General features: G+C 57.2%; 53 protein-coding genes and 1 tRNA gene (2 of these 54 cut by a window edge). 29 read left to right on the top strand and 25 right to left on the bottom strand.

Annotation, left to right across the window (positions count from 1 at the left end):
- From ABVF61_RS15085 to ABVF61_RS15075, 3 genes are all read left to right on the top strand, one after another.
- Positions 1-510: the 3' portion of an alpha/beta hydrolase gene (locus ABVF61_RS15085; protein ID WP_353994366.1), read on the top strand. It extends 159 nt beyond the left edge of the window; only the last 510 of its 669 coding nucleotides appear in the window; the start codon falls outside the window, past its left edge; it ends in the stop codon at positions 508-510.
- 111 nt (positions 511-621) lie between these two features.
- Positions 622-1,236 (top strand): hypothetical protein, encoded by a 615-nt coding sequence (locus ABVF61_RS15080; RefSeq protein WP_353994365.1) that lies wholly within the window; start codon positions 622-624, stop codon positions 1,234-1,236.
- Between the two features lie 181 nt (positions 1,237-1,417).
- Positions 1,418-1,729, top strand: coding sequence for an NIPSNAP family protein (locus tag ABVF61_RS15075; RefSeq protein ID WP_353994364.1), 312 nt, complete (start codon positions 1,418-1,420; stop codon positions 1,727-1,729).
- A gap of 144 nt (positions 1,730-1,873) precedes the next feature.
- On the opposite strand, the gene ABVF61_RS15070 is transcribed toward ABVF61_RS15075, so the two are convergent.
- A complete protein-coding gene (locus ABVF61_RS15070; RefSeq protein ID WP_353994363.1) occupies positions 1,874-2,917 on the bottom strand; it encodes a M42 family metallopeptidase in 1,044 nt (347 codons plus the stop codon).
- A 217-nt stretch (positions 2,918-3,134) separates the two neighbouring features.
- Here ABVF61_RS15070 and ABVF61_RS15065 point away from each other — a divergent pair, with 217 nt between their 5' ends.
- From ABVF61_RS15065 to mepA, 3 genes are all read left to right on the top strand, one after another.
- Positions 3,135-3,665 carry a hypothetical protein gene (locus ABVF61_RS15065; RefSeq protein ID WP_353994362.1) on the top strand — a complete coding sequence of 177 codons (531 nt, stop codon included), beginning with the start codon at positions 3,135-3,137 and terminating at the stop codon, positions 3,663-3,665.
- Positions 3,666-4,316: 651 nt separating this feature from the next.
- A complete protein-coding gene (locus tag ABVF61_RS15060) occupies positions 4,317-5,402 on the top strand; it encodes a patatin-like phospholipase family protein (protein WP_353994361.1) in 1,086 nt (361 codons plus the stop codon).
- Positions 5,403-5,469: 67 nt separating this feature from the next.
- The gene (mepA, locus tag ABVF61_RS15055; RefSeq protein WP_353994360.1) at positions 5,470-6,558 is read left to right on the top strand and encodes a penicillin-insensitive murein endopeptidase; all 1,089 of its coding nucleotides are present in this window, start codon (positions 5,470-5,472) and stop codon (positions 6,556-6,558) included.
- A 48-nt stretch (positions 6,559-6,606) separates the two neighbouring features.
- Here mepA and ABVF61_RS15050 read toward each other — a convergent pair whose 3' ends face one another.
- Positions 6,607-7,122, bottom strand: coding sequence for a GNAT family N-acetyltransferase (locus ABVF61_RS15050; RefSeq protein WP_353994359.1), 516 nt, complete (start codon positions 7,120-7,122; stop codon positions 6,607-6,609).
- A 237-nt stretch (positions 7,123-7,359) separates the two neighbouring features.
- Here ABVF61_RS15050 and lepA point away from each other — a divergent pair, with 237 nt between their 5' ends.
- Together lepA and ABVF61_RS15040 are read left to right on the top strand one after the other, a co-directional pair.
- On the top strand, positions 7,360-9,165 hold the full coding sequence (gene lepA / locus ABVF61_RS15045) for a translation elongation factor 4 (RefSeq protein ID WP_353994358.1): 1,806 nt from the start codon (positions 7,360-7,362) through the stop codon (positions 9,163-9,165).
- A gap of 470 nt (positions 9,166-9,635) precedes the next feature.
- Positions 9,636-11,531 carry an Ig-like domain-containing protein gene (locus tag ABVF61_RS15040; RefSeq protein WP_353994357.1) on the top strand — a complete coding sequence of 632 codons (1,896 nt, stop codon included), beginning with the start codon at positions 9,636-9,638 and terminating at the stop codon, positions 11,529-11,531.
- 89 nt (positions 11,532-11,620) lie between these two features.
- On the opposite strand, the gene ABVF61_RS15035 is transcribed toward ABVF61_RS15040, so the two are convergent.
- The 3 genes from ABVF61_RS15035 to ABVF61_RS15025 form a co-directional block, all read right to left on the bottom strand.
- Positions 11,621-12,220 (bottom strand): short chain dehydrogenase, encoded by a 600-nt coding sequence (locus tag ABVF61_RS15035; RefSeq protein WP_353994356.1) that lies wholly within the window; start codon positions 12,218-12,220, stop codon positions 11,621-11,623.
- Entirely contained in the window at positions 12,217-12,579 is a 363-nt protein-coding gene (locus ABVF61_RS15030) for a MerR family transcriptional regulator (protein ID WP_353994355.1), read from the bottom strand. The genes ABVF61_RS15035 and ABVF61_RS15030 overlap by 4 nt, the downstream gene beginning before the upstream one ends.
- 223 nt (positions 12,580-12,802) lie before the next feature.
- Positions 12,803-12,940, bottom strand: a complete 138-nt coding sequence (locus ABVF61_RS15025) for a hypothetical protein (protein ID WP_353994354.1) — start codon at positions 12,938-12,940, stop codon at positions 12,803-12,805.
- Between the two features lie 137 nt (positions 12,941-13,077).
- On the opposite strand from ABVF61_RS15025, the gene ABVF61_RS15020 reads away from it, so the two are divergent.
- From ABVF61_RS15020 to pheT, 4 genes are all read left to right on the top strand, one after another.
- Positions 13,078-13,995: a LysR substrate-binding domain-containing protein gene (locus tag ABVF61_RS15020; RefSeq protein ID WP_353994353.1), complete on the top strand. Its 918-nt coding sequence runs from the start codon at positions 13,078-13,080 to the stop codon at positions 13,993-13,995.
- Between the two features lie 658 nt (positions 13,996-14,653).
- Positions 14,654-15,736 carry a phenylalanine--tRNA ligase subunit alpha gene (pheS, locus tag ABVF61_RS15015; RefSeq protein ID WP_353994352.1) on the top strand — a complete coding sequence of 361 codons (1,083 nt, stop codon included), beginning with the start codon at positions 14,654-14,656 and terminating at the stop codon, positions 15,734-15,736.
- A 25-nt stretch (positions 15,737-15,761) separates the two neighbouring features.
- Positions 15,762-16,415, top strand: a complete 654-nt coding sequence (locus ABVF61_RS15010; protein ID WP_353994351.1) for a phenylalanyl-tRNA synthetase subunit alpha — start codon at positions 15,762-15,764, stop codon at positions 16,413-16,415.
- A 61-nt stretch (positions 16,416-16,476) separates the two neighbouring features.
- A complete protein-coding gene (gene pheT, locus ABVF61_RS15005; protein ID WP_353994350.1) occupies positions 16,477-18,894 on the top strand; it encodes a phenylalanine--tRNA ligase subunit beta in 2,418 nt (805 codons plus the stop codon).
- A gap of 32 nt (positions 18,895-18,926) precedes the next feature.
- Here the strand turns inward: pheT and ABVF61_RS15000 are convergent, their stop codons facing one another.
- Together ABVF61_RS15000 and ABVF61_RS14995 are read right to left on the bottom strand one after the other, a co-directional pair.
- The gene (locus tag ABVF61_RS15000; RefSeq protein WP_353994349.1) at positions 18,927-19,247 is read right to left on the bottom strand and encodes a hypothetical protein; all 321 of its coding nucleotides are present in this window, start codon (positions 19,245-19,247) and stop codon (positions 18,927-18,929) included.
- A gap of 637 nt (positions 19,248-19,884) precedes the next feature.
- A complete protein-coding gene (locus tag ABVF61_RS14995) occupies positions 19,885-20,226 on the bottom strand; it encodes a cyclin family protein (RefSeq protein WP_353994348.1) in 342 nt (113 codons plus the stop codon).
- A gap of 183 nt (positions 20,227-20,409) precedes the next feature.
- Between ABVF61_RS14995 and ABVF61_RS14990 the strand changes: the two genes are divergently transcribed.
- Entirely contained in the window at positions 20,410-21,060 is a 651-nt protein-coding gene (locus tag ABVF61_RS14990) for a nucleotidyltransferase family protein (RefSeq protein ID WP_353994347.1), read from the top strand.
- 16 nt (positions 21,061-21,076) lie between these two features.
- On the opposite strand, the gene pabB is transcribed toward ABVF61_RS14990, so the two are convergent.
- From pabB to ABVF61_RS14965, 5 genes are all read right to left on the bottom strand, one after another.
- On the bottom strand, positions 21,077-22,933 hold the full coding sequence (pabB, locus tag ABVF61_RS14985; RefSeq protein ID WP_353994346.1) for an aminodeoxychorismate synthase component I: 1,857 nt from the start codon (positions 22,931-22,933) through the stop codon (positions 21,077-21,079).
- A 176-nt stretch (positions 22,934-23,109) separates the two neighbouring features.
- Complete coding sequence (locus ABVF61_RS14980) at positions 23,110-24,600, bottom strand: methyl-accepting chemotaxis protein (RefSeq protein ID WP_353994345.1); 1,491 nt, start codon at positions 24,598-24,600, stop codon at positions 23,110-23,112.
- Positions 24,597-24,920 carry a hypothetical protein gene (locus tag ABVF61_RS14975; protein WP_353994344.1) on the bottom strand — a complete coding sequence of 108 codons (324 nt, stop codon included), beginning with the start codon at positions 24,918-24,920 and terminating at the stop codon, positions 24,597-24,599. Before ABVF61_RS14975 ends, ABVF61_RS14980 begins: the two co-directional genes overlap by 4 nt.
- Positions 24,921-25,142: 222 nt before the next feature.
- Positions 25,143-25,808 (bottom strand): peptide-methionine (S)-S-oxide reductase MsrA, encoded by a 666-nt coding sequence (msrA, locus tag ABVF61_RS14970; protein ID WP_353994343.1) that lies wholly within the window; start codon positions 25,806-25,808, stop codon positions 25,143-25,145.
- A gap of 137 nt (positions 25,809-25,945) precedes the next feature.
- Entirely contained in the window at positions 25,946-26,272 is a 327-nt protein-coding gene (locus tag ABVF61_RS14965) for a hypothetical protein (protein ID WP_353994342.1), read from the bottom strand.
- 320 nt (positions 26,273-26,592) lie between these two features.
- On the opposite strand from ABVF61_RS14965, the gene ABVF61_RS14960 reads away from it, so the two are divergent.
- Both ABVF61_RS14960 and ABVF61_RS14955 read left to right on the top strand, forming a co-directional pair.
- A tRNA-Ser gene (locus tag ABVF61_RS14960) sits at positions 26,593-26,682 on the top strand.
- A gap of 218 nt (positions 26,683-26,900) precedes the next feature.
- On the top strand, positions 26,901-27,455 hold the full coding sequence (locus tag ABVF61_RS14955) for a GNAT family N-acetyltransferase (protein ID WP_353994341.1): 555 nt from the start codon (positions 26,901-26,903) through the stop codon (positions 27,453-27,455).
- A 439-nt stretch (positions 27,456-27,894) separates the two neighbouring features.
- Here ABVF61_RS14955 and ABVF61_RS14950 read toward each other — a convergent pair whose 3' ends face one another.
- From ABVF61_RS14950 to ABVF61_RS14940, 3 genes are read right to left on the bottom strand one after another with little or no spacing between them, the layout of a single operon-like run.
- On the bottom strand, positions 27,895-28,677 hold the full coding sequence (locus ABVF61_RS14950; protein ID WP_353994340.1) for an ATP-binding cassette domain-containing protein: 783 nt from the start codon (positions 28,675-28,677) through the stop codon (positions 27,895-27,897).
- A gap of 8 nt (positions 28,678-28,685) precedes the next feature.
- Positions 28,686-29,657, bottom strand: coding sequence for an ABC transporter permease (locus ABVF61_RS14945; RefSeq protein ID WP_353994339.1), 972 nt, complete (start codon positions 29,655-29,657; stop codon positions 28,686-28,688).
- A gap of 52 nt (positions 29,658-29,709) precedes the next feature.
- The gene (locus tag ABVF61_RS14940) at positions 29,710-30,690 is read right to left on the bottom strand and encodes a sugar ABC transporter substrate-binding protein (protein WP_353994338.1); all 981 of its coding nucleotides are present in this window, start codon (positions 30,688-30,690) and stop codon (positions 29,710-29,712) included.
- A 218-nt stretch (positions 30,691-30,908) separates the two neighbouring features.
- On the opposite strand from ABVF61_RS14940, the gene ABVF61_RS14935 reads away from it, so the two are divergent.
- From ABVF61_RS14935 to ABVF61_RS14920, 4 genes are all read left to right on the top strand, one after another.
- Positions 30,909-31,562 (top strand): SGNH/GDSL hydrolase family protein, encoded by a 654-nt coding sequence (locus tag ABVF61_RS14935; protein WP_353994337.1) that lies wholly within the window; start codon positions 30,909-30,911, stop codon positions 31,560-31,562.
- Between the two features lie 145 nt (positions 31,563-31,707).
- Positions 31,708-32,775, top strand: a complete 1,068-nt coding sequence (locus ABVF61_RS14930; protein WP_353996434.1) for an ROK family transcriptional regulator — start codon at positions 31,708-31,710, stop codon at positions 32,773-32,775.
- Between the two features lie 870 nt (positions 32,776-33,645).
- Positions 33,646-34,662, top strand: coding sequence for an extracellular catalytic domain type 2 short-chain-length polyhydroxyalkanoate depolymerase (locus tag ABVF61_RS14925; protein WP_353994336.1), 1,017 nt, complete (start codon positions 33,646-33,648; stop codon positions 34,660-34,662).
- A gap of 255 nt (positions 34,663-34,917) precedes the next feature.
- The gene (locus ABVF61_RS14920) at positions 34,918-35,715 is read left to right on the top strand and encodes an MBL fold metallo-hydrolase (RefSeq protein ID WP_353994335.1); all 798 of its coding nucleotides are present in this window, start codon (positions 34,918-34,920) and stop codon (positions 35,713-35,715) included.
- A gap of 15 nt (positions 35,716-35,730) precedes the next feature.
- Here ABVF61_RS14920 and ABVF61_RS14915 read toward each other — a convergent pair whose 3' ends face one another.
- The 6 genes from ABVF61_RS14915 to ABVF61_RS14890 form a co-directional block, all read right to left on the bottom strand.
- Positions 35,731-36,537 (bottom strand): hypothetical protein, encoded by an 807-nt coding sequence (locus ABVF61_RS14915; RefSeq protein WP_353994334.1) that lies wholly within the window; start codon positions 36,535-36,537, stop codon positions 35,731-35,733.
- Entirely contained in the window at positions 36,537-37,154 is a 618-nt protein-coding gene (locus tag ABVF61_RS14910; protein ID WP_353994333.1) for a cysteine hydrolase family protein, read from the bottom strand. Before ABVF61_RS14910 ends, ABVF61_RS14915 begins: the two co-directional genes overlap by 1 nt.
- A 19-nt stretch (positions 37,155-37,173) precedes the next feature.
- A complete protein-coding gene (locus ABVF61_RS14905) occupies positions 37,174-37,980 on the bottom strand; it encodes an ABC transporter permease (protein ID WP_353994332.1) in 807 nt (268 codons plus the stop codon).
- Positions 37,977-38,999: an ABC transporter permease gene (locus tag ABVF61_RS14900; RefSeq protein ID WP_353994331.1), complete on the bottom strand. Its 1,023-nt coding sequence runs from the start codon at positions 38,997-38,999 to the stop codon at positions 37,977-37,979. Before ABVF61_RS14900 ends, ABVF61_RS14905 begins: the two co-directional genes overlap by 4 nt.
- Entirely contained in the window at positions 38,996-40,111 is a 1,116-nt protein-coding gene (locus tag ABVF61_RS14895) for an ABC transporter ATP-binding protein (RefSeq protein WP_353994330.1), read from the bottom strand. Before ABVF61_RS14895 ends, ABVF61_RS14900 begins: the two co-directional genes overlap by 4 nt.
- Before the next feature lie 154 nt (positions 40,112-40,265).
- Entirely contained in the window at positions 40,266-41,378 is a 1,113-nt protein-coding gene (locus ABVF61_RS14890; RefSeq protein ID WP_353994329.1) for an ABC transporter substrate-binding protein, read from the bottom strand.
- Positions 41,379-41,707: 329 nt separating this feature from the next.
- On the opposite strand from ABVF61_RS14890, the gene ABVF61_RS14885 reads away from it, so the two are divergent.
- Complete coding sequence (locus tag ABVF61_RS14885; RefSeq protein ID WP_353994328.1) at positions 41,708-42,820, top strand: isopenicillin N synthase family dioxygenase; 1,113 nt, start codon at positions 41,708-41,710, stop codon at positions 42,818-42,820.
- Positions 42,821-42,918: 98 nt separating this feature from the next.
- Here the strand turns inward: ABVF61_RS14885 and ABVF61_RS14880 are convergent, their stop codons facing one another.
- Entirely contained in the window at positions 42,919-44,286 is a 1,368-nt protein-coding gene (locus ABVF61_RS14880) for an aminotransferase-like domain-containing protein (RefSeq protein ID WP_353996433.1), read from the bottom strand.
- Positions 44,287-44,564: 278 nt separating this feature from the next.
- Here ABVF61_RS14880 and ABVF61_RS14875 point away from each other — a divergent pair, with 278 nt between their 5' ends.
- From ABVF61_RS14875 to ABVF61_RS14835, 9 genes are all read left to right on the top strand, one after another.
- On the top strand, positions 44,565-45,047 hold the full coding sequence (locus ABVF61_RS14875) for an MSMEG_0572/Sll0783 family nitrogen starvation response protein (protein ID WP_353994327.1): 483 nt from the start codon (positions 44,565-44,567) through the stop codon (positions 45,045-45,047).
- A 69-nt stretch (positions 45,048-45,116) separates the two neighbouring features.
- Complete coding sequence (locus ABVF61_RS14870) at positions 45,117-46,139, top strand: Nit6803 family nitrilase (protein ID WP_353994326.1); 1,023 nt, start codon at positions 45,117-45,119, stop codon at positions 46,137-46,139.
- On the top strand, positions 46,111-47,229 hold the full coding sequence (locus ABVF61_RS14865) for an MSMEG_0568 family radical SAM protein (protein ID WP_502950001.1): 1,119 nt from the start codon (positions 46,111-46,113) through the stop codon (positions 47,227-47,229). Before ABVF61_RS14870 ends, ABVF61_RS14865 begins: the two co-directional genes overlap by 29 nt.
- A 1-nt stretch (position 47,230) precedes the next feature.
- Positions 47,231-47,770: an MSMEG_0567/Sll0786 family nitrogen starvation N-acetyltransferase gene (locus tag ABVF61_RS14860; protein WP_353994324.1), complete on the top strand. Its 540-nt coding sequence runs from the start codon at positions 47,231-47,233 to the stop codon at positions 47,768-47,770.
- Complete coding sequence (locus ABVF61_RS14855; RefSeq protein WP_353994323.1) at positions 47,743-48,762, top strand: sll0787 family AIR synthase-like protein; 1,020 nt, start codon at positions 47,743-47,745, stop codon at positions 48,760-48,762. Before ABVF61_RS14860 ends, ABVF61_RS14855 begins: the two co-directional genes overlap by 28 nt.
- The gene (locus ABVF61_RS14850; protein WP_353994322.1) at positions 48,755-49,066 is read left to right on the top strand and encodes an MSMEG_0570 family nitrogen starvation response protein; all 312 of its coding nucleotides are present in this window, start codon (positions 48,755-48,757) and stop codon (positions 49,064-49,066) included. Before ABVF61_RS14855 ends, ABVF61_RS14850 begins: the two co-directional genes overlap by 8 nt.
- Positions 49,063-50,334: an MSMEG_0569 family flavin-dependent oxidoreductase gene (locus ABVF61_RS14845; RefSeq protein ID WP_353994321.1), complete on the top strand. Its 1,272-nt coding sequence runs from the start codon at positions 49,063-49,065 to the stop codon at positions 50,332-50,334. The genes ABVF61_RS14850 and ABVF61_RS14845 overlap by 4 nt, the downstream gene beginning before the upstream one ends.
- Positions 50,335-50,347: 13 nt before the next feature.
- Positions 50,348-51,232: a Pnap_2097 family protein gene (locus ABVF61_RS14840; protein ID WP_353994320.1), complete on the top strand. Its 885-nt coding sequence runs from the start codon at positions 50,348-50,350 to the stop codon at positions 51,230-51,232.
- Positions 51,233-51,468: 236 nt separating this feature from the next.
- Complete coding sequence (locus ABVF61_RS14835) at positions 51,469-51,897, top strand: hypothetical protein (protein WP_353994319.1); 429 nt, start codon at positions 51,469-51,471, stop codon at positions 51,895-51,897.
- Between the two features lie 115 nt (positions 51,898-52,012).
- Here the strand turns inward: ABVF61_RS14835 and ABVF61_RS14830 are convergent, their stop codons facing one another.
- The 3 genes in view from ABVF61_RS14830 to ABVF61_RS14820 are tightly spaced (at most 35 nt apart) and all read right to left on the bottom strand, a layout consistent with a single transcriptional unit that may run on beyond the window.
- A complete protein-coding gene (locus ABVF61_RS14830) occupies positions 52,013-52,987 on the bottom strand; it encodes a TAXI family TRAP transporter solute-binding subunit (RefSeq protein ID WP_353994318.1) in 975 nt (324 codons plus the stop codon).
- A 35-nt stretch (positions 52,988-53,022) separates the two neighbouring features.
- Positions 53,023-55,104, bottom strand: coding sequence for a TRAP transporter permease (locus tag ABVF61_RS14825; protein WP_353994317.1), 2,082 nt, complete (start codon positions 55,102-55,104; stop codon positions 53,023-53,025).
- Positions 55,101-56,270: the 3' portion of an alkyl sulfatase dimerization domain-containing protein gene (locus tag ABVF61_RS14820; protein WP_353994316.1), read on the bottom strand. Its footprint extends 96 nt past the window's final position; 1,170 of the gene's 1,266 nt are visible here — the last part of the coding sequence; its start codon lies beyond the right edge, outside the window — the gene reads right to left on this strand; its stop codon occupies positions 55,101-55,103. Before ABVF61_RS14820 ends, ABVF61_RS14825 begins: the two co-directional genes overlap by 4 nt.

The raw sequence follows: 56,270 nt of genomic DNA, 5'->3' as shown, positions 1-56,270 counted from the left end.
GTCGCACCGAATGCGCCGGAACCCCTCCCCTTCGATGGCTTTGGCGGACGTCAATGGTTCGCGCTGGACGAGCGAACACCAGCTGAATACCGGATCGGTGCAGAAGCTGCGCAACCGGCGCTCGACCGGTTTCTGGACGAGGAACTGGAAAAACTGTCTCTGAATGAAAGCGCGCTGGCGCTTTTCGGTTTTAGCCAGGGTGCTATGATGGCGCTTCAAGCCGGGCTCAGACGGAAAAAACCGCTGGCCGGTATCCTTGCATATTCAGGACTGCTCCCGGGAGCGGACAAGCTTGGGCAGATTAACCGGGAGAGCCCGGTTCTGATCGTGCACGGAGCGGATGACGACGTCGTGCCGAGCTATCACGGACAGGCGGCACAGGACGCACTGACAGCCGCCGGGGTTCAATCAACTTTCCATGAGCTCGACGGACTGGCGCATTTCATCGACGATCGCGGCGTTTCCCTTGGCGGGCGCTTTCTCCAGACAGTCTTTTCCGGCGAAAAATAGCGTTTTCAACGCCCCGCCGTGCATTTGGTTAATGGGCTGTTAACCCGATTGAAGGATGCTGAAAAGACTTGTGCCGGACCAGAATGGACCGGTGAAACCGGGATCAAGCACATGCAGATCAGTGTCGAAACGACAACCCAGAGTGCGAGCCTGTTTTCCGCATCCTTTTCGAGTGGCGGTCCAGAAGGATCCAAGCAAGGTCCAAAAGGATACGCATACGGGCATGACATCGGCCAGCGTAACGGCCAGGACAAAGCTCCCACAGTCTCCGTTCTCGAAGCCGCGAGCAAAAAAGCTGAAGAAGATGCTGTGGTGATCGCCGCGCTTCAGCAGGCCATCGACAAGGGCAAGGGCGACGATGAAGACGAGGGTGGTGACAAGGCGCTCGCAACCGTCGAGGACTACCAGAAGACCGCGGGAAAACTGAAAGCCGCACTGGGCGAAGAAGACCAGGGCGTTTCAGCTTCTGTAGCATATGAAAGCGCCTCCATTTCCACGACGACCATTGAAGCGGAAATCGGCGGTGAGACGATTTCGGCGCAATTCGTTTCCTATGAACGGGTTTCCTATAACAGCGAAACCGGCCTTTCCGTGCGCTCTGCGAGTGCGGCTGCCATCGAGGGTGAATTCGACAACGGGTCCTTCAGCTACCTGAGTGCGTCGGTCAGCGAACTTTATGCGGGAACGGGCGAGCAGGTTTCCAACCTTGCAGGCCTGGTGGCTTAACGACGCCAGTCGTCAGTACGGGCTTACAGCCGAGCGGCACACGCTCTTACACAATGAACAACCCCGTCTTCCAGGCGGGGTTTTTCGTTTGGGCGCGTCTTTTTGTTGACCTCAGGACGGCAAGCGTATTTCTCAGACTTCAATCAGCGCATGAACGTGTCAGGTCACAAGGAGAGAGCCGTTGATAACCTGTTACATCAAATACGAAATCAACCCGGCAAGAGCCGCCGAATTTGAGGAATACGCACGCATGTGGATGCCGCTTGTCGAAAAATTCGGCGGAACGCATCACGGCTACTATCTGCCGCACGAAAGCCCGAACGACCTTGCCGTCTGTCTGTTCTCTTTCCCATCTCTTGCCGCCTACGAAACCTATCGCACAATGAGCCTGGAGGACGAAGACTGCCAGAAAGCCATCAAATTCGCAGAGACGATGGATTGTATCCGAAGATACGATCGCCACTTCCTGCGCCCCGTCGAGCGGCAAGACTGATAGCGCTGGATCCAATGCGAAGCACACCCGGTAATATTCTAGCCGCAGGAGCTGTCGCTTTTTTGGGCGACGCCAGTAAGCCTAGCGGCAAAGGTGCTGCATCTTCGCACAGCACCTTTGAAAGGTTGGCGATCTTACGGCGCTTCAGGCTTTCTTTAGGTAAGCCACGAGTACGTCGAGCGCCGCCTGCAAATCCGATTTGTGGATCATTTCGGTGACTGTGTGAATATAGCGGGTGCCGACGACGATCCCGACCGCCTTGGCCCCTGCTGCCGCCTGTTGCGCGGCAGCGCCATCCTGACCGCCTGCAGCGAGCATGGTGCGCTGGAACGGGATCTTTTCCTTTGTGGCAAGCGCCTCGAATTCCTTCACAAGGTCCCGGTCGGCTATGAAGCTGGAATCCTTGACGTGAAGTCCGAAGCCCGCTCCCTGCACCGTTGTGCGGTCCTGTTCGGGAACGCCCGGCGTATCGCAGGAAAGCGTTGTATCGATGCCCAGTCCGATATCGGGTTTGACGGCAAACGACGAGGTCCGCGCGCCGCGCAGGCCGACCTCTTCCTGGCAGGTGAATGCCACGTGGATCTCACATTCGTGCCTGGACTTTCCAAGACCCTTGATGGCCTCGACACCAAGCCAGCAGGCGATGCGATTGTCCAGTGCCTTGGAGACGACCTTGTCGCCGATCTCGATCAGCGGTTCATCCATGGTCACCATGTCACCAACCCTGACGACCTCCTTGGCCTTGTCACCCAGACCGATGTCGATCACGAAGTCCTTGGGCTCGGGAACCTTCTTGCGCTCTTCGGGTGACGAAATGTGGATCGGCTTGCCGCCCGGGTTCATGACGCCCTTGAAGTCACCGTCGTCGGTTGAAACCAGGACCCGCCGCGAGAACAGGTTCCGGGCATCGAACCCGCCAACGGGCTGGACGTGCAGAAATCCCCTGTCGGTGACATGCGAAACCAGGAAGCCGATCTCGTCCATATGACAGAGCAGCATGACCTTTTTCGGCTCGCCCTTCTTGGGCGCTTTGCGGCTGTTTCGGCGGCACAGGAGCGATCCCATCGGGTCAACTGCGACCTCGTCGAAAAGACCTTTGATCTCATCCTGAATGAGCTCGCGAACGCGATGTTCGTGGCCTGGCACGCCCGGCGTTTCACAAAGGCGGCGGAGTAGTTCGATATTCATGGAACATCCTGTTGGGAGTATGGTCGAGGTTGATAAGCGGCCAAGGTAGTTAGATTCAGCGGTTTATCAAATTCCATTATCTGGCAGTTTCAACGAATCACGCAACCTTTGAATGAAAATGATTTTACGACCGTAAAATAAAGTTGATTTTACGGCTGTAAAATGAAATACTCGTCATGTTGGCATTTGCCAATTCTCAAACGTAAGGAGTCAAGAAATGTCCATTTCAATACTGGAGAAGTCGAGATCTAGCCCATCAAGAGACGGAAAGCACATCCCACCACCACCAATCGGAAACGATCAAATGTCAGTCGACTTAGCCGACTTGGAAAAATCACTAAAGCATGTCCTCTCATTTATTGAGACAGATAATGAAATCAAATGCCGAAAAAACTTCGCGACATTCGCTCTTACTCAGGTCGACAAAGTAGAAGTCTTAACCAAGCACGAGCTCCATACGCTGTCATGCGGCATATTAATGTCCAAAGACGAAATGCCGTTTGTTTACAGCGACGTTTTGGAAATCACAGACAAATACTGCGGAAAAGCCATGAATATCACCATGGTCTACAAGTCAGTAAACAGCCTGACGGAGAGAGGATTTGTTGCCGAGGTTGACCCCGAGAAACACATCAAAAACCCGAAGAAACCACGCTGTTACATCGTAACCAAGAGAGGAGGTGAGGCCTTCGAACTAGCTGTAATCATGGCATACCATCTCACAAGCGGAACCTCAGAGGCTGCTTAGTGTTCGAAATAGATGAGAGAAATATGACACATCAAAACCAATCACCAAGGGCATCCCCGACAATAAAGGAGCTAGACAATATGCACTCTCCCCCCATCCCACCAAAAACAATGTCACTTGTTGCTGAGCTGTATCCGGATCCAATGACAAGATGTCAAATGTTAATGGCGGTGGAGGAATACTTGAAGTTCCTTGCAAATGAAGGCAGGCTCAATTGTGCCAATGCATTCATTGAGGATACAAACCAAGCTATCCTTTTGGAATTGCAAGTGAAACGCAAAAAAAGGGGCCGAGAGCGTCTAAGACTGGTTGTACAGTCTACGCTCCCGGCCTTTTTCACAGCCATGGCAGCTTTTGCTGACAAATGGCCCTTCGGCTTCTAGAAATCGACCTCAAGATATCCGAAGGTCTGCGGCGGGTACTAACCCGCCGCTTCATTTTCAAAACATCGCGTTAACATATTGCAAACTCCATTGAATAGTAAATGAGTTTTTTCTGAGGCAGACACAAAAAATCACGATTACCTATTGTGGATGCCATTGCAGTGTCGCAATTGGTCGCAAAAATTTAACAACAGATCACATAAGCGTATGATGCAGGTTTGCGAACAAGCGCTGCCCCTTCCAATTTGACCACTCCCGGGGACTTACGATGACCCAGAAAAAGCGATTTATTTTATCAATTGACGGCGGCGGTGTCCGCGGACTCATCCCCTTGCGTGTTCTGGAATCGCTGGAAAGCCGCCTTGGCCAACGCGGCGTGAACAAACCCCTGCACCAGGTGTTCGACCTGATGGCTGGGACGTCCACCGGGGGCCTGATTGCAGCGGGGCTGAGCGCTCCGCGACCGGGTGGCACGGCCGGTGAAGCGGCAGCGACTATTGCGGAGCTTCGGGAGTTTTATGAGCGCGAGTCGCGGGACATTTTCAAGAGCTCCATCACCGCTCGGCTTTCGCGCGCGGTCACCAATCCGCTTGGGCTGTTTGATGAGACTTATGATGCCCGGCCGCTGGAAAAGCTGCTCAAGGAGCGTTTCGGCTGGACGTCCATGGCGAGCGCGCTGACGAAGCTGGTGCTGACCGCATATGATATCGAACAGCGCAAGGCCGTCTTCATGACCAATGGACTGGAAGAAAACGGAAGCCGGCCTGACGACTATTACTTCTGGCAGGCGGTACGCGCCACAACGGCCGCGCCGTCCTATTTCGAGCCGGCCCGCATTGAAAACCTTACCCGGAAGCGGGAAGAAGCCATGGTCGATGGCGGTGTCTTCATGAGCGATCCGGCGATTGCCGCATACCTGGAGAGCCGCAAGCTTGGCTGGGACCAGGACGAGATCGTCATTCTTTCGCTTGGAACGGGCCGTGCGCCGGAACGCCCCTTTTCTTATCAGGATGCGATCGGCTGGGGTGCGCTCGGCTGGATGCAGCCTTCCAAGGGCGTGCCGATCCTGTCGATTTTTTCCGACGGCCAGACGCAGACCGCAGCCTACCAGGCGCAGCATCTCTTCGCTGAGTTGCCCAATGTCAGCTATCACCGGCTAAACGCAGTGCTTGAGCCGGAGGCCGAAGACTTCGACAACGCACGCCCCGGGAACATCATTTTGCTCAATGGTGCGGCCGACCGCGTCATTCGCGACAACACGGTCCTGCTTGATGAGCTGGCCGATCTGTTGAAAGCGGAGCATGAAACAGCGGAAACGGATGCATCCTCTTCTGATCTGGTGCATGCTGCCTAGGTGCACAGGCTGCGGGTCTGATTGTTAGTATCCTGCCGGCCGGATCAGAACAAAACGAGGCTCTGCCGTGACCCGACGCGGACGATCAGCCCGGATCATCTGGAAAATGTCGCTTGCCGGCCAGGCGCTGGCAATCAGCGTACTGCTGGCTGGTGCAGCGACCGCGAATATCGTGCCGGTTCCGGGCACGAAACCGGGTGGCACCACACCGTCTGATTATCGACCGACCCTCACGATCATTGCAGGCGTTCCCGTTCCTACCAAAAAACGCGAGGTGCCCGAGGGCTATGTAGCTACCAAGCCGAAACTGGTGCTGCATTCGCAATTTCCGGCAAAGAATTATTTCGGCGCTGCTGACGGGCCGGCGCCGCTCAAGGCGCGCGCTATCGGGTCCTACGCGAAGGGATGTCTTGCCGGTGGAGCCTCCCTGCCGCCGGACGGGCCGACATGGCAGGCCATGCGTTTGTCGCGGAACCGCAACTGGGGCCATCCGGACCTGATCGACTATCTGAAGGATCTGGCTGCCGACGCCCCAAAAGTCGGCTGGAATGGGCTTTTGGTCGGTGACCTGGCCCAGCCGCGCGGCGGACCGATGCTGTCCGGCCACGCCAGTCACCAGATCGGCCTTGATGCCGATATCTGGCTACGGGAAATGCCGAACAGGCGCCTCACTGCAGAAGAGCGCGAAGAAATCTCCGCTATTTCGATGCTCAAGGGCCCGCTTGACATCAAAGGCGCCGACCGCAGGGTTGATCCAAAAAAATGGTCCGACACCCATGCGCGTCTCATCCGCCGGGCGGCTTCCGACAAGCGTGTCGCCCGGATCTTCGTCAATCCGACAATCAAAAAGGCGCTTTGCGATTTTGAAAAGGGCAAGGACCGTGCCTGGCTGCGCAAGGTGCGCCCCTGGTGGGGCCACCATTATCATTTCCATGTCAGGCTTTCGTGTCCGAACGACAGCGTCGGCTGCAAGAACCAGGATCCGCCGCCTCCCGGCGACGGCTGCGGCTCTCACCTGACCTATTGGCTGTCCGATGAACCCTGGGTGCCGAAAAACCCTCCCAAGGCAGGCGAAAAACCGAAAGTGGTCAAGAAGCGTGCGATGGCTCTTGCCGCCCTGCCAAATGCCTGCCGGACAGTGCTGACGGCAAATTGAGTAACGCCATTGGCGCCGCTACCTGAACGAAGACCCCGCCAGGAAACTCTAGCTCTGGGGCGCTTCCTTCGGGCCGAGCACTTTCGTCAAAAACACCAGGTCCAGCCAGCGGCCGAATTTCGTTCCCGTTTGAGGTAGTCTTCCACTGACGTCAAATCCGAGCGCCTCATGGAGACGAATGGACGCGTGGTTGTCACCGTCGACACCGCCGACGAGAACGTGAATGCCTTCAGCTGCGGCGATTTCAAGAATACGAACCATAAGCGCCCGGCCGATGCCCTGACGGTGTCTTGAGGGGTCAACATAGACTGTGTGTTCGGCCGTATGCCTATAGCCTTCCTTCGACCGGAAAGGTCCGTAGCTGGCGAAACCAGCGACATTCTCCTCGTCATCCACCGCCACGATAACGGGCAGAGCCTTGCTTACGCGGCCTTGGTACCACGCCGTCCGGTCGTCGAGTGTCTCCTCGCGCCCCGTCCAGGCGGCTGTCGTCTCGCGCACAGCGTGATTGTAAAGCGCCAGAATTGCTGGGATATCATTTGCCTCGGCATGTCGAATACGCATGGATCATCTCTTGAGTTGACGGCGTTTGTGCAACGGATGTGGATTGACCGCGCCCAATGCCGATTTGCAACGACAATTGACGCCTCAGGTATACGTCATTTGCCGGAGAGCCATCGAAACAACCGGACGGGCGCAAGAATCGAACGCGATTTGTGCCTTCAAAAAAGTGCCGGAATTCCTGCTCCAAGGCGCGCATTTTTCTGGTCGAAAGCCAATTGCGGTGGTAAACGGGCGGCCATGACGACGAAGACGCTTTCCAACATTCGAAATTTCTCCATCGTTGCGCATATCGATCATGGCAAATCGACCCTGGCCGACCGCCTGATCCAGATGACCGGAACGATGACCGATCGCGAGATGACCGAGCAGGTGCTCGATTCGATGGATATCGAGCGCGAGCGCGGTATTACCATCAAGGCACAGACGGTACGGCTGATTTATGACGCCAAGGACGGCCAGCAATATACGCTGAACCTGATCGACACACCGGGACACGTGGATTTCGCCTATGAGGTGTCCCGCTCTCTTGCTGCCTGCGAAGGCTCTCTTCTCGTCGTCGACGCGTCGCAAGGTGTGGAAGCGCAGACGCTCGCCAACGTTTATCAGGCGATCGACAACGATCATGAGATCGTCACGGTCCTGAACAAGATCGACCTGCCTGCCGCCGAACCGGACAGGATCAAGGAGCAGATCGAGGACGTAATCGGCATCGATGCGTCAGATGCCTGCATGATTTCCGCGAAGACTGGTCTTGGCGTTGAAGATGTTCTGGAAGCGATCGTGCACAAGCTGCCGGCGCCCGAAGGCGATCCGGATGAGACGCTCAAGGCGATGCTGGTCGACAGCTGGTATGACACATATCTCGGCGTGATGGTCCTCGTGCGTGTCATCAACGGCTCGCTGAAAAAGGGCCAGAAGATCAAGATGATGGGGACCGGGGCGTCTTACGATGTCGATCGGGTCGGCGTCATGACACCCAAATTCATCCAGGTGGACGAGCTGCGTTCCGGTGAAATCGGGGTCATCACCGGTTCCATCAAGGAAGTGGCCGACACACGTGTGGGTGATACGATCACGCTCGACAAAAAGCCCTGTGCGGACCCTCTGCCGGGCTTCAAACCCGCACAGCCGGTTGTTTTCTGTGGTCTCTTCCCGGTCGATGCCAACGACTTTGAAGACCTGCGCGCCGCCATGGGCAAATTGCGTCTCAACGATGCGAGCTTTTCCTTCGAAATGGAAACTTCTGCCGCGCTCGGGTTCGGTTTCCGCTGTGGCTTCCTCGGCCTTCTTCATCTGGAGATCATTCAGGAAAGGCTGTCGCGCGAGTTCAATCTCGACCTGATCGCAACTGCCCCGTCCGTTGTCTATCAGATGACCCTGACCGACGGCAAAGACATAGACCTGCACAATCCTGCGGACATGCCGGATGTGGTCAAGATCTCCGAGATCCGGGAGCCCTGGATCCGCGCGACGATCATGACACCGGACGAGTATCTTGGCGCGATCCTGAAGTTGTGCCAGGAGCGGCGCGGCATTCAGGTGGACCTGTCCTATGTCGGAACCCGCGCCATGGTTTCCTACGACCTGCCGCTCAACGAAGTGGTTTTCGACTTTTATGACCGGCTGAAGTCGGTTTCCAAAGGTTACGCGTCCTTCGACTACCAGATCTCGGACTACCGCGCGGGCGACCTCGTCAAGATGTCGATCCTGGTCAACGAGGAACCAGTCGACGCGCTCTCCGTTCTGGTTCACCGCAGCCAGGCGGAACGCCGCGGCCGCGCCATGTGCGAAAAGCTCAAGGATCTGATCCCACGGCATATGTTCAAGATCCCGATCCAGGCAGCTCTTGGGGGGCGTGTCATCGCCCGTGAAACCATCGCCGCGCTGCGCAAGGACGTGACCGCAAAATGCTACGGCGGCGACGCCACCCGTAAGCGCAAGCTTCTGGAAAAGCAGAAAGCGGGCAAGAAGAAGATGCGCCAGTTCGGCAAGGTCGAGATCCCGCAGGAAGCCTTCATCCAGGCCCTCAAGATGGATGAGTGAGAGAGCTTTCTCCAAAGCAATGCTTATTATAACGTCGGCGAAACCGTTGCGGCGAATTGGAACGTCTGCACTTTGTTCCGGCAAATTGTCCGCCGCTTTCCCGGACTATTTCGATGGTCTGCACCTAGCTGCTGATCCTCGAAGCTTTCGTTCCCGCGCAAGCGTCAGGAGACCTTTGGCCATTCCAACCAGAGGTTCGCATCAGTTTCGATATGCACGTAAACAATCGTGCGACTTGGCTAAAAACCCGCCTAGATTAAGTTTAAATCACTCTTATTATTGCAAAACATACAATATTTCTGAACGAAAAACGCCACTTTATCAGCATATTTTCTATTTATCTTAATATTCGAATCAAAAATACAAATAAAAAAGAAAAATCACTGTGTATTCGTGTCACTTCAGGGCGCGCCATCGCTTAGGCATTGGTGAAATCGAAAGTCTTTCAAGCCATCCCCAAGGATAAAGCGATGAGTACAGCTACAGACGCGTCACCGACTGCTCCAGGTCAAGGGCTCCTGACCTTCTATCTGGCTGACGCGGACACAAACGAAATCATCCGATACTTAAATCCGGGAGAAACGATCGACACGTCCGACTACGCCGGGCGGAACGTTACGATTGCGGCCGAGCCCACAGATGGAAACGCTGGCATCGGCAGCGTGGAACTCAAGCTAGGCGGCACCACCCGGGTTGAAAATGTCAGTCCCTATGCGCTGTTCGGAGACACGAACGGCAACTTCAGCGGCACGAGCGGGTTTACGTCCGGCGCGCAAGAGCTGGAAATCAAGGTCTATGGCGACGCCAACGCATCGGGCGCGCTGCTCGATTCGTTTTCAGTGCCGTTCACTTTCGGTGAAGGCGACCCGGACAATCCGGCCGATCCGGAACCAGATCTGGTGAGCGTTGACCCAAACGCCCTGATCAATCAGTTCGATCATGTCTTTTTCCATTTCGACGGCAACAACAACGATCCGGATGATATTGCCGCGATTCCGGTGGCCGCCGTGCTGGCCAAGGCAGCCGGTATTGAAGACAAGACAACACTGCTTTACGGCAACAACCTCGCCGAGGCGAACGCAAGCGACCGCAAGGCAAAGCTTGATGACGGAGGTGACTTCGCAAAAGAACTCGGGCTGGACGCCTACAACTATCAGGACGATATCGACGCCACGACGGCGCTGCTCGTCGACAAGCTGAATTCCGGTGAGAAGATCCTGATGATCGAAGGTGGGCCGATGGAGGCTGCCTATCGCGCCCTTGAACAGACAGACCCCGCAAACCACGCGAACATTACGCTGCTATCGCATTCCAGCTGGAACGAAAACAGGGATGTCATCAACAATCCGAGCGATCCCGGCCTGACGGAGGCCCGGACCTGGGACGACATCCGGGACGACTTCCCAGGTGTCACGCAAATCGACATCCGGGACCAGAACGATGGCAACAACAACGACAAGGGCTTCAACAACCAGGCCTGGTCGTGGTTAGACGCCACGGATGATCCCGTTCTTCAGGACGCGCGCGCTATCATGGAGCCTGCGGGAAGTACGAAAAAGAACGACCCGTCCGACGCCGGGATGCTCTTTTATGCACTGACGGGGATCGAGAACGGCACGCCTCAGGATGCGAGGACTTTCATCGAGAGTTCGCCTGCCTTCGGTGGGCCCGGCACACCGGCAAACAGTGCCCCTGTCGCCAATCCGGATACGGCGGAAACCACAACTGACAAGGCCGTCGTGATCGATGTCCTGGCAAATGACAGCGATCCGGACGGTGATCCGCTGACAATCGAGATTACGGGACAACCGGCGGGCGGCACTGCCGAGGTCGAAAACGGCAAGATCGTCTATACTCCTGACACGGGATCGGCGGGTAGCCAGACTGTCCGCTACACGGTTTCCGACGGCAATGGCGCTGTCAGCCAAGAAACGACCGTGACGGTCACTGTCAGCGACGATGCCCCCGACCCGGAACCGGATCCGGACACCACCTCCGAGTATCTCTCGTTCTTCTTCGCCGACACGGATACAAACGAGATCATTACCACGCTCGAAGACGGTGACGTGTTGGATGCAGGGCTTTTCGAAGGGCGCAACGTAACCATCGCAGCCACGCACATTGACGACGACAGTCCAGTCGAAAGCGTTCGGCTGACGATGGGGTCGCAGTCCCGCCTTGAGAATGTCGAACCCTACGCCCTTTTCGGGGACACCAAGGGCGATTTCTTCGACGGGACAAGCCTGGGCGAAGGCACGCAAGACATCGAAATCAGTGTCTATGACAAGGACAAGGGCGGTGGCGACCTGCTCGAGTCTCTTACCCTGCAATTCACTGTCGACGGCGGCGGCCTCGGATTGGCTTGACCTCGAAGAAGGCGGGAGAGGACCCTGTCCTCTCCCGTCACTGACAAATCGCCGCGCAGGTGGGCGCACGGCGTTAGCTTACGACCGCCTCAGTCGACCGTCACAACCTGACCCGTTATCGCTCCTTCAACGCATTTGGCATAAGCCAGACCGACGCGCCTCGACGGCACCCGTTCATGGCCGGGGAACCACGCCCCATACTGGTCGGCAGATACCTCCAGCAAGCCTGGGCTGACAACATTGATCCGCCGATCCTTTTGCAGATCGATTGCCGCCGACTTCACAAACCCGGCCAAAGCACCGTTTGCCGTTGCAGCGCCTGCCCCCATAAGGACCGGATCGCGATCCAGGATGCCGCTGGTCAGCGTGAACGACCCGCCCTCGCGCACCGTCTCCAGCCCGGCAAGAACAAGACTGATCTGCGTCAGCGCCTTGTTTTCCAGGCCGAATCGAAACTTGTCGACTGTCATATCGGTGATGCGCGCAAATTCAACTTCGCCGGCAGCTGAAATGACCGCATCGACCGGTCCGGTCTGCGCATAAAGGGCGCGGATGCTTTCAGGTGACGCCAGATCCACGCGGACATCACCCGAAGTCCGACCTGCTGTGATGATGTCGTGACGCGCTGACAATTCGTCAAACGCAGCTCTGCCGACGTCGCCGGACGCACCGACCAGAATGATCTTCATGACAGACCTCCTTCAATTTTATCGTAAGCTGCAATCTTGTAGGCAAGCACTTCCTGGCAGCGGTCCAGATCGGCACGCCGCCGGTGCAGACGCTTTTCGTGGTTCAGCAACACCTCCCGGCGCTCCGGTGTCGTGGTGTCGCCTTGCCGGTAAAGCGCCGCAAAGCGCTGCATTTCCCGCATCGGCATGCCGGTTTTCCGAAGCCAGTAAAGCAGAATGAGCCACTCGACGTTTTCAGGAGAAAAGCGCCGCAACCCATCCGTCCCGCGCTCAACGGCAGGGACAAGACCGGATTTCTCGTAATAGCGGATGGTATCGGCGCTGAGGCCCGATTTCGCCGATGCTTCGGATATGCGCATTGGTGCTCCTTCTTTGGCATGAAGGAAAACTACCGGGTTGGAGTCGCTCCAAGTCAAGTGGGCAGCCTCGATTGGTCTACGTCGCAACGGCTGCGCTTCAAGAATCAGAAACGGCGCCGGATGAAATCCAGGCGCCGTTTTCTGATTGATTGGAACGCCGATCAGATTTGAGTTTCCAGCTGATCGGACTTTAACCTGGCCGGCTGGGAGAGCCGGCCGGATGTCAGCGCCGGTTGAACGGCAGGTCAGCGAGTTCGCGCTGGCTCATGCGTTGAATGGCCGGGTGGGACAACGGATCGGTCCGGTCGTACCAGGACGGCGTTGTCGTTCTTGCCTGCCTGCGCATAAACAGTTTCAACATGAGTTTTAGTCTCCTTATTATTGTTCTTTTTTTCATGGCCAAATCCTTTGTATTGAATTTAGCTATGCTGCCTATATATGCCTCTTTTCCGCATACAAAAATCGACTTCTTCTACTATTCGATTTAGTATTTCTAAAATGAAAAACCTGAACCGCATCCACCTGTCCGGATTACGCGCCGTCGAAGCGGTCGCCCGGCTCGGCTCGATCAAATCAGCTGCCGACGAACTCGGCGTGACAGTTGGCGCGGTCAGTCAGCAGGTTCAGAAAACCGAAGCCCAGTTGGGCGTCCAGCTGTTCGAACGCCGCAACCGCCTGCTTCTCCCGACGGCGCATATGCTCGCCATGCAGTCGCATCTGACCTCGGCCATGTCGTCGCTCTCGACCGCCATTGCGACCACGGAGCGCGGACGAGAAGACGCTCTGACGATCTCCGTTGCACCGGTCTTTGCCGGCAAATGGCTCGTCTGGCACCTGAAGGCCTTCAACAAGGCTCATCCGGGAATTCGCGTCCGCGTCGAAGCCACTGTGGATCTGGTTGATCCGGACACAAGCGATGTCGATCTCTGCATTCGTGTCGGTCAGGGCCCCTATCCCGGCGTGAATGCGGAAAAGCTGCTCAATCAGCGTGTCTTTCCAGTCTGCAGCCCGGCGCTGGCCAGGCACATCAAGGAGCCGGCCGATATCGGCAAGCTGCCGGTGATAAGAGATCCTGGACAATTGTTCTCCTGGAAAACTTGGCTGGATCTCTTCGGCCTTACTGAAAATATCCTGCAGGACGGTCCGACATTTTCCGACGGCTCGCTCTGTCTTGACGCCGCCATTGCGGGCCAGGGCGTTTTTCTCGCCTGGGAGACGCTTGCCGTTTATGCCGTCAAGTCCGGGCAAGTGATTGCCCCGTTCCCGCAACGCCCGGCAACCGGCCTCGGCTATTGGCTGATCAGCGGCAGAACGGCGCCGCGCACCCGGGCGAAACAGTCTTTTGGAGACTGGCTGAAGAAAGAGCTTCAAGCGTCCATCGGGCGTCCCAAGGGGGCTGATATGGTGGATGCTTAGAGAGTGCGTCCCTCACTAGGTCATGCTTTCTCCAATCGAAAAATCAATCCATGCCACCAACCTTCTGAGCTTAAGCGACGGGTTGTGCCGAGTTGCGCATCCCAACAAAGGTCAAAAACTCTCTGGAGACGCGTGGATCCCCGATCAAGTCGGGGATGACAAGCAAGTGTTGTCCGGTCTTCGGAATTACGGTGCCTCTTCAAGATAAGAGTCACAAAGTCGGTCGCGGAGGATGGCGGTGTGCTCAGGAACCTCCTACTCAACGAACGAGGCAGTGCCGGGTAGAAACTGAGACCTGGACCTCGGCAACGGACTTGGACGGTGCACTGCGTCTGTCTTTCCTCTTGCCATCTCCCAACACTTCGGTACATTGCGCGCATGATCGACCGCACGAACCATCGCTGTTCTTCCTGCCACGCCGCATTGACCATGCGCCTGCGTGCTTTTGCCGTGCGTGTCCCTGAACTGCAGGGGCCTGCCTGCGGACGATTTATGCGCTGAGGCGCCGGGTCTCTCACTCCAAAATTCAGGCGCTTTTCCATTCACCTGGGGCTCACGCAATAATGCGTTTGAGGCCGTGGCATTCGACGCCATTATTCGCTAAAAGACCCCGACTTCTTATTCCGCGCGCAGAGCGCGCACCGACGACCGAGCACGCATGTCCAATCTCGATACACTAGAATCCGATCTCCTGACGGCCATTGACGGAGCGGAAAACGAAACCGCCCTTGAAGAGATCCGGGTCCACGCTCTTGGCAAAAAAGGCAAGATATCCGAGCAGATGAAAACGCTCGGCAAAATGACGCCGGAAGAACGCCAGGTCATGGGCCCTGCCCTGAACGGACTGAAATCCAAGATCACCGACGCGATCACCGCTCGTAAAGACATTCTGGCAGAGGTGGCGCTGGAACAACGTCTTGCCAGCGAAAAGGTCGATGTCACCCTGCCGCTGCGCCCCGCGCCGGCCGATACCGGCCGCATTCATCCGGTCAGCCAGGTCATTGACGAACTCACCGCGATTTTCGCGGATATGGGATTTTCGATCGCGGAAGGCCCGGACATTGAAACAGATGAGCTGAATTTCACCGCGCTGAATTTCCCGGAAGGCCATCCCGCTCGTGAAATGCACGACACGTTCTTCTTCAATGAAAAAGAAGACGGCGAGCGCCTTTTGCTGAGAACCCATACCTCGCCGGTCCAGATCCGCACGATGCGCACACAGGAACCGCCGATCCGGGTGATCATTCCGGGCCGCACGTATCGCTGTGACAGCGATCAGACCCACACGCCGATGTTCCATCAGGTGGAGGGGCTGGTTATCGACAAGGAAAGCCATTTCGGACACCTGAAGTGGGTGCTTCTGGAATTCTGCAAGGCGTTTTTCGAAGTCGACGACATCAAGATGCGTTTCCGTCCGAGCTTCTTTCCGTTCACTGAACCGTCGATGGAAGTCGACATTCAGTGCGACAGATCCGGCGGCGAAGTGAAGATCGGCCAGGGTGAAGACTGGCTGGAAATCCTTGGCTGCGGCATGGTGCATCCTAATGTGATCCGCAATTGCGGGCTTGATCCGGACGTTTACCAGGGCTTTGCCTGGGGCATGGGGATCGACCGCATTGCCATGCTGAAATACGGCATGCCGGATCTGAGAGCGTTTTTCGATGCGGATATGCGCTGGATCCAGCACTACGGCTTCCGCCCACTCGACCTGCCGACTTTGTTCGGCGGCCTGTCCAACTAATCTCCGGATCTGGGGGCGACCTTTGATGTCACTGCTGACCCGCATTTATCTGATCTTTGCCCTGCTGATCGCCGCCGCTCTGCCGGCTGCTGCCCAGACAGCGGACAGGGACGAACGTGTTCCGACACCGACATCCTTCATGGAAGCCTGTGCGGAGAAAATCGAGTCGCGCGGGCGCCTGCGGTTTTGCGACACATATTTCCGCGACAAGCTGGGAACGGAAGCCGACGCACTGCTTTATCTGCGCGACAGGATCACCACCCTGCGTGCCAATCATGAGCTCAGCTCCGCAGAGAAGTATCAGAGCTTCCTGCAGGCAATTTACATCGTTGCCTTCTTGACGATTGCCTCAATCGTGTTGATCGCCAGTGATCGCCGCATCGGCGGCACCGCCAAATGGGCCGGACTTACAAGCACCGCGGCTCTGCTCGTGATGGTGATCATTGTGGCCATGGGCTGGCTCGGCAAATACCGGGCGGAATACGCGGCCCAAGTCGAACTCGGCATCCTGCGGGACCGGATCGAGGCAGAGGCTGCCCAGGCGATTGCGACCAACCAGCAGATTACGCCGGACATGGTTCGACGCTGGACAGGCGAATTCGGGGAAATCGGCCGCCGTTTTGCCGAAAGCTACGGCAACGCGACCGTGCTGCCCGAAGTGGACCGCTTCGGCAACTGACGGCGTCACGTAAAAGGATTCGCGGCCTGAATGCGCCGCCAAGCGATAAAGAGTTATTGAGATGAAATTCACCCTTTCCTGGCTCAAGGAGCATCTGGAAACCGACGCAACATTGGATGAGATTGTCGAAACTCTCACCATGATCGGGCTCGAGGTCGAAGAGGTTACCAATCGTGCCGACAGGCTGAAACCATTCAAGATCGCGCGGGTTCTGGAAGCTGAACAGCATCCGAATGCAGACAGGCTGCGTGTGCTCAAGGTGGACACGGGCGAAGGCGAGCCGGTTCAGATCGTGTGCGGTGCGCCCAATGCGCGCGCGGGCCTTGTCGGCGTGCTCGGCAATCCCGGCGATTATATTCCCGGCCTCGACGTCACGCTCTCGGTCGGCAAGATCCGCGACGTCGAAAGCTTCGGCATGATGTGTTCGGAACGCGAGCTCGAGCTTTCCGACGAACATGACGGCATCATCGACCTGCCTGCGGATGCTCCGGTTGGCGTCAATTACGCAGAGTGGGCGGGTCTGGACGAACCGGTGATCGAAATCGGCCTGACGCCGAACCGCCCGGACTGCACCGGCGTCTACGGGATTGCGCGAGACCTGGCGGCTGCCGGACTTGGCAAGCTGAAGGAACGCTCGCATGAGCAGATCCGCGGAAGCTATCCGTGTCCGGTCAGTGTTGCCCTCGACTTCGGCGACACCAAAACGATGTGCAAGGCCTTCGGTCTCAGACTGGTCAGGGGCGTGAAAAACGGGCCTTCGCCCAAATGGCTTCAGGACCGCCTGACGGCGATCGGTCTGCGACCGATCAATATTCTGGTCGACATCACCAACTATATCACGTTTGACCAGGGGCGCCCGCTCCACGTGTTCGACGCAGACAAGGTTCACGGAAACCTTGTCGTGCGGCGCGGCAATAGCGGGGAGACGATCGAGGGCCTCAACGGCAAGTCCTATGAACTCGATGACACGGTTTGTGTGATCGCAGACGACAACGGCGTCGAAAGCCTTGGCGGCATCCTGGGCGGCGAACCGTCCGGGTGTACGGAAGAAACCGTCAACGTGCTGATTGAATCCGCTCTCTGGGACGAAGACGACATTGCCGCGACGGGCCGGAAGCTAGGTGTCAACACGGATGCCCGTTACCGGTTCGAGCGCGGGGTTGATCCGGATTACATGATGCCAGGGCTTGAATATGCAACGCGTATGGTTCTCGACCTGTGCGGTGGAGAGGCGTCGGAAACCACTCAGGCGGGGCGCGTTCCCGACAGCAGCAACATTATCGATTTTCCATATTCGGAGATCCAGCGCCTGTCCGGTGTCGAAGTATCTCAGGCAGAAGCAAATCTGACCCTGAAGTCGCTTGGCTTCTGGATTTCCGGTGCCGGTGAGACAGTCAAGGTGGCCGCACCGAGCTGGCGTCCCGATATCGAGGGCAAGGCGGATCTGGTTGAGGAAATTGTCCGGATCATCGGGCTCGATCGTGTGCCACTTACGCCGCTGCCGCGCACCGGGACCGTCGGCCAGAAGGTTCTCACCACCGGGCAGATACGGCGCAACAAGGCGCGTCGTGCTCTTGCCGCACGTGGGTTCAACGAGGCGGTCACGTGGTCCTTCATTTCCAGGCCGCAAGCCGAACTCTTCGGTGGTGGAAGCGCTGCACTTGCCCTTGCCAATCCGATTTCCCACGAAATGTCGGATATGCGCCCCAGCCTGTTGCCCGGGTTGCTGGCCGCTGCGCAGCGCAACGCCGACCGCGGCTTCGGAGACGTTGCCCTATTTGAAATCGGCCAGGTTTTCCATGACGACAGCCCGGAGGGACAGAAGATGGTCGCTGCGGGCGTGCGCCGGGGCACAGCCAAGCTTCAGGGCTCCGGGCGTCACTGGTCCGGGGCTTCGGCCAATGTGGATGTCTATGACGCAAAGGCTGACGCCGAGGCGGCGCTGGCGGCAATCGGCGCACCAGTCGACCGGCTTCAGGTCTACACCGATGCCCCGGCCACTTTTCATCCGGGCCGGTCGGGCAGTTTGAAGCTCGGACCGAAAAACACGCTTGCCGTCTTCGGAGAGGTCCACCCGCGCACGCTGGCAGATCTTGATATAGAAGGCCCGCTGGTTGCGTTTGAGATCGATCTGGACGCCTTGCCGCAACCGAAGAAAAAGGGTGGCGGCTCCAAGGGCGCGCTCAATGCCAGCCATCTCATGCCGGTTCGGCGCGATTTTGCGTTTCTTGTCGGCAAGGATGTATCTGCCGAGACTCTTCTCAAATCGGCAAAAGGCGCAGAAAAGACGCTCATTGCCGAGGTTACCCTGTTCGACATTTATGAAGGACAGGGTGTGCCGGACGACCAGAAATCCGTTGCCATCGATGTTCTGTTGCAGCCGCGGCAGAAAACATTGACGGATGAGGAGATCGATGCGGTCTCCCGCAAAATCATCGCCAATGTCGAAAAGGCAACGGGTGGTACGCTCAGGGGATAGTCACGCTCCCGGCTAAATGGGTACGCGCAGCGTCAATTGTTGTTGCTGCGCGGATCCACACAGATCTGCACCGGACACTTGGGCTGGTCCTTGGTCGGCACATTGGTCGTCCGCAGCGTCTGATTCGGAAAACAACTGTTCCGGCTCGACACGTATCGATCGAACCTGACGTCCCCCGATTTCAGATTGATCGCGCCGAACCTCTTGATCAGGTCGTGAGTCTGTTTGCAGGTCAGCTGCGCCGTATTGGGCTGGCGCCGCGTCTGAGCATCAGCGGGCTGACCAAACACGAGAAACAGGACCGAACACATACCGGCTGCCACCAAAGGTCCCGCAATTTTTAGTTGCTTCATTGTATTATTCCCGCACGTCGCAAGACCAGCCCTGTATTTTCAGGCAACAGCTTGTAATATCTTAAGTCCGGCATCGAGAAGTAGGCAATCCTTGTTTCATAAATGTGAAACAGTTCTGAATGGCGACTGCTTCTGCACAGGTCGGCGCAAGTCATACACCGCCGGAAGCTTGTATCCGGTTTTAGCGAATAAATCTTGATCAAGAGATAATTTTGGTTAGCGGAAGTTCCGGCTTCTAAAGCATCTGTTGCCGACAGGACATTTCGGGTTGTCTTTGGTCGCCGCAAATTTGGGGCGCATCATGTTCGAATCCGGCAGACAATAGCGCACGTCGGAAATAAACCTGTCGAATGTCGATGGACCGGTTGTCATCACGACGCTTCCACGCTGCTTTACGATGGACTGCGCCTGCGCGCAGGTAAGTTGACGCGTATCGGGTCGTGCCGACTGCGCTTGAGCGGCCAATTGGCTCGAAAGCAGAATCACTGTCCCGATTGTCGCCAGCCGAAGGCCCGATCGCACAAAAATTCTGCCAGTCATTGCACCAACTCCTTCCGGGCGCCGCAGGGATCTAAGTCTGGTGTCCGGTCACCCCGAAAGCCTCGTGATCCGGGAACCGCGCTCCGACAGAGTAGCGCTAGTCGTTGAACCTTAGAATGTTGGGATCAATACAGACCCGAACCCGGCAGCGCTTGACGTCCTTCGTCGGCACCCACTGGTTCCTCGCCACCTCGCCGTGCTGGCAAAAGTTCTTCGTGTAGACATATCTGTCAAACGTGTATTGGCCAGTGCTCATGACGACAGCGCCGTTTTGCTGGATCAACGACTGAACCTGCGAGCAGGAGAGCGCCCTTGTGTCGGGCCGCCGGGACTGCGCGTCCGACGGTTGCGAGGAAACGAAAACCAAAGCGGCACTTCCGAGCGCCAGAAGCGTGTACGTACCTGCCCTGCCGCCAGGTACTTTCGAAAAAACGGTCATTTGCAACATCCAAGCATGGTTGCCCCATCTCAAGCATGGCACCCCGACCGAGTGTGTCAAGCAACAGAGTGGTGTACAGCTGACATGCCATTTTCAACCGGGATTTGACGCCTCGCAAAAAGTACGGATGCCGCAAGACTCAGAATCGGCTAGTGTTTTCCGCCGATCCCTCAGGATGATTTCATGACCGACAATCCGGCAATCGACATCCCTTTCGCCAGGCTTGGCAACCCGTGTGAGGCGAGCGAAGAGGAGCGCTGCGAGCGTCTCACGGAGATCATCAAGGATATCCCGCATATCATGACCATTGTGCGGACCATTCGCGATTTACGGCTCCCGGATGCCTGGCTGGTGTCCGGCGGGATTTACCAGACTGTCTGGAACGTCATCACCGATCGTCCGCATCTGCATGGGATCAAGGACTTCGATGTCATCTATTTCGACGGCAAAGATCCTTCCTATGAGGCTGAGGACAGGGTGATCAAGCAGGTGGAAGCTGCGCTCCCGGACCTCGCAGCGCTTCTGGAAGTGCGCAACCAGGCGCGTGTGCATCTCTGGTATGAAGAAAAATTCGGCCGCCCTTATCGCCCGCTTGACTGTTCCATGGACGCTTTAACCACCTATGCCGCGAGAACCCATGCAGTCGCACTGCGGATGAACGACAGCGGCGAGCCTGTTGTTCATGCACCCTTTGGCCTGGCGAACCTTTTCGCGATGCGACTGGTGCCCAACTATTCCCAGAAGAACCCGGAGACGTACGCGGAAAAAGCCGCACGGATGAAGGCACTCTGGCCGGAGCTGGATATCATTCCCTGGAACCAGGAGCACCGGTAAGCCGGACGCCCCCTGCTCAGCCAACCTGCCGCGCGACATTCACATCCGCATCGACCCGTTGATCCACCGTCTCTGCCCCGGTGGCCGATAACAAGCGGCCCTTGACCAGACCCCTTACCGAGTTGCCGACATAAATCTCGTCGGCACTTTCCAGGTCTGCTGTTTTCAGATCGGCTTCGACGGCCAGACCGCACTCCAGGAGAGCTGCGCGGAAAGTCCCCGGCAACACACCATGCCGAAGGGCCGGCGTCACAAGGACACCGTCTTTTTTCAAGAACAGCGACATGTAGCTGCCCTCGGTGAGAAATCCTTCCTCGTTCAAAAACAACACTTCCTGGCACCCGGTTTCCGCCTGATACCGTGTGCGCGTGTCATCATAGAACGCACGGTTTGTTGTCTTGTGAAACAGGAAGCGGTCCGTCGAGCAGGTTCTCTCCTGCGCCAGCACAAGGTTGAAGACGGTGTTCTGATCGACTGGTGTGAGATCGGTTGACGTGATCGAGACATCACTCGCTGCATTCAACAGAAGCCGCACCCTGCGTGGGCCGGTGAATTCCAGTGCCTTTTGCTGCAAGGCTTCGCGGACCTGGAGCAAATCCATCTGAAAGCCAAAATAAGATGCCGATTTCTGCAGCCTTTGCAGGTGCCGTTCAAACAGCAGATACCCTTCCGCCGGATCAAATGCCATGGTTTCGATCAGGTCGAATTCAGGCATGTCATCAGTCATGAATTTCAGCTTGAGAATACACTCGTCATATTCCGGAGCAGCACCGGAATCGAAAACCACTCCGGATCCGGTTCCGGCTTCGCCGGTCCCGTCGTCGCGCAGCACAAGTGTGCGAATGGCAACATTCAGGCGGAAATCGCCGCCGGGCGCCAGATAACCGATGGAACCGGTATAGACGCCGCGCGGGCCGCTCTCCAGATCGTGGGCAATCTGCATGGCGCTCAGTTTCGGTGCGCCGGTGATCGATCCACAGGGAAAGAGACGCTCGACAATATCGGAGAAACCAATGTTTCTTGGAACGCGCGCTTCGACAGTCGACGTCATCTGATGGAGGCTTCTGTATCGCTCGACGTCACACAGCTTCGTCACCTTAACCGATCCCGTCTCGGCGATGCGCGACAGATCGTTGCGCATCAGATCGACTATCATGGTGTTTTCCGAGCGCTGCTTAGGGTCGTTCGCAAGTTCCCTGGCAATGCGGGTATCTTCAGAAGCATACCGGCCGCGCGGTGCGGTGCCTTTCATCGGGCGGGTGCGCAGCAGCGTTCCCGTTCGTTCCAGAAAGAGTTCGGGAGACAGAGAAAGGACCGTACGATCCTCCATTTGAATGTAGGCTGCAAATTCGACAGGCTGCCGCCGCATCAGGTCCAGAAAAAGATGCTCCGGCGCGCCCTTGTGAGACAGCGCCGCCCGCAATGTAAGATTGACCTGATAAATGTCCCCCTTGGCCAAATGAGACCGTACCCGCCCAAACGCCTGGCCATAGGCGGCCCTGTCCATGTCGAAGGATGGTACCCGGAAGGAGCTTTCGCCAGCGTCATTGGCGGTTTCCAGGAGCGTGCGTGCCGCTTCAAGCGAAATTTCGCGAGCCGTGTCGTAAACACCAAACCAGAGGAGAGGCTCGGTCGTCGCTTCAATGCGCCGTCTGAGCTTTTCTTCAAAGGCATATCCAAGCTCATAGGCAAGGTAGCCCGCCGCGTACTTGCCCCCCAGCTGAACCTGCTCCAACCGCCGAAGGCAGGTCTCAACGTCTTCCAATGCCGTGCAGGTGACGATTTCGCGCGGTGCTTCGAAAAGCAAGGCGGAGTGCTGCTTCAGGAGATCCAAAAGCAGAATTGATCCGGGCTTTAGCGCGCTTGAAGACATCTCTTGCCGATTTCCGAGTGAGACAGCCATCGACCCCCTTGTGCCCTGAGTCTGATGGCGCAAATGGCTCCATGACATCCAAGCGACATCAGGTCAAGTTTTCTCTCGGCCGAACAAAAAAACGGCCGGCTGAAGAACAGCCGGCCAGGTCAATTCCAGACGTCTTTCTTAAATCCTTATGCAGCGGCAACGTCATGCAGGAAAGTATCGATGGCTCGGCGCATTTCGGACGTTTCCGCGTCCAGAACCTCGGTCGTTTCCGCCATGGAGGATGCCGATTGGCTCGTGCGCTCGGCCGATTCCCGTACACTGCCGATATTGTCCGCGACGCGTCCGGTGCCGTCGGCGGCTTCGGCGACGTTGCGCGAGATTTCCTGCGTTGCGGCGCCCTGTTCGTCGACAGCCGCCGCGATCGCCGCGGTATAGCTGTTGACCTCGTCCATGGTTGCAGCGATTGCACCAATGGAATCCACCGCGTCCTTGGTTTCCGCCTGGATGGCGGAAATCTGCGCGCCGATTTCTTCCGTAGCCTTGGATGTCTGGGTCGCCAGCTCCTTTACCTCCGAGGCGACAACCGCAAACCCTTTACCGGCCTCGCCTGCGCGCGCGGCTTCGATCGTCGCGTTGAGCGCGAGCAGGTTCGTCTGCTCGGCAATTGCCTGGATCAGCGTGACAACCTCGCCAATGCGATTGGCCGCTTCCGCAAGACCCGCAACTTTCTGGTTGCTTGTTTGCGCATTTTCTGTGGCCTTGACGACGATTCCGGTCGTCTGTTCGACCTGGCGGGAGATTTCTGCAATCGAGGACGACAATTCCTCGGCCGCCGACGCAACCATCTGAACGTTGGAGGAGGCGGTTTCAGACGCGTCGGAGACGGACACGGCCCGTCCGGTCGTATCCTGCGCAACTGTGCCCAATTCCTCGGCCGAGCCGCGCATTTCGCCGACTTTCACGCTGACACCGTCAAGCTTGGAAGCAATCTCGTTCTGGAATTCCGAAATCCGGCCGGCAATAACCGACTGCTTCTCACGCTCCAGTTCTGTGTGACGGGAGTTTTCTTCCTGGAGGTGAATGGCCTCTTCCTGTGCCCTCTCCGCCTCTTCGCGGGCCTGATCTGATGCGTTGAACGCTGTTGCCAGCGAGTTGGTCATCCACCAGAGTGCCGCCACTTCAGCAATGAGGACCACCGCGTGGAACACGACGCGTGCGAAATCGGCACCATTGGGAAAGACAGCCCAGGGCATGAGGAAATTGAGTGCCAGGTGGTGAACGGCAACAACTGCCGCGTAAGCGACCAGCGCGCGCCAGTCCACCCAGCTTGCCAGGATCGCCAGCACTGCGAAGAAATACATGTGACCGTCGATCTGGAAGGAGTTTTCTCCGCCAGGTGTCGCGAGCGACGCGACGAAAAGCGCTACGAGGCCAGCCAGCGACATCGCTGTTGCCATGCGCGTTTCAACCCCTGAACCGAATTTCATCCAGGTAAAGGTCGCTGCAGCTCCAATTGCAAGTGCAGCACCGGCAACGATTACAAACGACACATTGCCAACCAGCCAGGCAGTAACGGCGACAAGACCGACATTGAACCATGTGAAGTAAATTACGATCTTGCAAAATCGTTCCCGGAAACAGTCCAGTCCCGATGCCCCCGCACTCATATCACTCATATTGACTTCTCCAGTGAGACGCCGGACAAGCGCGCGCAAGCCATCGCGATCACGCTTGAGGCGACAAAGCCGGCCCCTGCCTCGTAGAGCCGGTTGATAAATTGCTGGTCGGTGGATTCCGTAAGGGCAACCCAGGACCCGTCGTTGACAAAAATGATCGGGCCTTCGGCGTGGGCGACAACCTCCAGGGCGGGCTTGCCCCAGGGCATCGCAAAGACGGCCACAGGCCCCTTGCCGCCAGGTGTCAGAGACGCCACCAGAACGAGCACGCAGCATCCCAGGAAATAAGCAGCCGCAAAGATTTTTGCGGAACGGTTCATCTCATGCACCCTCAGACAGCCCTACTTCCAGCTGAGGATTACGCTCTTACTTTAATAAAAACTGAACTGACGTGACGGAATGGCAAAATAAAAAGCTCAGACCTGCAATCTAGTCCAGGTTGCAGGCCACGGGCACATGTATTCATGCAAAAACATTCGGAAAAATTACGAGGCGCTGCGCGCATTCCTGCAGATACAGAGCCCCGTAGTTCGAATCGCGTATCAGGCCGCGGGGCCCAGACCGGTTGGGCACGCGACGCCGGTTCCGCCGATGCCACAATAGCCGCCCGGGTTCTTCGCGAGATATTGCTGGTGATAGTCCTCGGCGAAAAAGAACGTGTCGAGTTCCCGAATTTCGGTGGTGATACCGGAGGTGACACCACCAGAGGCCAGCGCCGCCTGATAAGCATCTTTGGTGCTCTCGGCGAGCGCCAGGTCATCTGACGAGTTGACGTAAACCGCGGATCTGTACTGCGTTCCGGTGTCGTTGCCCTGACGCATGCCCTGTGTCGGGTCATGATTTTCCCAGAACACTTTCAAGAGATCCATCAGGCTCACCACAGCTGGGTCATAGGCGACAAGAACGGCCTCGGTATGTCCGGTCCGACCCGTACAGGTTTCGTGATAGGTCGGGTTTTCGGTGTAGCCGCCCGCATAGCCGACAGCGGTCACGTAAACGCCGGGAATTTGCCAGAACAAGCGTTCGGCACCCCAAAAACATCCCATGCCGAAAAGAACCGTTTTCGTACCCTCCGGATAGGGCCTGTCAAGCGGCTTGCCGTTCACGAAGTGCGGTTCGGACGGCACGATGGCTTCCGCACGTCCGGGCAAGGCATCCTCTTTGCCCGGCAGTGAGAACTTTTTGGTCAACATGGTCATGAAGGACATTGCGGATCTCCCGTCGAGGCGACCGGGCCTTGCAATCACTGCAATAGGCCTCCGCCGCGTCACAAGCATTACCCGCAATGTGGCGCAGTTGACCGCGCATTCCAAGTGCGATCACGGATGCGTGTTGGTTCTCTCGCTCAGGCGAACTGCGGCTGATAGCCCCGGCGCCGTGCACCGAGCCACAAAAACGCAAGACCAAGGGGTGCAAATACAGCCCATACCGGCCAGGTCATCAACGTCAGAAGCACCGGATCCCAAAGGGCCGGGTGGACATGGCGTTCAATGGCCGGCTGCAGAATGGGGAACGTATCCGGAAACAGACTGAACAGAAGCTGTCCCAAGGGCTGCAACTGCGTCTGCGACTGAGCGATGGAGGTACTGGCGTCTGAAATCCCTGCAATTATGGCAACGGCAAGCAATCCCAGGCCCGCGAGGCGAAATATAAACTTAAATACACTGATCATTTCGGTTACCGGCCTTTAAAATAAAAAACCATTACTTAATCGGGTTTCGTTTGTTTCAGCGCGGGTTCCCTTGAAATTCGAGGAATGCAGCGCTTCCTTAGAGTAATATCGCAAAACCCTTGTTCAATAATTGATATTCAACACATTCTTGTGAGATAGCGCAACCCTTTCTAGGTCGCAGCGAAACATACGCAAACGCACCGGTCAATCCGATGTCGATCCACAGCTGAAAGAGAGCTGGAAAAAAACCGTTCCAGGCGCTTGCACTTGACCTCTAGCTGAGTATATTGCGCGGCACTCAAGCGGCTCCCGCTTGGAACGGACAGGTGGCCGAGTGGCTGAAGGCGCACGCCTGGAACGCGTGTATACGGGCAACCGTATCGAGGGTTCGAATCCCTCTCTGTCCGCCATATTTCATAAAAAGTGGTGGTCCCGAACCCGCTCAACGGGATCAGAGCGACATAATTGATTTTCTAGCCTTGTTTAGGTTGGTTCGACCCCATTATCGGGCGAGCTGGTTGCAAAGTGGTTTCAACATCAATGGCAGGTTTGCGGACAAAGCTGCCCTTAATTGTCATACCATGAACGTCCGGTTTCTATCCTTACACTGTTTAGATATACTGGTCAGATGACCCCAGGGGATCAACTTTCTGGTTTACCTCAAGACGGTATTGAAGTGTTTCGCACAGAGCGGCTTTCCGTGCGCAAATGGCGACCAGCCGATGAGCCTGATCTGTTGACGCTCTACAGCATCGACAAAGTCGTGCGATGGGTCGACGACGGGCACGCGCTGTCTGCGTCAGAAGCCGCTCGATGGATGGAGGTCACATTTTCGAACTACGAAAAACGCGGCTACGGCATGTTCGCAATTGAAGACGGCAAGACGGCGAAAACAATTGGTTTTGGCGGACTTGTGCATCCGGGCAACCAAGACGACGCCGAAGTCAAATACGCGTTCTTTCCCGAAGTGTGGGAGCGTGGCATTGCCACCGAGTTTGTGCAAGGCCTTGCAAAGTGGGCAATGTCCGCACTCGGATTAACCCACATGATTGCAACCGTTGCACCAGAAAATTTAGCCTCGCAACGAGTACTTGTTAAATCCGGCTTCCGACAGATCGAAGCTCGAATAGAGAGCGATGGCAGCCGCACCGAGGTTTTTGAGGTGTACTTGCACGCGTGTTAAAGCGGCAATTCGTAGCTTTGCAGCATCGGCCAGAATGGGCTCAAAGCGGACTTTTGACGCTCGGTCGCTAGTCGATGACAAACGAGGGTTATTCCAACCCATCACAAGTTTAATACATACCCAAACCCAGAAGAGAATTTAAAACCGCTTCCCAGTTTTCCAGTTCCTTGAAAATATCATCGAAATGGTTCGGATTTTCTCCCAGCAGGTCCGACATAATTTTCATCGGTTCATTTCGCACTTGGCATCCGCGATTGCTTCGAAATCGGGGGCGATGGCACTGAATTTGACTGCCAATCCAATGACAAGCGTCGTGCGTTCAAATGTGTCGACGTCGACAACGGCGCGTGTCGCTATGGTTGAGCAGGGATCGCCTGAGAGAGTTCCTAAGCGAGACGGCTCTTACGTACGCGTTGTCAATTCTCTGCGCGCGGCAGGGTCAATCGATCTGTTCAAGGTCTTCTTCAAGCTCGCTCATGTCTTCGCCGCCGGCCATGAGATTGAGAACTTCCTCGCGAGACTTTTCGCCCCGCTTAAAAGAGGCTGCGACTTCTCCCTGAATCAGAACAACGAATGCGTCACCGACGCTCATGGCGTGGCGCGCATTGTGCGTGATGAAAACAATGCCGGCCCCGTTTTGACGGGCAATCCGCATCATCTTCAGAACCATTGCGGCTTCCTTGACACCCAAGGCCGATGTCGGCTCATCGAGGATCAGCATCTTGGCACCGAAATACATCGCCCGCCCGATTGCCAGCACCTGGCGTTCGCCGCCGGACATGGTTCCGACGAGCTGATCTCCGCTGGTTACCCGAGTGAGGCCGAATTTCTGCATCTGATCCACCGCAACTTCGTTGGCAAGCCGTGTGTCGATGCTTCGAAACGGCCAACGGCCTTTGACAGGTTCAGCTCCCAGAAAGAAGTTGCGGCCAACGCTCATCAGCGGGATGGAACCGACGTCCTGATGGACTGTTGCGATACCGCGCTGGCGTGCATCGCGGGGCGTGGCAAATCTGGTTGGCTTGCCGTCGAACATCAGTGTCCCGGACGTTGGCTGGTGATAGCCGGAGAGGACTTTGATCAGGGTCGACTTGCCGGCACCGTTGTCGCCCAGGAGGCAAAGGATCTTGCCCGGCTCGACCTGCATCGACACTTGTTTCAGGGCCTTGGTGGAACCGAAAAACTTGTCGACGTCGCGCAATTCCATGAGAGGCTGAGACATGGCGGATCCTATTTGCTTGAGAGCGCGAGCCGGCGAACATAGTTGTTGGCGAGAACAGCTGCCGCAAGCAGAAGCCCGAGGAACAACTGGATCCAGTCCGTGTTCCATCCGGTATAGAAGATGCCGCTGGATATGACACCGAACAACGCCGTCCCCAGAACGATGCCGGTGACACTGCCATAACCGCCGGTCAGGAGCACGCCGCCGATGACTACGACAATCGGTGCCTGGAACACGAAGCCCATGCCGTAGGTCGCGTTGCCCGAATTCCATTGGACACCTTGGAGAATCCCGACCAGCGCGGCGGCAAGACCGGTGGCGATGAACAGACTGATCTTGACCCGCTGCACCGGAACGCCCGCCCCGCGGGCCGCGTCCAGATTTCCGCCCGTTGCGTAGATCCAGTTGCCGAAGACACTGCGGCTCAAAACCCGGTAGCCGATATAGGCAACGAGCAGCCACCAGAGAATGGAAATGTTGGCCTGCCCCCAACGCGCCGCAAAAACGAACTTTGCGCTGTCGGAAGCCACGATCGAACTTGATGTGACATTGGCGATCAGCCGCGAGACGCCCATTGTTGCGCCGATCACGATGAAATTGGTTGCCAGGGTGACGATGAATGACGGCAGTTTGGTCTTGACGACTGCGAGGCCGTTGGCCAGCCCGATCAGACCTCCGGCAGCCAATGCCAGGAATACCATCGGCCAGATCGGCATATCGTATTGGTTGGTTCCAAGCGCGAGGATCATCGACGAAGCCCCCACAGTCGACCCGATCGACAGGTCAAACTCACCTGAAATCATCAAGAGCCCAACCGGGATCGCGACAATTCCCAGTTCGGCGGCCAGATTGAGCCATCCGGCTGTGCCATTCACGGACACGAATCCCGTTCCGGGCGTTGCGAGCGCAAAGAAAAGATAAGTGATGAGAAACGCTGCGAAAGCCCCCGCCTCGGGCCGCTTCATGAAATTCCTGAGCACATCTTTCTCCAGGTGAGCTTTGTCTGATGGCCCTCGCCGGGCCGTGCGGCGCCTAGGAGGCGCCGCGAACTCCTGCATGTTCCTTGTTGACCTTCAGCGTTTCGTCCACGTTGGAGCTGTCGATCACCAATGGTCCGGTCTTGACATGTCCGATCGGATGCAAGCCGTAATTCAGGTATTGATGGGCAATCTGGATAGACATGAAGCCTTGCAGATAAGGCTGCTGGTCCATGGCAAAGGCGAGGTCACCATTCTTGATGGCAAGAAGAGCTTCATTCGACAAGTCTGCCGTTCCAACCATGATTTCGCCTTTGCGTCCGACTTCGTCCACGGCGCGCAGGGCGGACATCGCAGGAACCGCATTCAGCGTATAGATCCCGTCGATCTGCGGATTTGCCTGCAGGCTGCCCTTGATCGCCTGCGTCATGGCCTGCGGGTTCGTCGCATCTCCCGTCCCGATGGTCTGGTAGATGGTTTCCTTTCCGGCTTCCTTCATGGCAGCAACATAGCCATTGCACCGCTCTTCAACTGTCGGATTGCCCGGGACCTGGTTGAAACACAGGCCTGTTGTGACGCCGGCGTCCGCCTGGATCTGACCTGCCTTGTAGCCCATCTGATAAGGGTCTTCGCCAACAAAGCCGATCGATCCGTTGCCTTCCCAAAGGGTCTGACCGGAATTGTGAATGAGAACGGGAATGCCGGCGGCGGTCGCCTCCTTGATCAACGGGTCCATGCCATCGGGAAAGAACTCGCCAACGAGCAACATTCTGGGCTCGCGGCTGATTGCCTGCTGCAGCAGCCTGGGGTAGTCGCTCGTCATGTTCGACGTGTCCGTGACCGCAATATACTGGTAATCGACGTCGAAAATTTCAGCGGCGTCGTCAAAGCCCTTTTTCACCGCGGCAAAAAACGGCCAGGACAAGGGACCGCTCACGACCAGTATCGGGCCTTCGTCGTTGGACACTGCAGGTGACGCAACCCCGAGGCCGATTGTGACAGCAGCAGCTGCCAGGACTGATTTGAAAAGTTTCATCTGATCCTCCCGTGATCCGACAACACAGACAAGGCGAATTTCGACCGCATCCGTGCGTCTGTTCATCATGATGAGCACGGAAATTACGCTTGTGTCAATAATTATTCACGATGAATTACTATTGACCAATTGAAGATCCGCTTCTAGGCTGGGTTCCGTTGGCACTCACAAACTGACTGCCTATCCTATTGAAAATAAATATATCTTTTGGAGGCGGTATGCGATCGGTGTTGTGCTACGGAGATTCCAATACGTATGGACAAACCACCGCCAACAAGCCGGACGACCGATACCCGCATGACGTTCGATGGCCTGGCGTATTGCGGGGTCTGATCGGCAACGAATGGCTTGTGATCGAAGAAGGCCTGAGCGGAAGAACCACTGTCAGCAACGACGAAATCGAAGGTCCGGAAAAGAATGGCCGGACCTATCTTCGGCCCTGCATCATGAGCCACAAACCGCTTGATCTGATCATCATCATGCTCGGGACCAACGATCTGAAAGTGCGTTTCAACAAAACCCCATGTGAAATCGCCATGGGCATCGGAGCACTTGTGACAGACATCAAGGCCATGCCCGCCGGCGTTGAGGGCAAGATACCCGAAATTCTGATTGTCGCGCCGCCGCCAACCGCGCTTGACTTGAAAGAATGGTCGGATGTGTTTCTGGGGGCTCAGGAAAAATCACGCGCACTGGCGCGTGAATACGAACGGATCGCCGAAGCTCACGAAGTGCATTTTTTCGATGCAGGTCTTGTCGTCAACTCCAGCGACGAGGACGGCTTTCATCTTGATGTCCAGGCGCACAAAGACCTGGGTCATGCCATTGCCGAAGAGATCGCGGCCATTGGCTGGCCGGACCAAAGCGACTAAACCGTGGGAAGAAATCACCGGGCGCGAAAGGCGCGCCCGTTCCAGACGCCCAAACGTGATAATCCATAGTGCGATAGCGTGCCTCGAAGCGAGGTGCATTTCGCGAGTTCTGATTTCAAAGCAGGAGGCTGTACTTTTGCCGGATATGCGTTTTGCCCCGCCACCAACCGTTCGTGTCGCAGAACACCCGGGTGGCATGAACCAGGTTCTGGCGCGCAGCTTCAATGAACGTTTGATCATGTCCCTCCTCCTGCAGCACGACGGCATGACACGGCTCCAACTCGGTCGGGAAAGCGGGCTGTCCGCGCAAACAATCTCCGTCATTGTCAGGGCACTTGAGCGCGACAACCTGGTCAGCAAGGGCGAAGCCGTCCGGGGGCGAATCGGGCCACCGACGACACCTATCAGCCTGAACCCCAATGGCGCGTTCTCGATCGGGATCCATGTCGATCGTCGCGCTATCGAGGCGACCATCATCAACTTTGTAGGAGTGCCTGTTGCTCAAAAACGAAGTGCCATCACCACCTTCGACGTCCAGAATGTGCGTGATGCGCTGATTGGAATGGTGGACACGCTGCTCGGTGAGTTGACGGCCACGCAGAAAGCCCTTGTCGCCGGAATCGGGCTTACCTTCCCCCAGCGGTTTGAAGCTGAAGAGGAACAGGAACAAGCCGTCCTGGCTTATGACTTTGAACAGGACCTGCGCGCGCATTCCGGCCTGGAGGTCGTCATCCAAGACGATGTAACTGCGGCTGCCAGTGCCGAAACACTCTATGGCCAAGCCAAGCGTATGGACGATCTGCTCTTTTGTTATGCGTCCAAAGATCTCAAGCCAAGGCTGATCCTCGGAGGGCGGATCTACACAGGTTCAAACCCTCAAATTCCAATTTGCGACTGTCAAACCTGGAATCTTACGGCTCAAAACTTGGAGAGTGTCGCGACGCGGGACGATCTGGGTGTTCAGCGATGGATCCAGCAGGTCGTCTCAAAGACGGTTGATCTTGTGCATGATCTCGGGACGTTCGCAAGTGTTCCGGAGATGATCCTGTCGGCACCGGTTCCAACGACCGTTATCGATGAACTGGTGTCACGCATTGCTTCGAAGATCTCGATAGACCTCTCGGTGACCGGGAGCCGCTTCGGCCCAAACGCTCTCGCAATCGGCGCTGCGATCATGCCCATACAAACGCGCTTTACCGCGAATACTCTTTAGGGCCTGTGACGAGATGGCGCGAGGGATTGTCGACACATTGGACTTGATCCGCGACAGACAGATCGAAACCGAAAATCTTCAATACTGACGAAAAACGAGCACAGAAAAATCGTCTGCCGAAAGCATCTCATTGCAGCGGTCCTGAGACTTCGTTCGAGGACTGTCCCTCAGGTTAAGTCGCCTCGCGGCTTTGACGACTGAGAACCAACTCGAATGCGTTGTGAAAGGCGCATTTCCGCAGCCGTTGCCGTGAGATGCCCCATCAGCGGTGACGGTGTTGTGGCGACCACGCACTTGCCGGCAGAGACGTCTTTTCGCTTTCTTTGACCTGCGCCCGCACAGCACGCTTTCAAGTCAGCTCTTTTTGCGATGTGGTCCATCAGCGGCTTTTCGGTCCACGAACTTCGACATTCGATGCAGGAGCAACCCTGTGGACTCCGCGTCCTCGAATGCACAGAATTCAGGCTTGTCTTCCTTCAGCCTTTGCGTGCACAGTCACGACCAGCACCCTCAGATGGTACGCATTATTTTAAGTACCGTTGGATCGCACACCTTAGCCCCGCATGACGGTGCCACCAAAGGCTCACGCGGCTGGTTTCGCGGCCAACCGCAGGGTCATTCTGCGGGCACCAGTAAGCGTCCGCAAAGCAGCACGATTTGAGAAAACGGCCATTCGTTTCGCGCAAGAACACAGATTCAAAGGAAAGCTAAAGCAGGCAGGTGCGGCTAAATCCAAGGAATTTCGGCAAACCGATCTCTTACCGGCAATTAAAGGCAAACAATGTTTTCAAAGTTACAAATCCTCTCCTTCTTTCCATACTGCAACACAATATCACCCGCCCGGGGTGATGATCATGCGAGTGTTCACGCATGATCGGCCTTCTGCGAAGCGCAGTGTGGGCGCTGGCCTTGGGGTCAACCGCTCACGCCCAAACACTCCCCGAACTCAATCTCGATCCTGCTCAAACAACGGTATCGGGCCTTTCAAGCGGCGCTTTCATGGCCGTTCAGTTGCAGGTTGCCTTCTCTGAAAAGCTTGCAGGTGCCGGCATCGTTGCAGGTGGGCCTTATGGCTGTTCTGAGGGAAGCGTTTACTGGGCCCTGTGGATCTGTATGGCGACCACTTTCGGCGAAGCTGACGCCGAGGAATCCATACGCGAAATTGAAGACCTCGCCGCGCGTCGCCGAATAGATGCACCCGCAAATATTGTCGGTGATCGCATCTACATGTTCCATGGCAAGGCCGACGATACGGTCGCACGAGCGTCGATGGATGCGCTCTATGACGCCTATAGTGCGCTTAACGTGCCGGATGGTCAGATCTCATATGAAAAGACGATCAATGCCGGTCATGGTTTTGTTACCGAACAAGGTGATCTGGCCTGTTCTACCACGGCTCCCGACTTCCTTATTGACTGCGATTTTGATCAGGCCGGCGACATTCTCCAGCACGTCTACGGCACCCTTCGTCCCGCAACCGTTCCCGATCAGGGGAGGCTGCAGGATTTCGATCAAAGTCAGTACGCGCAGGCCGCGGAAGGAATGGGTGACACGGCTTTTGTCTATGTCCCTGAAACCTGCGCCAATGGGCAGCAATGCCGTTTGCACATTGCTCTTCACGGATGCAAACAAGGCGAAGAGGTGCTTGGAGATACCTATGCACGCCAATCGGGCTACAACAAATGGGCGGAGGCAAACGACATTGTTGTACTTTACCCGCAGGCAGAGCGGATCCCTTCACCCTGGTGGAACTGGTACGCAGGCAATCCGAATGGCTGCTGGGACTGGTGGGGATACGGGAGCAACGACTTCCTGAGCCGGGAGGCACCGCAGATCGCCGCCATAGCCCGCATGGCCGAAGCATTGGGCGCTCCCTTGTCACAGTGACTTCATGGTGGTGACTGTGTGTTCCAACCCTGCAAAGGGCTGCATCGGCTGCCACATGGAGTGAGCTGACACACGGACGAAATTTCACTCCTTTTCGCAGGCTATTCGGTTGTTTTGAGCAAGCCCGTGAAGGTATGATTGGCGGGAAAAATTGTCTCATGAAGCTGGTCGCTACACCGGTTGCGCAACGCACTGCCAAACCAGCAATTTTCGCAAGGCTGCTCCGGTCTGAGCGCCCGTGTCATTGGAGTAAAAATGCCTGACGTTTCCCACTATCCGATTGCGCATGACTGGTTTTCAATATCCAAGGTAGATGAGACGACGGACATGCTGCTTGAACCGCATGTCCATGTCCTGGAACAGGCGAACATGTTCTTCGTACGCGGGTCCGAGCGCGACATGATCATCGACACGGGAATGGGCATCGTCCCGATCGCACCTTATGTCGACCCGCTGTCGGTCAAACCGCATGCGGAAATCATTTGCGTCTCAACGCATACGCATATCGATCATATCGGCGGTGTGCATGAGTTCGATATCCGTCTCGTGCATCCGATCGAAGCGGACGAGATGGCCTCCCCCTCCATCATGAACACGATCATTCGCGATGAAATCGCTCCGGCACTGTTGGAGCTTTTTGCCGCCTCGGGATATCCGCCGCTGGATGAATTGCTGGTTACCGCGTTGCCCCACGAGGGGTATGACCCCGCCTCCTACAACCTCAAAGGTGCGCCGGCTACCGGACTTCTGGAAGAAGGAGACACCGTTGACTTGGGCGACCGGCAATACACCGTCCTGCATGTGCCGGGGCATTCGCCGGGCAGCATTGCACTCTTTGAAGAAAAAACGGGCGTTCTGTTTGCCGGCGATGCGATCTATGACGGCCCACTCATTTATGACGGACCGGGCATGAGTGTCGAAGACTACGTTGTCACGATGAAAAAGCTGCAGGGCCTCGACGTGTCGATTGTTCACGGAGGTCACGATCCGAGCTTCGACAAAAAACGGCTGGACGAGATTGTCGAAAAGTATTTTCGGATCTGGGGTGTCTGAACGGGATTTCGCGGATCAGAGCGCGAGCTCAGCCACGGTCCAGGTTCGCCTGAGCGCTTCGCCATCGAAACGCGTATGATTTGTTTCGAATCTGTCGCTCACGGCGTGGAGATTGTCGCACAATACAGCACCAACGCGATTGGGATGGCTCGACAGTTCAATCATGGCCGATCCATCGACAATACGGCCAAAACTGTATTCGGCCTGGAACAGATCGGCGAGCAGATCCCGGTCGGCATTTTTCAGCGCGTGTGCGAGAACTTCCTTCCAGGGGCGTGACAGGTTTTTCCGGGTGGGCCGATCAAGAGCGAACAGAAACCGTGATTCAGAGCTGATCAGAAATCCCCAAATGCCGCCATCGCATGTCAACACCCGGCCTTCCGGTTCTGCACCGTCTATTTTCTGGTCGAGCCACAGCTCGACAAAGTCTGCGTCAACGCCGAACTCAAAAAGACCGGTCGCGGTCCGCTCCAAGCGACCGATATCACGTCCGGTCTCCGGACCCTGGAGGTTTATCACTCTCTCCCAGGTGCAGACACTGTCGACGACAGTAGACCGGCCTGCGAACCCTTCTGCATCCGCCAGCGCCATAAGATCTGCTGGATCGAGTTCAGCAAGGCAGGTGACCGGCAGGCCGTTTGAAAAGCGGGACGGAATGCGCAAGTCCGCAAAAAGGCCGTCCGCCTGAAACCAGTAGACGTGCGTTTCATGGTCTTCGAAATCCGGATCTCTCGCCGGGGCCTTGATATAAGCCCGACGCCAAAGTCCGCGAATATCGGCGTCTGAAACGGGATCCGAGACCGCGTTTGCGCTATCCGTCATCAGGCCGCGGCGGCATTGTGGGCGCCAAATGCCGCGATGAGTTCATCTGAGGTGCGTACGGCTCCTGTTTGCAGATACTCCATTGCGTCAAGGGCTGCCGAATGCGCTGCAGGATCAGAACCGCCAACACAGTCCTTGACCACACGGCAATAGAAATCCTTCTGGTGACCATCGGCGAACGTGTAGTGGACGCAGACATTGGTCAGTCCGCCGACCATTACCAGCGTATCGGCTTTCAGCCCCCGCAGGAGGATGTCGAGGTCGGTGCCGATAAAGCATGAATACCGGCGCTTCTTGATCACGTAGTCATCTGGTTTCAGGCCGACGATTTCATCGGCGATTTCCGTCCCTTCGCGGCCTTCGACGCAATGCACATCCTCCGTACCATCGAGCTCACGGCCAAAGTCCACCATGTTGGGGCGATGGGCTTCCTGGAAGAAGATTACAGGAATTTCGCTTGCACGCGCAGCATCGATCACCGTGCGTGCCTGGCGCATGGCGCTTGTATAGGCAGACATTTTTGGAATGCCGCCATCATAGTTTTCCAGAAACGCGCTCTTTTGAATGTCGATCACCAGCAACACCGGGTTTCCGACAAGAAGGGGCTGTGCGGGCATGGCTGTTGTCCTCCTCAGGTCAATTGTCTTTGCGCGCTGGGTCCGCGCCGAGCAGGCGGGGCAAATCGCCATAGCGGGCGACGGCACTGAAAACGGCGATCGATACCAAAAGGAAGGTGATCGCCCCGACAGCCATGGTAGGCGTGAACCCGTTGCGCAGCGAATTGAAGATCTGCAGCGTCACCGTGCTGTAGGCGGAGGCAGACACGAAAAAGATGACGATGAATTCGTGGAAACTCAGAACCACCACGAAGAAGAAACCGGACAAGGTATACGACAGCGTCTGCGGCAGGATGATCGTCCGCAGGATCGTCGGCTCGTCAGCCCCCATGGTTTGCGCCGCATCAAGGTGATACCTGTCGATAGACTGCAGCCCGATTGATATCGTCACGAGCGGCAAGGCTGCAAGCAGGGCGGTGTGGCTCAGGATGCCGGTAAAGATATTTCCAAGCCCACCGACAAAGGTCCACAAAAAGCTGAGACCTACCCCAAAGACGATTGGCGGCAAGGCAAACGGCAACCCGGCAAGACCGGTGAGCGCACGGGAAAACGCCGTGTTGCGCTTCCATTGGTCATAGGCAATCGGCCAAGTGATCAGCACCGCCAAAGTGGCACTCGCAAGCGCGACAATGATGGAGTTTTCCATCGATCGGAGCCAAACCGGCTCGGATACGAAAAACTCCCAGAATCTCGCAAATGTCGGGTCCTTTGGGGGGAACAGCATCGAGCGCCCGCCGTTCAGGGCGCTCAGGCACACAATTACGATCGGCAGGCTGATATAGGCGGCGCAAATCAGCATGAAGCCATGTTTGAGAGCAGCTTTCATCGGCCCCGGTTCTCCGCGAGACGGCTGAGCCAGAGACTGGCGAAAATGAATACACCGGCAGTGGTCAGCAGCACGACGGCCTGTGCGGCCCCAAAGGGTGCATTGAGCGTGGCACCGCGGATCGCCTCGTAAATCGACACCGGAAGTGTCTGGTGGGCGGGCTCCGCGAAGTAGGTGACCGTCACGTAGGCACCAAGCAGATAGACGAACAGCAGCAGCAAGGTGCCCATAACCGGGATGCGGACGACCGGAACAATAACGGTGCGCATGACGGTGAAAGAGCCGGCGCCCATGGTGCGCGCCGCTTCAATCATCGAGCGATCGATGCGCGAGAGGGGCGCGTAGAGCAAAATCACCGCGTAGGGCCAGACCAGATAAGCCATTGTCAGAACCGTCGCCAGCTGGGACGTTTTGAACTTCACGTTACGCGGGTTTGCGAGGCCCCAATCCTTGAGCACGGCAAGCCAGCCGGTCTCCTTCAGCCACTCTGTCACACCGGTGGCCTTGAAAAGAGCCGGGAGACCCGATCGGTTGGACAGCATGATGTCCCAGCCCATCACGATGAAGACTTCCGACATCGAAAGACTTGCCAGGATGAACACCAACCAGGCCGCCTGCACCGGGCGCGAACACTGACTGAGGAAATATGTAAAGGGAAAGGCGAACGCGATTGCGATCAGCGAACCGAGGACTGCGTATGCAAGCGTATAGCCAAGCTTATAGGCATAAAGGAGCGTGATCTCGTCCGGCCAGCCGATGCCAACGAAAACACGCGCATAATTGCTGGGGTCAAACGCCCACACCCAGCTCGCGCCTTCGATTTTCTCGCCAAAACTGACGGCAACAACAAGCAGGATCGGCGACAGGAAGACGAACAGCAGAACGGCCGCGATCGTTGTCATGATGATCGACCGTGCTCCGAACCGGCGAACCGCGTCAAACGGCGGACGCAGTGTTTTGTTCAGACGGGATCCGTTGTCTGCCTGCGCCAGATAAGAAGCTGTTGCCAGGTCGCTCATGCAGCGACGTTCTCCTGGTGACCGGCAGATGCCAACGCTTGTTTAGCGGCCGCTGCCGGTGCCTGTCCTGGAAAGCACAACAGGGAGTTTGATCGCAGTCTGACGCCTGTGCTTTCACCTTGTGCCACGCTGCCACCAGTTGATGACGGCATTTCGCAGATCACCCGTCCGGCGTTTGTCTCGACAAAGACTTCCCTCGTAGGGCCGACGTCTCTCACAAACGAGACCGAACCGGTCAGCGTGTTTGGCGCAGTCTCGTCAACTGAACACAGTTCGACATTCTCCGGTCTGCAAACGAGCTGTACAGGCGCGCCGTCGACAAAAGAGGCCGGTTTTTCCAGATCAAACGCGTCGTCGCCGACAAATACGCGGCCGCCGCGAACGATACCGTCGATAAAGTTCGCCTTGCCAATGAATGAGGCGACAAAAGGTGTTTCCGGGCGCTGATATATGTCTGTCGGAGAACCGATTTGTTCCGTACGCCCGTTGCTCATCACAACAATCTCGTCGGCCATGGTCATGGCTTCACGCTGATCGTGGGTCACGACGATCGTGGTGATGTTCAACTGTTGCTGCAGGAGCCGAAGCTCGACCTGCATGGTTTCGCGCAACTGAGCGTCCAGTGCGGACATAGGCTCGTCGAGCAGAAACACCTCGGGCTCCTGGGCGAGTGCCCGGGCGATTGCCACACGCTGGCGCTGACCGCCTGACAGCTGGCCAATCCGGCGATCTTTAAAGTCCGCCATCTGAACGAGGTCGAGAAGCTCCTGCGCGCGCCTTGAGCGGGTCGATTTCTCAACGCCCGAAATGGTCAAGCTGTAGGCGACATTCTCGCCTACCGACAAATGAGGAAACAAGGCAAAGGACTGAAACACCATGCCGAATTTCCGCTTGTTTGCGGGCAGCGTCGTGATGTCATCGCCGTTGAGGGCAAGACTTCCCCGGGTTGGCGTTTCGAGCCCTGCAATGATGCGCAGCAACGTTGTTTTTCCGCAGCCTGACGGCCCCAGAAGCGCCGTCAACTTGCCCGAGGGAAAAACCAAATCAATGTTCTGCAGCGCAGTTACGTCGCCATAGATCTTTCTGACATCCTTTAGGACCAGTCCGGCCATGAAGCTGCTACTCTCGAAACGTGAAGTCTGGAAGATTGCCGGCTTTCGCTGCCCGATTGTTCGGCAAGCGAAACACAGGTCCGCACGCGTTCTGGTGGGAAGAGCGGGATCAATGGTCTATGTTCCGTATCACCCGCTCCACACACAAACAGCATCAAGCGCCTGCGAGCATCGCGTCCCAGCGCTCTTTGATGAACGTCTCGTTGTCGAGATAAGATTCATAAGCAGGCGTGATGATCGGCGATCCGGACACGAACGCGAACTCCTCATCCGTCAGGTCGGTGAGTTCGCGGTTGACCAGCGGTGCGGTGCCGATGTTGCGCGACATAAGTGCCTGGGTGGCCGGGTCACTGGAAAACGCCATGAATTCGTAGGCTTCACCGGTTTTTTCCGAAAGCGGGCTCAGGCACCAGGACCCGTAACCGATCGGATTGCCTTCGACGGGGAACAGCGGCTTGATCGGGAACCCGTCAGACGCCATGATGTTCGCAACGTCCAGATAGTAGGATCCGCCGATGACGTCTTCGTTCTTCATCGCCTGTTCCATCTGGCTTTCAGCCGACCACCAGAGCGCGACATGCGGCTTCAGCTCGGCAACCTTGTCCAGAACCGCAACGATCCCGTCTTCCGTCATGAGCGTTTCTGCGCCGTCAAAGAATGTCTTTGCCGTAATATCGAGAAGACGACCGTCGATTTTCTTGGAAATGCCGAGCGACCCCTCGTAGGCGGGGTTCTCCCAGAACTCTTTCCAGCTGGTTGGTGCCGGCGTCACTTCGTTGGGGTTGATCACCATGGCATTGAACCACGCCATTGAGCCTACGCCGACGAGACCATCGGGACCTTCGTACAAAAATTCCGCGTCCAGATTGGTTACCCCGGGGATCTTTGACGCGTCCAGCGGTTTCAGCATTTCGCCGATACGCGTCGCCTTGATCATGGTGTCCTTGCCGTAAAGCGACACGTCAGCGGGCACCGTGCCGGAGGCTGCTGCCTGCTGCATCGTCACAAGCCAGTCGCTCGAGTTGGGCTGCGTCACGGATTCGACTGTTATACCCGTTGCCTCGGTAAAGGCCGGGTACACAAATTTCTTGAAACTGTCCTCGAAGTAGCCGCCATAAGACCCAATCTTGATTGATCGCGCCTGGGCGATCGCGGGCATGGCAAGCAATGAGCTGCCGGCTGCCAGGGCTGTGGTGCCTGCCGCACCTTTCAGGATTGATCGGCGTGTCAGATCGCCCGTGCGCCTTGTTTTGAATTTCTGCGTCATCCGGCGTGTTCCTCTCAATTTTCGGCGGCCCCTCGTTCGCCAACCTTGGTGGAACCTCATTGAGTTTGAGGCATGCGTTCAAACAAGCACGTTGCATGCCAAACAAAAAAACAAACAAAAACAGGTGATTAGAAAAAATACCAATACTCCGCACATGAAGCCTGTGCGATTAGTAGGCGAGCTGCCTAATTTTTCTACATACACATTTATTGTGCAAGTAGGCGCAGATGATATTCTGACCGCAACGTGATCGCGCCGACCTAACAGTCATGATCGGCCTACCGGAAACAAATTGCCTCAACAGTCACGCAAAACTTTGGAGCCTCACCATGCGCGATCTCTTGGACCAAAGGACGCTTGAACCGGAGATGGCGGCCGATGGGACCGATGACCAGATCGCACTGAGTTCAGATAACGTGTCACTGCCGGTCATTGACTTGACCGGGCTCCACGAAAGCGATCCGGCGGCCCTGGCAGCGGTCGCCAAGGAGCTCGGAAAGGCGGCGAAAACATCTGGCTTCTTCTACATCAAGAACCACGGTGTCGATCAGGCGCTGATCGACGAGGCTTTCGCAGCGTCCCGCGCCTTCCATACCCAGTCCCGGCGCTACAAGATGAAATACTGGTGCGGCTACAGCACCAATCATCGGGGCTACGTGCCCTTTGAAGAAAACGGCAGCTCGTTTCCAAAAACGATCAACTACAACGAAGCCTGGGACATGTCATTTGAAGCCCCTGCCGATCATCCGGATTATCTGGCCGGTTGGCGCATGACCGGCCCAAATGTCTGGCCCGATTTGCCCGGATGGAAGGACACGATCTCGCGATACTATGACGCGGTTTTCGGGCTTGGACTGAAACTTCTTGGCGCGCTTGAACTGGAATTGGGCGTTGAAGCCGGAACCCTCAAGAAACACGTCAACTGCCCCACATCGCAGTTGCGTCTTTTGCGCTATCTGGAAAACGATGTTCCGGCAAGCAAGGACTTCGTTGGCATCGAAGCTCATTCGGACTTTGAGTGTTTCACAATTCTTCTCCAGGGCGGCCCTGGCCTTCAGGTGCTCAACACCGATGACTACTGGATGGAAGCGCCGCCAATCCCCGGCACATTCATCGTCAATATAGGCGATATTTTCGAGACATGGTCCGGCGGCCTTTACAAGTCCACCCAGCACCGCGTTGTGAACACCGGCAAGGAACGGTATTCGATGCCGCTCTTCTTCGGTCTCGATTATGATGCTGTCGTTGAGCCGCTGCCGAAATTCAAGACGGTCGAAACTGCTGAAAAATATCCGCCCATCAAGGCTGGTGATCACCTGATGCGCATGACCGTCGGCGCGTTCCGCTATATTTCCGACGCCGTCGACAAGGGCGAGATCGAGCTGGATTTTGCAGTGCCGGATGCAAATCCATTCAAGCGGCCAGCCAAAACAATTGCCTAGATGACAGTTTGGTCGCGGCCGATTTTCAAATTGGGCCGGATCCTTCACGCTCAGCGCAGGCTGACCTCCGGCTGAAAAGCGCTCAATCCGACTGCGGCTCAACTGTAAAAGTTGTACTCAAGCCTGTGAGCAAGCAGTTGAAGTGCTGTTTTGAGTTCATCGCGCGAAATGCGCCCACCTAAACAGACGCGGATATGCTCTGTCGGATTACCACCAACGGTAAATGGATCGCTTGGCACCAGCCCAAGACCCTTTCCCGACATTTGCCCGACGATGGCTGCCCGCGACAGATTTTCAGGCAATTTGAGCCAAATGTTGAAGCTGACCGGGTCCGCCGCGAACTCAAAATCGCTCATGATTTCTGAAGCCAGCTCCTGGCGCGCACGCGTTTCCCGTCGAATAAACCGGCGAATATGATCTGCCGTGCCATCCTGAATCCAGCGCGTTGCCAGAGCCATCGTGACCGGCGATGCCATCACGGTCATGGACTGGATCGCGGAGGTGAAACTCAGCGCCGCTTTCGTATCGGGAGCAACCACATAGGCCAGCCTGAGGCCCGCGCCTATGCATTTGGCAAGCCCCCCGATGTGCCATGTCAGGTCCGGCGCCGCCGCGGCGAACGGGCTCGGCGCATGCTCTGGAATGAAGCCGTAGGCGTCGTCTTCGATCAGGGGCAGATTGTAACGGTCAAGTATCGCGGCAATTTCTAGTCGGCGACCTTGCGGGATCGTCAGAGTGGTCGGATTTTGGAGAGTAGGGTTGAGATAAAGCGCCTTGGGGCCGTGCGCCTTGATCGCTTCTTCCAGCGCCTCGGGAAGGATGCCGTTTTCGTCTGAGGCGAGACCGACAAGCTTCAACTTGAGTGAACGTGCGATTGTTCTAAGGCCCGGATACGTGATGGCCTCACTCAGGACGACATCTCCCGGCGCGGCAAGCATGTTCAGGATCGTCATCATCGCGGGATGTGCACCAGGGGTAATGAATACACGCTCGAGCGACGGCACAAGTCCGCGCATACTCAGCCAGGAAGAGGCAGCTTCCTTGTCGAGCTCAGTGCCGGTACCATTCTGGTAGCGCAGCAGAGAAATGAGATTTCCGGAGACTGCGGAAAGCCCGGCCTGCATACGCTCGATCAGATCCGGGTTCGTAGGCTCTGGCGGCAGGTTCATGCTGAGGTCGACCTGCTCCGTACGCCGGGGCTCGGTCTCCGCCATCGACCCCTTTATCGTTTTGACGAATGTGCCGCGCCCAACATGGCTTTCAACAAGCCCACGCTCTTTTGCCTCGACGTAGCCGCGGGAAACAGTGGTGAAGTCCACGCCAAGCAGATCGGCCAGCGCGCGCTGCGGCGGCAGCCTGTCTCCCGGCATAAGGATGCCCTTCTGGAGGTCGCTCGCGATGAGGTCGGCAATCTCGACATATCTGGGCTTTCCGCTTTCCGGCAAGACCGGCTTCCAGTTCTTCATTCCAAGTCCAAGCGATTCCATTTGTTGCTTCCTGTTTAGCAAAATTGACTCAGATTGTATGTATCAATCCAATTGTATGGATAATGTTGCGACAAAACCCGATCTTTTTGATGCCATCTTAGGCGTTTGAATGCTTAGCAAATGAGCAATTGAACGAGTTTTTCGCTATTGCGTCATTTCTAAAATTTCCTCTTTTCGAGCTTAGATTGTTGTGCATACAATTTGAGTGCAAGTCAAATATTGTATGCCTATTGTATGGCAATCTAAAGGAGGGCGAAATGCCAGAAGTTACGGCGGCGGCACATAAGGACGGTGACTTCTTCGTCAACTACGAAGAAAAGGTCTTTGAGGATGTTCAGGCGGAAGAGGGTGAAAAAGCCCTGGTGACATTCCACACTGTCGCCTTTGAAGGATCGATCGGGCTGGTCAACCTGCTTCAGGCAACACGCCTGCAGCGCAAGGGGTTCGAAACATCGATCCTGCTTTACGGCCCCGGCGTCTCTCTTGGTGTCCAGCGCGGTTTCCCGAAACTCGGAGACGAAGCGTTTCCGGGTCACATGGCCATGAACAATCAGATCAAGAAGTTCATGTCAGAGGGCGGCAAGGTCTATGCCTGCCGATTTGCATTGCAGGCTCTCATGGGACACGGCGAGCCTTCGCTCATTCCCGGCATCACACCGATCGCTCCGCAGGACGTGCTTGACATCGTTCTCCTGCATCGCCGCGACGGCGCATTCATCCTGGACACCTGGACGCTTTAAATCCTGCAGGCCCGGCGCTCTGTTTGCCGGGCCCAAAAGTCTTTCAACGTTCAACATCAGTGACCGGACATGGCAAACACACACGAAACAGTACGGGTTGCAGCGGTTCAGATCTCACCGGATCTGGTGTCAAAATCACGAACCCTGGACAAGGTTATGTCTGCGATGCGCGAAGCCGCAGGAGAAGGAGCCGGCCTCGTTGTGTTCCCGGAAACCTTCGTCCCCTGGTATCCCTATTTTTCGTTTGTTCTTCCGCCCATGCTGGCAGGGAGCGAGCATCTGCGCCTTTATGAAGAGGCGGTATCGGTTCCCAGCATGGAAACAGCCGCCCTTGGAGCCCTGTCCAAGGAGCTTGGCATTGTCGCGGTCATTGGTGTCAACGAGCGCGACCATGGGTCACTCTACAATACCCAGCTGGTATTCGACGCTGATGGAACCCTGTGTTTAAAGCGGCGAAAAATCACGCCGACCTATCATGAACGGATGATCTGGGGTCAGGGCGACGGCGAAGGTCTCAAGGTGGTGGAAACCGCAGTCGGCCGGGTTGGCGCACTGGCCTGCTGGGAACACTACAACCCGCTGGCGCGTTACGCCCTGATGACCCAGCACGAGGAAATTCACGTCGCACAGTTTCCCGGATCGCTGGTCGGGCCGATCTTTTCAGAGCAGATCGAAGTTACAATGCGTCATCACGCGCTTGAGAGCGGCTGTTTCGTTGTGAACGCGACCGGCTGGCTGACGGATGAGCAGATCAATTCCATTAGCGATGATCCGAAACTTCAACGCGGGCTGCGTGATGGTTGCATGACCTGCATCGTATCCCCGGAAGGACGCCATCTTGCGACGCCCCTGACCGAAGGCGAAGGGATCCTGATCGCCGATCTGGACATGCGCCTGATCACGAAACGCAAGCGCATGATGGACAGCGTTGGTCATTACTCAAGGCCTGAGCTGCTCCATCTCGTTCACGACCGCAGGCGCGCCAGGACCGTCGCGTCGGTCGAGCGAAACGTCACCGACTTCCCGCCACAGGACACAGAAGAGCTGTTTTCAAAGCCACATGTTGAAGAGGAGCGAGTCGATGTCCGCTGAAGTTCTCATAAACGAGCTGCAAACCCGCGGTATACGCCTTGTCGATCCCAAGGCCGGTCATGAATCCCGGCGGGGCGGAGCGGGGCCGACCGATCACAAGGCGGTCACGATTGACGGGGTGACCGTCATGGTGCCCGTGCACACTGCACCTGCCTTCGAAAGCCCTTATGTCGCCGGTGCGCCGGACAAGGACGGACAGAGCGATGTTTTGAAGGATGGCGGCAGGATCGGCTCGATCAGCTTTCCGGGCCGACCGAAATTCTACGATCTGACCACGGCGGACGGTATCCCCTACCAGCATATCGCAACGCTCCATGGCCGTGATGTTCTGGCAACAACGGTCCTGCAGACGTGTATCCGGTATCAGAGCCGGACCAAGACCTGTCAGTTTTGTGCCATCGGCCAATCGCTTGCAGCCGGACGAACCATTGCTCACAAGACACCTGGACAGCTCGCGGAAGTCGCAGAAGCCGCTGTCCGGCTGGACGGGATCAAGCACATGGTGCTGACAACCGGAACGCCGAAGGGCCCGGACCGGGGCGCCGCCGTCATGGTCGACAGCGTGAAGGCCATCAAAGCTGCCGTGGACATTCCCGTTCAAGCTCAGTGCGAGCCGCCGGAAGACAACATCTGGCACGAGCGCATGAAGGCGGCCGGTGTGGACGCCCTTGGAATGCATCTCGAAGCCGTCTCGCCGGAAGTGCGTGAACGGATCATGCCCGGCAAGGCACAGGTGGGCCTGGACAAGTATTTCGATTCCTTCGAAGCCGCCGTGCCGATATTCGGCCGCGGCCAGGTTTCCACCTACATACTTGCCGGGCTTGGCGACACCGTGGAGGCCATTCTGGAAACCAGCCGCCGGCTGATCGAGATTGGCGTTTACCCGTTTGTCGTTCCCTTTGTGCCGGTCTCCGGCACACCTCTGGAAAGCCATCCGGCGCCGTCAACCGGATTTATGGACGCCATCCTGCGCCCTCTTTCCAAAATGGTCATCGAGGGCGGCTTGAAAGCTGAAGACATCAAGGCCGGATGTGGCCGCTGCGGTGCATGTTCGGCCCTTTCCGTCTACGAGAAGCTGCAGGTGAAATGACATGTTGGAGTTCAGCCGCAAGACATTCCTGTCGCCACAGTTTGCAATCAAGGCTGCGTCAGCCCCTTGGGAGTTCGCCGGAGCAACAGCTTTGAGGCTCCAGGTCTTCTGCGAGGAGCAGGAGATCTTCGAGGGGCATGACCGGGATGCAATTGATCACAAGGCGCTCCCACTTGTTGCCGTGTCCACGCTCGCCGGCGAAGCCGACGAGGTCGTCGGCACAGTGCGCATCCACGAAGAGAGCCCCGGAACCTGGTGGGGATCAAGACTGGCCGTCGCCAAAACACACCGGCGCGTCGGACGACTGGGAGCCGAGCTGATCCGGCTGGCCGTCTCGTCCGCCAATGGTTTCGGCTGTGACCGGTTCTTCGCGCATGTCCAGGAGCAGAATGTCCGGTTCTTTGAGCGCCTGCATTGGGTCAGCCTCGAGCCGGTCGACATTCACGGCAAGCGGCATATGAAAATGGAAGCAAACCTTGCCGCCTATCCTGCCTTCAAGGATCCCTCCGCGGGATGGACGATGCAGTTGAGGGGGCGGTGATGTCCGCGCGACACTGGCCGGACACACTTGCCGGGATCGCAAATATGCTGCGATCGGACCCCGGTGTCCTGGGAAAGCGCGACATAGAAACATCGTGTTCGAAACTGGGTCTCAATCAGAACTCAGAAGGGCGTCCGGGGGACGACTGCGCAATATTGACGGACCAGAGCGGCTTTCTTCTGTTCGCCATGGAAGGGTTCATCAACGCATTCGTCGAGGCAGATCCATGGTTTGCCGGCTGGTGCGGTGTCATGGTCAACATGTCGGACATTCTTGCCATGGGAGGCAGGCCAGTTGCTGTCACGGACGCTGTCTGGGCAGCAGATCCCGCAAAGGCGGAATTGATCCTCGACGGCATGCGGGCCGCCTCGGATGCCTATGGCATTCCGATTGTTGGCGGGCACACGAACCTGAGGGCAGGTCAGAGCCAGCTTGCCGTTTCGATAATCGGACGCGCCAAGAACATTATCACGAGCTTCGATGCCAGACCGGGTGATGTGCTCATCGCGGCGATCGATCATCGCGGCGAATACCGCGCGCCCTTCAACAACTGGCAAGCCGCCCTGTCTGCACCGGGAGATCGTTTGCGGCGTGACATGGAGCTGTTGCCGTCGCTGTCGGAGAATGGACTTTGCCGCGCCGGCAAAGACATATCGCAAGGCGGCGTGGCCGGAACGGCTACCATGCTGGCCGAGTGTTCGGGTGTCGCTATCGATCTTGACCTTGAAGGCCTTGAAGCACCGGATGGCGTCCCACTTGCGCGCTGGCTTGTGACCTTCCCGTCATTCGGATTTCTCCTTTCTGTTTCCGTCGACAAGGCCGCTGACGTGATAGCTCACTTCCGGGATCAGGATATCTGGGCAGGTGCCATTGGCAATGTTGCCGAAGGCTCGACTGTCTCCGTCTCGTCCTCAACCGGACACGAGGTTCTCTGGGACCATGCACGCAATCCGTATCTCGGCTTGCCCAAGAAGGAGATGTCCGATGCCTGAGCTCATGTTCAGAGTCCGCTGGCCCGACGGCAAAGAAGAGGACTGTTACTCGCCCTCTTCGGTCGTCAGAGATTACTTTGAAGAGGACAGGAGCTATCCGCTTCAAACCTTCCTGGTGCAAAGCGAGCGCGCCATGTCGGCCGCCAGCGACCGTGTACGTGCGGTCCATGGCTTTCCCTGTTCCAGGGCCGCTGCCCAGCTGGAGGCCTTGCAGCGTCAGGCAGGCCGGTTCAGCTCAACTCCCGATGCAACAGTCTTGTTTCTGCGGTTTCAAACCGCTTCTGCACCCAGGAATGTGTCATGACCCAAAGCAACCTGAAATCCATTCCCGTTGTCATCGTCGGAGGCGGACAGGCGGGTCTGTCTGCGAGCTACTATCTTTGCAAGAAGAATATCGAGCATGTGGTGCTGGAGCGGCACCGGTTCGCGCATCAGTGGCGCGAAAACCGATGGGATACGTTTTGTCTTGTCACGCCGAACTGGCAGTGCCGACTGCCCGACTTTCCCTACCACGGGAATGACCCTCACGGTTTCATGCTCAAGGACGAGATCGTCGACTACCTGGAAGCCTTCAAAAACAGCTTCGATCCTCCCCTGAAGGAGGGGGTGACGGTAACCGAAGTCTACAGGCGGGATGACGGGCGTTTTGTGGTGCATACCAGCGATGAATCCTTCCTTGCGGAGCAGGTGGTGATTGCCTCCGGTGGGTATGACACGCCGATTATTCCCCGTTATGCGGATCAGATCGACCCGGCGATCTATCAGGTACAGGCAGGCGACTATAAGAACCCGGATCAGTTGCCGGAGGGTGCCGTCCTAGTTGTCGGCGCCGGTCAATCCGGCGTGCAGATCATGGAGGATCTGACAATCGCCGGACGCAAGGTTCATCTTGCTGTCGGTCCTGCGCCCAGAGCCCCCCGCATGTATCGCGGCCGGGATGCTACCGACTGGCTTTACGACATGGGGCACTACGACCTGACAATACGGAACCATCCGCAGGGAGAGGCGGTTCATGAAAAAACGAACCACTATCTGACCGGGCGCGACGGCGGACATGAGATTGATCTCAGGAAGTTCGCGCTTGATGGAGTTTCCCTTTATGGCAGCGTTACCGGCGCCTGGAGGTCGGGTGCAACTTTCGCTCAGGATCTGGAAAGGAACCTCGACGATGCGGATGCGAGCTACGTCGGCATTCGCAATGCGATTGACGACTATATCGCGGCTAAAGAAATTGACGCGCCTGACGAAGCGCCGTTTGAAAAAGTCTGGCGGCCTGATGGCGAACCGACAGAGCTCGATTTCGAGAAGGAGAACATAACATCCGTGGTCTGGGCTATCGGGTTCCGGCCGGATTATTCCTGGCTCAAGGTTGATGTTTTCAACGATCGCGGTAGGCCGGTCTACGACCGTGGTGTTTGCGAGACCAAGGGCATTTACTTTCTCGGGCTTGGGTGGCTGAACACCTGGGGGTCGGGCCGGTTCCTCGGTGTTGGCGAGGATGCAAAATATCTGAGCGAGCACATTGAGAGCGTTTTCCAGGCATCCCGTGCAGCGCTCAGCAAAGTTTCCTGATCGAGACACGACCATGTTGGACCACGCGCTTGGAAACAGCTCTGCCCCCCCTGCCCGGCCGCAGGTGTCCTGGAGAAGCAGTCATGACCTTGGCATGCCGGAGCTCGGATATGTCGGGTTGTCGGAAAACTGGTTGCTCAAGACGCTTGGGCATCGGCATTGGCACTTGATCGCCAACGCCGCAGGTCAGAAAAATGCGACTTTCAGGAACCGGGAAGGAAACGATGTTTATGCCGCGTTTTGTGCGCTTTCCGTCAACACGCCCGCCCTTTGGTTGCCTGATCTGAATGACCGTCTGGATCTTGAATCCACCCTTTACCGGGTGTCGCGCACAAGGCTCGCATCAAGACACATCTTGCAGGTGGACGGCACTCTGATCGGATCGGTTTGTCTGGTCTCAACGTTCGTTTCGAGACGGGTAGCGGGCAGGAACGCTTCTGTCGCCCGGGTGGACTTCCCGGGACTGCCCGCGCTTCCCGCGCTCCCGGCAGACCTGGATTTTCCGCACGTTGCAGCCCGGCTGGCAAAGTCTGGAGGAGATCGCCATCTCGGCCTGGAAGGAAACGCGACAACACAGCCAACGCCCGATCTTGTTTACGAACCCTGCCCGTCGCTGGACTTCAATCGTGCCGGCTTGATGTATTTCCCGTCCTTTGTCGCCGCAGCCGAGAGGGCCGTGTTCAAACGTTTCGGAGATGCTGCCCACCGGTTCGTGTTGAGCCGTCGTGACGTCTTGTTTTTTGGCAACCTGGAGCTTCATGAAAAGCTGGCGGTTCAGATCGTCGACTGGGCCGAAGAGGAGCGCTTCACAAATGCAGCCCTTTCGGCAACCGGCGCCAACGGGCGACCGGTCTGCAAACTCTTTTGCCGGTACCGCAAACAGCAATCTTTGACCTAAGCCGGTAGCGAGCGGATTCCGTCGAACCCGCGTTTTCCCGCAGCGGCAGTGACGAAACGCGAACTTGTCGCGTCGGGATCATGTCGCACGCTATTCGAGAGGATTTGTGCGACGGCAGGCAGCCTCGGCAGCGGTCTCGGTCTTATCTGCGAGAGCCTTTACGGCCAAGTCCCGCCACAATGAGATTTTCCCGATTTTCGACGCGCTGACTTCCAGGTTCTGATACACTCGCTCCCATGTTGCGGGTTCTTTCGATTTTGTTGCTCAGCTGTAGTCCGGCACTGGCCTGGGAAGTCCGGACGGGCCCTATATGTGAGCTTGTCCACGAAGGCGAGAACGCGTCTGTGCGCGTCACCTACGATCCGGCAATCCCGCTCTATGCGCTTGAGATCATGCCTGGAAGTCCCTGGGCGGAGGGCCCGCTCTTTGCGATGCGTTTTGACGGGCCGCGCGGCAATACGATCGCAACCGACCGCCACGTGATCACGGGCGGCGGGTCAACTCTGACAGTGACCGACAGGGGTTTCGGCAACGTGCTGAACGGGCTTGAATTCAATCACACCGCGACCGCACTTCTGGGCGACCGGGCTGTGGCCCTGCCCCTTGAAGGCGCCGCGCCGGCCGTGCGCGAATTCCGGGCCTGCGCCTCCGGGCTCGTTGCCTGAAAACGTCACCAGACCATCACCAAACTCCTAAGGTTTGCCTTTCCGGGCAAAGCGATAACCTGAACCCGGCCGGAAGCCGGATGCGCGCTGCGACCCGGCTCCGCCGATCTTGCCGCTACTCGGTTGCGCCAACCTCGCGGTAGTAACGTTCGGCGCCGGGGTGCAGTTCCATGAGCCCGCGTTTGGAGGCGGCGAACTTGACGTCGAGCGCCTTTGCCCACGGGGCTTCGGACGTCACCTGCTCCAGATTGTCCCAGAAGGTCTTGGTGATCTTGTAGACGGTTTCCTCGTCGAGATCCGCGCGGACACCGATGCCGACGGCGGTATCGAAGGACATCACGGCGCTGTCGTTCTTCTGACCGTCATACATGCCAGCTGGAACTTCCGCGCGGTAGCGCCACTTCCCGAGCCATTTGTCGACCTCTTCGCCCTCATCGCTTTCCGGTCCGATGAAGCGCAGGTTTTCGGTCTCGGTAAACTGGATAAACTGGCCGCACGGGTCGAGGCAGCCATTCACATAAACATCAATCTTGCCGTCCAGGAAGGCCTGGAAGCCGGTCTGCCAGTTGGCCTTGATCGCATCATAGTCTTCATCCACCACAAGGCCTGTCGTCGCTTCCACCCAGCCGCGCGCCGCATTGTAGGCACCGCCGCCTTGCGGACCGAGAAAGACAGAAGCGCCTTCAATGTCGTCCAGAACCTGAATGTCGCTGTCATCGCGGACGGCAAAGTGATACTGGCCATAAGGGAACCACATGAGCAGCTTGTAGTTCTTGGCAAGCTCCGGGGCGTCTGCCTCTTTGGCATACATCGCCTTGCCGGCGGACATCAGGTTGTAGATGACCGGGCTGGTCATGGACATGTCGAGGTTGCCACGCGCAACTTCCATCATGTGCAGGGTTGCCGCGCCGCCGCCGGAAACTTCGATTTCAATATCATCCAGATTGTCGGTCACGATATTGGCAAAGGTCGCCATCGTGATTGCCTGTCCGAGGCTCGGGGCGATCGTTGCCATTTTCAACGTTTCCTGGGCCGCGGCCGGTGCTGCCCAGATCATTGCCGCAGATGCAGCGACTGCTAGTTTCCGCATGTGTTGTCCTCCCTGACAAATGCATTTCAAAACCGTCAGGCCGACTTTGCGTCGACCGGTGACGGGTCTCCTCCCAAATACCGGTGTCCGATGACCAGGCCGATCCCGACAAGCAGCGCCGGTCCGGCGATTGCCATGTTCGGTATGAGCAGTGCGATGCCAACAATGCCGCGCAAAATCCGCTCCAGCGAATTGAGCCTGTTCTTCTCAAAGCCGGTCAAAGCGGACGTCAGAAGCCACATGGAAAGCGCGAAGGCAACGACGATCCAGCCAAGATCGAACCAGGTCACAGTTGCAATTTCGATCATCGCTTTCGATGTCGGCACTTCACCGCCGAACCACGCAAACAGGACCTGCAGTTTGTAAAGAACTGCCGGGTGATAGACGAATACGAACGGAATGATGAAGCCGGCCAGCGCGAGCCGCGCGGCCTGAAATCCGGTGCGAACCGGATCGGCCCCTGCAATGGGTGCGGCCGCGAACGCCGCCAGCGCGACCGGTGGCGTCACTGTCGAGATAACAGCAAAGAACACCACGAACAGATGCAAGGTGAGCGGTGCAATGCCAACGGCGTCTATACCGGAGCTGAGCGCGATGACGATGATGAAATAGGTCGCGCCGGGCGGCAGTCCCATGCCGAGAACGATCGCACCGAGCGCGACGACGACAAGCGTGCCGAAAAGCGGTCCGCCCGCCAGCTGCGCCAGAAGCAGCGACAAGCGCCCACTGAATCCGGATACCTGAATCAGGCCAACGATCAGCCCGATGGCGGTGACGATGACGATGATGGAGGCCGACATGCGGCCCGCGCTGACGAAGGCCTGATAAAGCTTTTCCGGCGAGCGGAACTTACGGAACAAGAGGAGCGCGCATGCAAGTGCAACGATGAAGCCATAGAAACCGGCCTTTGGAACTGAGGGCTGAACAAACAGGAAGTAACTCAGCACGCCCAATGGGAAGATGAAGACCAGGCACTGGACGCGTTCGGCGGCTGTCAGGCGCGGTCGTTCTTCAGCCGGCAGTGGACCGACACCCTGCCGGCGGGCTTCGAAATAGACGGTCAGGAAAGTGCCGAGATAAAAGAAGACAGCCGGGATGATCGCGGCGATGACGATGTAGCGATACTCAAGCCCGATCTGCCCCGCAACGAAGAAGGCGACAACGCCCATCACAGGGGGCATCACCTGCCCACCGGTCGAGGCAGCAGCTTCCACGGCCGCGGCAAAGGCCGGTCGGAAGCCGGAGCGCTTGATAACGGGTATCGTCATGACGCCGGTCGATACGACGTTGGAGATGGCAGCTCCGCTCAGGGTTCCGAACAGCGCTGAACTTGCAACAGCTGCATGCGCCGCTCCCCCGGTCAGCCCACCGGTCAGACGGTTGGCTATCTTCATCAGGAGATCCCCTGCCCCACTGGCCATCAGCACGGCGCCAAAGACAATGAAGATCAGCACGTTGCCGGAGACAACCTGCAGCGGCTGACCGAACATGCCGCCGGTTTGGGACCAGAAATTCAGCACCATGGAGCGCATGCTTTGGGCCAGGGTCGCGTCGGAGCCCGCGAGAATGCCTGTCCAGTCCGGCAACCAGCCACGCACAAAGAAATAGATGATCCAGAAGAGGCAAAAGCCGACGATGAACGAGCCGAAATTGCGCCAAGTCAGATAAAGAACCAGCACGGTGGCGAGCGGAAACAATACGAAGTCTATCGGGCGCGCGGATGGCAATGCGCCGCCATCGACCGCAAAGAGGTTCGCGACCCACAAGGAGAACACGACCGTTGAAGCCATCGCCAGAAGCCACTTCACCCATGGGCGCGTTTCGCCAAGGCTGAGAAACGAAACTGCGAAGGCGAACAGGATCGGAAGCCCGAGGATCAACCCGGTCGGCAACAGAAAGGCGCGTTCGAACGACCGGTAACTTCCACCCAGCCAGTGTTCACGCAGCAGAAGACGTTGCTGCCGCCTGGACAATTCTTCAAACCCGGGTGTCGTGACCTCGATGATCCAGCGCACGAATTCCGAAAGCGGGCCTGACGCGGCATAGACCAAAATGACAAGGGCAAAGACAAAAGCCAGGAGGTCGGCAAACCGCTGTTCAATTCCTGCTTTCGTCATTTGGCTGCCTCCCCGTTCCGCAGGCGGCGTGCGTGCCAGAGATAGGTGTTGCGGGCTGTTGCGTTGATCTCAGTTTCAGCCAGCTGCTCCATTGTCTCGGCCTTCAGGGGCTCAGCCGCCATGCCCAGCGCGATCAGATGGTCGCAAAGTTCAAGCCGCCACTGAGGATCTTCCGTTGATTGCGCCGCAGCCATGAGCGCATCAGCACCGCCCGCAAGCTTCGCCATGTGCGCAGCTCTTTGGGCCGAGGACAGAGTGCCGAGATGCGTCGGATTGCCGTCGTACCAGCCGAGTGTCCCGGTTGCGAAGGCGCGCGATGACCAGGCCGCCTTGCCGTAGAACTCGCCAAGCCAGGGCTTGTCCGCGATTTCTTCGGGAAAGATGAGACCGGCGGCGATATCGTCCATGGAGAGGCCAGCATCCATGCCATCGGCTGTGTGTCGCATCACATGGCGGATGGCTTTATGGGTCGAGCCCAGTACTTCGCGGACCTTGTCCTTGCCGAAGACCGGCATTGTGTGGCCGGGCGCAAGCACGTTGGCACCGAGACCTTCCAGCAGCTGAAGACTGTCGGCCCACGCGGCAAAGTCACGATACGGCGTTCCGCGGATCGCGTAGAGATTTGGAAAGGCGTGATACCAGTTGTCACCTGGGAACAGGATCGCGGTTTCCTCCAGCCAGACCGCCATGTGATCCTCGGTTTCGCCTGGTGCCATGATCAGCCTTGCCGCGACGCCGTCGAGATCGATCTCCCGATCGTTTTCCACCATCAGTGTCGGCGGCAGAAACCCTGCGCCCAGACCTTCCATCGGCCGGTCTCCCGGACCGCATCCGAGTGAGACGCGTTCCTCAGAGGGCAGGCCGATGCCGAATTGCGCGGCCGTCCTGCGGTTCAGCGCCTTGTGCGGGGCGATCAGCTGCTCGTCCTGCCCAACCAGATCCGACTTGAACTTTGCATTGGCGATGACCGGGATATCACGTTCCTCGGCAAAAACGCTTGCGCCCGAAATGTGATCCCTGTGGCTGTGGGTGTAAATAATCCGCCCGACGGGCTTGTCGGTACGCTTGCGGATTTCGGCGAGAACACTCTTTGCAGCACCCGTACTCTCGGAGGTATCGATAACCGTTAGAGTGGTGTTTCCCTCCACAACATGCTGGGTCGACGC

Source organism: Roseibium sp. HPY-6, assembly GCF_040530035.1.
Lineage (GTDB): Bacteria > Pseudomonadota > Alphaproteobacteria > Rhizobiales > Stappiaceae > Roseibium.
The sequence above is the reverse complement of the archived record's forward strand: the minus strand, read 5'-3'. Positions and strand labels throughout refer to the sequence as shown.

What these genes read in the sequence shown, in the direction of transcription:
- ABVF61_RS15010 (WP_353994351.1), top strand. Translation starts at nt 15,762, where the DNA reads ATGTCACTGCTGACCCGCATTTATCTGATCTTTGCCCTGCTGATCGCC.
- ABVF61_RS14825 (WP_353994317.1), bottom strand. Translation starts at nt 55,104, where the DNA reads ATGACGAAAGCAGGAATTGAACAGCGGTTTGCCGACCTCCTGGCTTTT.
- ABVF61_RS14940 (WP_353994338.1), bottom strand. Translation starts at nt 30,690, where the DNA reads ATGAAACTTTTCAAATCAGTCCTGGCAGCTGCTGCTGTCACAATCGGC.
- ABVF61_RS15050 (WP_353994359.1), bottom strand. Translation starts at nt 7,122, where the DNA reads ATGCGTATTCGACATGCCGAGGCAAATGATATCCCAGCAATTCTGGCG.
- pheS (WP_353994352.1), top strand. Translation starts at nt 14,654, where the DNA reads ATGTCCAATCTCGATACACTAGAATCCGATCTCCTGACGGCCATTGAC.
- ABVF61_RS14860 (WP_353994324.1), top strand. Translation starts at nt 47,231, where the DNA reads ATGTTGGAGTTCAGCCGCAAGACATTCCTGTCGCCACAGTTTGCAATC.
- ABVF61_RS15035 (WP_353994356.1), bottom strand. Translation starts at nt 12,220, where the DNA reads ATGAAGATCATTCTGGTCGGTGCGTCCGGCGACGTCGGCAGAGCTGCG.
- ABVF61_RS14980 (WP_353994345.1), bottom strand. Translation starts at nt 24,600, where the DNA reads ATGAGTGATATGAGTGCGGGGGCATCGGGACTGGACTGTTTCCGGGAA.
- ABVF61_RS15020 (WP_353994353.1), top strand. Translation starts at nt 13,078, where the DNA reads ATGAAAAACCTGAACCGCATCCACCTGTCCGGATTACGCGCCGTCGAA.
- pabB (WP_353994346.1), bottom strand. Translation starts at nt 22,933, where the DNA reads ATGTCTTCAAGCGCGCTAAAGCCCGGATCAATTCTGCTTTTGGATCTC.
- ABVF61_RS14835 (WP_353994319.1), top strand. Translation starts at nt 51,469, where the DNA reads ATGTTGCGGGTTCTTTCGATTTTGTTGCTCAGCTGTAGTCCGGCACTG.
- ABVF61_RS14955 (WP_353994341.1), top strand. Translation starts at nt 26,901, where the DNA reads ATGACCCCAGGGGATCAACTTTCTGGTTTACCTCAAGACGGTATTGAA.
- ABVF61_RS14915 (WP_353994334.1), bottom strand. Translation starts at nt 36,537, where the DNA reads ATGACGGATAGCGCAAACGCGGTCTCGGATCCCGTTTCAGACGCCGAT.
- ABVF61_RS14925 (WP_353994336.1), top strand. Translation starts at nt 33,646, where the DNA reads ATGATCGGCCTTCTGCGAAGCGCAGTGTGGGCGCTGGCCTTGGGGTCA.
- ABVF61_RS14855 (WP_353994323.1), top strand. Translation starts at nt 47,743, where the DNA reads ATGGACGATGCAGTTGAGGGGGCGGTGATGTCCGCGCGACACTGGCCG.
- ABVF61_RS14910 (WP_353994333.1), bottom strand. Translation starts at nt 37,154, where the DNA reads ATGCCCGCACAGCCCCTTCTTGTCGGAAACCCGGTGTTGCTGGTGATC.
- ABVF61_RS15000 (WP_353994349.1), bottom strand. Translation starts at nt 19,247, where the DNA reads ATGAAGCAACTAAAAATTGCGGGACCTTTGGTGGCAGCCGGTATGTGT.
- ABVF61_RS14830 (WP_353994318.1), bottom strand. Translation starts at nt 52,987, where the DNA reads ATGCGGAAACTAGCAGTCGCTGCATCTGCGGCAATGATCTGGGCAGCA.
- ABVF61_RS15030 (WP_353994355.1), bottom strand. Translation starts at nt 12,579, where the DNA reads ATGCGCATATCCGAAGCATCGGCGAAATCGGGCCTCAGCGCCGATACC.
- ABVF61_RS15040 (WP_353994357.1), top strand. Translation starts at nt 9,636, where the DNA reads ATGAGTACAGCTACAGACGCGTCACCGACTGCTCCAGGTCAAGGGCTC.
- ABVF61_RS15065 (WP_353994362.1), top strand. Translation starts at nt 3,135, where the DNA reads ATGTCCATTTCAATACTGGAGAAGTCGAGATCTAGCCCATCAAGAGAC.
- ABVF61_RS14895 (WP_353994330.1), bottom strand. Translation starts at nt 40,111, where the DNA reads ATGGCCGGACTGGTCCTAAAGGATGTCAGAAAGATCTATGGCGACGTA.
- ABVF61_RS14995 (WP_353994348.1), bottom strand. Translation starts at nt 20,226, where the DNA reads ATGACCGTTTTTTCGAAAGTACCTGGCGGCAGGGCAGGTACGTACACG.
- ABVF61_RS14885 (WP_353994328.1), top strand. Translation starts at nt 41,708, where the DNA reads ATGCGCGATCTCTTGGACCAAAGGACGCTTGAACCGGAGATGGCGGCC.
- ABVF61_RS14965 (WP_353994342.1), bottom strand. Translation starts at nt 26,272, where the DNA reads ATGATCAGTGTATTTAAGTTTATATTTCGCCTCGCGGGCCTGGGATTG.
- ABVF61_RS15080 (WP_353994365.1), top strand. Translation starts at nt 622, where the DNA reads ATGCAGATCAGTGTCGAAACGACAACCCAGAGTGCGAGCCTGTTTTCC.
- ABVF61_RS14890 (WP_353994329.1), bottom strand. Translation starts at nt 41,378, where the DNA reads ATGACGCAGAAATTCAAAACAAGGCGCACGGGCGATCTGACACGCCGA.
- ABVF61_RS14950 (WP_353994340.1), bottom strand. Translation starts at nt 28,677, where the DNA reads ATGTCTCAGCCTCTCATGGAATTGCGCGACGTCGACAAGTTTTTCGGT.
- ABVF61_RS15025 (WP_353994354.1), bottom strand. Translation starts at nt 12,940, where the DNA reads ATGTTGAAACTGTTTATGCGCAGGCAGGCAAGAACGACAACGCCGTCC.
- ABVF61_RS15060 (WP_353994361.1), top strand. Translation starts at nt 4,317, where the DNA reads ATGACCCAGAAAAAGCGATTTATTTTATCAATTGACGGCGGCGGTGTC.
- ABVF61_RS14845 (WP_353994321.1), top strand. Translation starts at nt 49,063, where the DNA reads ATGACCCAAAGCAACCTGAAATCCATTCCCGTTGTCATCGTCGGAGGC.
- ABVF61_RS14840 (WP_353994320.1), top strand. Translation starts at nt 50,348, where the DNA reads ATGTTGGACCACGCGCTTGGAAACAGCTCTGCCCCCCCTGCCCGGCCG.
- ABVF61_RS14975 (WP_353994344.1), bottom strand. Translation starts at nt 24,920, where the DNA reads ATGAACCGTTCCGCAAAAATCTTTGCGGCTGCTTATTTCCTGGGATGC.
- lepA (WP_353994358.1), top strand. Translation starts at nt 7,360, where the DNA reads ATGACGACGAAGACGCTTTCCAACATTCGAAATTTCTCCATCGTTGCG.
- ABVF61_RS14900 (WP_353994331.1), bottom strand. Translation starts at nt 38,999, where the DNA reads ATGAGCGACCTGGCAACAGCTTCTTATCTGGCGCAGGCAGACAACGGA.
- ABVF61_RS14935 (WP_353994337.1), top strand. Translation starts at nt 30,909, where the DNA reads ATGCGATCGGTGTTGTGCTACGGAGATTCCAATACGTATGGACAAACC.
- ABVF61_RS14870 (WP_353994326.1), top strand. Translation starts at nt 45,117, where the DNA reads ATGGCAAACACACACGAAACAGTACGGGTTGCAGCGGTTCAGATCTCA.
- msrA (WP_353994343.1), bottom strand. Translation starts at nt 25,808, where the DNA reads ATGTCCTTCATGACCATGTTGACCAAAAAGTTCTCACTGCCGGGCAAA.
- pheT (WP_353994350.1), top strand. Translation starts at nt 16,477, where the DNA reads ATGAAATTCACCCTTTCCTGGCTCAAGGAGCATCTGGAAACCGACGCA.
- ABVF61_RS14880 (WP_353996433.1), bottom strand. Translation starts at nt 44,286, where the DNA reads ATGAAGAACTGGAAGCCGGTCTTGCCGGAAAGCGGAAAGCCCAGATAT.
- ABVF61_RS14930 (WP_353996434.1), top strand. Translation starts at nt 31,708, where the DNA reads ATGCGTTTTGCCCCGCCACCAACCGTTCGTGTCGCAGAACACCCGGGT.
- ABVF61_RS14875 (WP_353994327.1), top strand. Translation starts at nt 44,565, where the DNA reads ATGCCAGAAGTTACGGCGGCGGCACATAAGGACGGTGACTTCTTCGTC.
- ABVF61_RS14850 (WP_353994322.1), top strand. Translation starts at nt 48,755, where the DNA reads ATGCCTGAGCTCATGTTCAGAGTCCGCTGGCCCGACGGCAAAGAAGAG.
- ABVF61_RS14920 (WP_353994335.1), top strand. Translation starts at nt 34,918, where the DNA reads ATGCCTGACGTTTCCCACTATCCGATTGCGCATGACTGGTTTTCAATA.
- ABVF61_RS15070 (WP_353994363.1), bottom strand. Translation starts at nt 2,917, where the DNA reads ATGAATATCGAACTACTCCGCCGCCTTTGTGAAACGCCGGGCGTGCCA.
- ABVF61_RS14990 (WP_353994347.1), top strand. Translation starts at nt 20,410, where the DNA reads ATGACCGACAATCCGGCAATCGACATCCCTTTCGCCAGGCTTGGCAAC.
- ABVF61_RS14905 (WP_353994332.1), bottom strand. Translation starts at nt 37,980, where the DNA reads ATGAAAGCTGCTCTCAAACATGGCTTCATGCTGATTTGCGCCGCCTAT.